Genomic DNA, 57,671 nt, shown 5'->3' with positions numbered 1-57,671 from the left:
CCGACTCCATCGCGCCGGTCAGGTTCTGGATGTGGTGGCCCCACTCGTGGGCGAGGATGTACATCTGCGCGAGCGATCCGCCCGAGGTGTCGAACCGGGTGCGCAGCTCGTCGAAGAAGTCGGTGTCGAGGTAGATCGTCCGGTCCGGCGGGCAGTAGAACGGGCCGACCGCGGCGGTCGCGCTCCCGCAGCCGGTGGTGGTGCTGTCCTCGAACAGGTCGACGCCGGTCGGGGTCGTGTAGGCGACTCCGAGGGTCGGCGTCTGCTCGCCCCAGTAGCGGTCGAGCGACTCGGCCGCACCCTCGAGGCGGCAGTCGACCTGCGTGTTCGCGTCGGCGCCGCTGTCGCAGGCCACCGCGGTGGAGGTGACGCCCTCCGGCGAGGACCCGCCTCCGCCGAACACCTCGCCGAGGCCCGAGAGGTTCACGCCGAGCAGCTGCGAGAGCAGCGCGAGCACGACCACGCCCACCGCGCCCCCGCCGACGGCGATGCCCGTGGTGCGGCCGCGGCGGCGGACCTTGCCGCCGCTGAGCTGGGAGTCGTCGTTGAAGGTCATGCCGACGAAGCTAGCGCTCCGCGGACGGGCTCCGCTCGGGCTTGCGGTCAGCCCCAGCGCGACTCGCTGGCCGAGCGGATGATCTCGAGCAGCGCCTCGCGCAGGGGGCCGTGCTCGAGCGAGCCCGGGAACATGTCGACCTCGAGGCGGTGCGCCCGGCGCCAGGCTTCGCCGCCCGCGTCGGTGAGCGCGACGAGCTGCCGGCGGCGGTCCGACGGATCCGTGGTGCGCGAGACGTGGCCCTCGCGCTCGAGGCGCTCGATGGTGCGCGACATGGTCTGCACCTCGACGTGGGCCGCGGCGGCCAGCTCCTTCTGCGCGACGGGACCCGCCTGCAGGAGGTGCAGCACGATCAGGCCGGCGTGGGTGAGGCCGATCTCGGCGAGGGCGCCGTGCCAGGCGTGCTCGACCATCCGGGAGGCGGTGGAGAGCAGCCGGCCGGTGGGCCAGTCCTCCATCCCGGAGGCGTCGTCCGCGCGCATCTGATTAGGGTAGACCCGCTCCCGGGACACGACGGCACCGGGCGCGGGACGCTCAGGCACGGGCGCCCGGGCATCCCGGCCGCGAGGCGCGGACCGCCCCGCCCGTCAGGACGCGAAGCGGTCCGTCGCCTCGATCAGCGCGTCGAGGATCCCCGGCTCGTCGAAGGCGTGGCCCGCGTCGGCGATCATCCGGAAGTCGGCCTCGGGCCAGGCCCGGTGCAGGTCCCAGGCCGTGAAGGCCGGGGTGCACATGTCGTAGCGGCCCTGCACGATGACGGCCGGGATGTCGCGAAGGACGCCGGCGTCGCGGATCAGCTGCCCCTCCTCCAACCAGCCCCTGTGCACGAAGAAGTGGTTCTCGATGCGGGCGAAGGCGAGCGCGAAGACGGGATCGGACCAGTCCGCGATCAGCTCCGGCTTCTGCAGGAGGGTGATGGTCGACGCCTCCCAGGTGGTCCAGGCGACGCCGGCGGGGCCGTGCACGGCGGGGTCCGCGTCGTGGAGCAGGCGGTAGTACGCCTCGATGAGGCTGCCCCGCTCGTCGGCCGGGACGACGGAGGTGTAGCCCTCCCAGAGGTCCGGGTAGACCGCGGCGGCGCCGCCCTCGTAGAACCACTCGAGCTCGGCGCGGCGGAGGGTGAAGATCCCGCGGAGGACGATCTCGCTGACCCGCTCGGGGTGGGTCTCGGCGTAGGCGAGGGCGAGGGTCGAGCCCCAGGAGCCGCCGAGCACGAGCCAGCGCTCGACGCCGAGGTGCTCGCGGAGGCGCTCGATGTCGGCGACCAGGTACCAGGTGGTGTTGGTCGAGAGGTCGGCCTCCGGCTCGCCGGCGTGCGGGGTGGAGCGGCCGCACATCCGCTGGTCGAACAGCACGATGCGGTACTTCTCGGGGTCGAACAGCCGGCGGTGGGCGGGCGAGGTGCCGGCTCCGGGGCCGCCGTGCAGGAACACGACGGGCTTGCCCTCGGGGTTGCCCGAGACCTCCCAGTAGAGCGAGTGGCCGTCGCCGACGTCGAGCATGCCGGAGTCGTGGGGCTCGATCTCGGGGTACAGAGTGCGCATGGCCCGCACCCTACCGACTGTCAGGGTCGCGGTCCGCGAGGCGGGCGGTCCGGCACCGGAGAGGGCGGGAGCGCCCGCGTCCACCCGGCGCACCCGCCTCCCGCGGTCGTTACTGTGGAGCGGACCTGCACGCCCCCGTCGAAGGAGCCCCCATGCCCACCACTGTGCGCGGCGTCATCGCCCGGTCGAAGGGCGCTCCCGTGGAGCTCGTCGACATCGTCGTCCCCGACCCGGGCCCGGGCGAGGCCGTGGTCGACATCGAGACCTGCGGTGTCTGCCACACCGACTTCCACTACCGCGAGGGCGGGATCAGCGACGACTTCCCCTTCCTCCTCGGTCACGAGGCGGCCGGGCGGGTCAGCGCGATCGGAGAGGGAGTCACCCACGTCGCGGTCGGCGACTTCGTGGTCCTCAACTGGCGCGCGGTCTGCGGCGAGTGCCGGGCCTGCACCCGGGCCGAGCCCTGGTACTGCTTCGACACCTTCAACGCGACGCAGCGGATGACCCTGGAGGACGGCACCGAGCTCAGCCCCGCCCTCGGGATCGGCGCCTTCGCCGAGAGGACCCTCGTGCACGCCAAGCAGTGCACGAAGGTCGATCCGGAGGCGGACCCCGCCGCGGTGGGCCTGCTCGGCTGCGGGATCATGGCGGGCCTCGGCGCGGCGATGAACACCGGGAACGTGACGCGCGGCGACTCCGTCGCGGTCATCGGCTGCGGAGGAGTCGGCACGGCCGCCGTGGTCGGCGCCGCTCTCGCGGGCGCCGGCACGGTCATCGCGATCGACCGGGACCCCAAGAAGCTGGTCGCGGCCGAGAGGCTCGGCGCCACGCACGTCATCGACTCCAGCGGCCTCGACGAGGCGGGCGTCGTCGCGGCGGTGCAGGCTCTGACGAACGGCTTCGGAGCGGACGTCGTCATCGACGCCGTGGGCCGCCCCGAGACCTGGCGCCAGGCGTTCTACGCCCGCGACCTCGCCGGGACCGTGGTGCTGGTCGGGGTGCCGACTCCCGAGATGACGCTCGAGATCCCCCTGCTCGACGTCTTCGGCCGCGGCGGCTCGCTGAAGTCGAGCTGGTACGGCGACTGCCTGCCGGAGAGGGACTTCCCGATGCTGACCGGCCTCTACCTCCAGGGCCGACTGCCCCTGGACGAGTTCGTGAGCGAGCGGATCGGGATCGAGGACATCGAGGAGGCCTTCGCCACGATGGCCGGCGGCGACGTGCTCCGCTCGGTGGTGGTGCTCTGATGGGCGCGCGGATCGAGCAGCTCGTCACGAGCGGCACCTTCAGCCTCGACGGCGGCACCTGGGACGTCGACAACAACGTCTGGATCGTCGGCGACGACTCCGAGTGCGTCGTCATCGACGCCGCCCACGACGTGGACGCGATCCTCGCGGCCGTCGGCGAGCGCCGGCTCCTCGCCGTGCTGCTGACCCACGGGCACGACGACCACCTCGACGCGGTCGAGGGAGTCCGCGCTGCGACCGGCGCCCCGGTGCTGCTCCACGAGGCCGACCGGATGCTGTGGGACGCCGTGCACCCCGGTACGGCCCCGAGCGGCGCCCTGGTCGACGGGCGGATCGTGCCCGTCGCCGGCGTCGAGCTCGAGGTGCGGCACACCCCGGGCCACACCCCCGGCGCCGTCTGCTTCGTCGCCGAGGCGCTCGGCACGGTGTTCACCGGCGACACCCTCTTCCAGGGCGGGCCGGGGGCCACCGGCCGCTCGTACAGCGACTTCCCGACGATCATCGACTCGATCACGGAGCGCCTGCTGACGCTGCCCGCCGAGACGGTGGTCCGGACCGGCCACGGCGACTCGACGACGATCGGGGCGGAGGCGCCGCACCGCGAGGAGTGGATCGCGCGCGGGCACTGACCGGGCGGGGCCGGCGGAGAGGCCGGCGGAGAGGCTGCCGGCCCTCCCGCTTCGGCGTTCTGCTCGCCCGGATGTCCGACGGGTGTGGGAGTTTCGCAACCGATGGTCACGCTCCCTTGTTACCGTGAACAATCGCCGGTACCGTGCGATGACCACACCGCAGGCGGGATCCCCCGTCCGCCCACCGGTTCGCTGCAGAACCCGAGAGGACACGTCGACGATGACGTCACGACCCCCGGGCGGAGGCAGGCCCTCGCGCCTGCTCGCCGCCACCCTCGCCGCATCCGCGACGATCGCCCTCGCCGCCGGCGCCGCCGTGCCGGTCGCCGTCGCCGCGACAGCGGCGACCACTCCCGCGCAGAGCCTGCTCGCGGACTTCACCTTCGACACCGCCCCGAGCGGAGGCGCCTTCACCGACAGGTCGACCCGCGCCGCCGTGAAGGGCACGCCGACCCTCGTCGCCGGCCGCACCGGGCAGGGCAGCGCCGTCTCGCTGTCGTCCTCGTTCTGGCTCGACCTCACTGCGACCGACGGGCAGCCGCTGCTGAAGGGTCGCGACTCCGTCACTCTGTCGTACGACTCCAAGCCCGCCGCCGCGGACAACGTCGGCTGGTCGGTCTTCGCCGCTCGCTCGGCCGCGACCCAGGACTACGCCCAGGAGAAGTACGTCGGCGTCCTCGACAGGACGAACGGCATCACCGTCGAGCGGTACGCCAACAGCGGCGCCCGCGACTCCTCGGGCAACCTCACCGGCCCGAGCAGCACGGAGTGGAAGCACGTCGATCTCGTGCTGAGCGCCGGCACCGCCCGCCTCTACGTCGACGCGAAGCCCGTCGCCGTCACGACGGCCGGCCCCTCGCTCGCGACGGTCCTCGGATCGACCGGTGGAGTCCTGCAGATCGGCAAGGCCAACTGGGGCGGCGGGGAGTACTTCACCGGACTCCTCGACAATCTGCGCGTCTACGACCGCGCCCTGACCGGGGCCGAGCTGGGCGCGACGAGCAGCACCGTGGCGACCGACCTGCGCGCCGCCCTCGACGTCCCCACGACCGTGCTCGGCGACCTGCCCGCGCAGGTCCTCGGGAACACCGTGACGTGGACCGCCTCCGGCGCCGGCGCCGCGCGCGTCTCCTCCACCGGCGCCGTGAACCTCTCGGGCCTCACCGCTCCCGTCGCCGTCCGCCTCCAGGCAGCCGTCGCCGGGCAGACCTACGCGTGGGACAGCACCCTCGCCGTGCCCGGCGGGCGCATCGCCACCTCCGTCAAGACCGTCACCACGACGAACGGAGTGAAGGACGACCCGCTGGCGTACAACGACGACCGCCGCGCGGACTCGCTCTTCACGGCCGCACTGCCCGCCGGCGCGACCACCTGGGAGCCGCTGAACCGCTCGCAGTCGATCCTCTCCGTCCTCAAGGACGGCGATCAGGCGCAGCGCCCGAACGCCCAGATGGGCTCGCCGCTGCTGTTCCGCTCGAAGGACGGCTCGCTCGGCGCGGTCTCGTCGCAGAACAACGCCACGGACTCCGTCTACCTCTGGAGCTCCGCCGACGGCCGCACGTTCCGCGACCAGCGCGTCCTCCGGGTCGCGCCGGGCTCGGTCGTGACCGACCCGCGGATCGTCTTCGACTCCGCCCTCGGCGTCTACAAGCTGTTCTGGACCGATCTGCTCACCACCGAGGGCCGCGTGACGCTGTTCACGGACCTCGCCTCCGGCACCGCTCCCGGAGCGACCACCCGCGCCGACGCCCGCGTCCCCGGTGTCCAGGGCTCGGGTCTCCCCGCCGGGTTCACCCAGGGCCAGGCCGGCGAGACGGCGCTGACCTCGACCGAGTTCAGCACGTTCTACCGCGAGTACGTCGACCTGAAGAACACCGGTGTGAAGTCGCTCAGCGGCTCCGTCGACTCCGGCGCCGGATCCGCTGCGATCGCCGCAGCGCTCCCGGGGCAGGCCGTGATGGAGTACAACGACGGCTCGACCAAGTCGCTCAACGTCGACTGGCAGGACGATCTGACCACCGCCGTCGACACCTCGCGTCCCGGGACCTACCGGGTCACCGGCTCCGTCCAGCAGGACCCCGAGGCGATGGTCAACGAGGCCCGCGCGGATCCGCACGTCTTCTTCAACGAGGACGACGGCTACTACTACCTCACGGGCTCGCACTACGGTCAGGACTCGCTCGGCCCGATCGAGGAGAGCTCCAGCTACCGCAAGATCGGCCTCAAGCGCTCGAAGACCATCGCCGGTCTCGACTCCGCTCCCGAGCAGATCGTGATCGACCCCGACGCCGGCACGCCCGGTCGCCAGAGCCAGTACCCGAACACCTTCTACGGCTGGGGCGGATACATCTGGGCGCAGGAGTTCCACAAGATCAACGGCACCTGGTGGATCGTCGCCGGCATGAACAAGGGCTACGCGCCTGTGGGCGGCTGGTGCGACAACACCGTCCTGATCCCCTACACCGGGACCGACGCCTCGATCGCCGAGGGCGGATTCCTCGACCAGACGAAGTGGGGCGAGCCGGTCGTCCTCGAGGGCGCGGCCTTCGACGTCAGCTACATCGACCGCCAGGAGAACGGCGCCACCCAGGGCTACTGGGTCCTGCCCAACGGCAACACGCTCTCCCTCGCCAAGGCGACGATGGGGCCCAAGGGCACCGTCCCGCTGGTGACCGGTGCGGTCACCCGCATCTACGGCGAGAGCCAGCCGTGGGAGTCGGGCAAGCGCTCGCCGACCCCGTCCGACACCACCGAGGGCAACGACCAGGGCGTCGTCGAGGCGCCGTTCATCGTGTCCAAGGGAGGACGCATGTACCTCACCTACTCGGGCGGAACGGTCGACAAGTACTACTCGCTCGGCCTGCTCACGGCCGACGCGAGTGCCGACCTCCTCAACCCCGCGACGTGGACGCAGACCGCGTTCCCCGTGCTGGACACCGAGGACACCTACCTGGGCCGCCTCGGCGCGGACGAGACGCAGTACTTCTCGCGCCAGCAGGCCGGCACCGGGCACAACTCGTTCGTCGAGGACGAGTCGGGCAACCTGCTCCTCGCCTACCACGCCCGCCCCTACCCGGACCCGCACACGGCGACCGATCCGCAGAACGCGGGCGGCCTGTTCGATTCGGACCGCAACACCTGGTTCAAGGGCGTGAACATCCGCGCGAGCGGCCGGCTCGACCTCTCGCTCTCGAAGGAGCAGGAGGTGGCCTCGGCCAACCGCACCGTCACGGCGACGATCACCGTGAAGGCGCCGGCTGTGCCCGTCACCGCCACTGCAGCGGCTCGCTGCGTCGCGGGCAAGGTGGTGGTCACGCTGACCACTGTCAACAAGGCCGCGTCGACCGCTGACCTCCGCTGGAACACCCTGTGGGGCGCGAAGACGCAGCAGATCGATGCGGGCCGGACCGCCTCGCTGGCCGTGACCACGCGGGCCGCCTCGGTCGCCGCCGGCACCGTCCAGGGGGTCGCCACCGTCGGCAGCGCCTCCGCTCCCGTGAGCGCCGCCTACCCGGCGCTTCGCTGCGGCTGACCTGACCGGGTCCTCCGACCGACGACGCCCGGCTGCCTCTCACCTGAGGGCGGCCGGGCGTCGTCGTTCCGGTCTGCGGTGATGTGCCGGGCGACCGGGTCGCGACCCTCGATGATCTCGGCGGTGCAGCCGGCATCGCGGGAGAAGACCCACCGGATGACGCGGCCGCGTCGGACGACCGGACCGTTGCGATCCACGAACGACTCCCCATCGAGGGGAGGTCGTCGGTCGGCGACGTACGGGGTGTCGTGAGTCGGACGGGAAGAGGCGAGCCGGTCTGCCGCTGCTGCACGAACCGGCCCGCCCCTTCGGCATCGTCTCAGTGGACGAGGGCGGCCTCCGCCTCGTCCCAGGCGGGGTTCAGGTCTTCCTTCTTCCCTCGGATGAGGAGGAATCCGGTGAGAGAGGCCGCGACCATGGTCACTGCTGCGGCCAGGAACACGGCCTTGTAGCCGTCGGTGAATGCGGTGAGCTCGGCCGTTCCGGACGCGATGGCGGAGTCCGCGGTGCTCGCGTAGAACACGGTGAACACCGCGAGACCGATGGACCCGCCGATGTGGAAGACGGAGTTGACGACGGCGGAGGCCACTCCGGCGTCCTCGTTCTCGACCCCGAGAAGGGCGAGGTTCTGGACGGGCACGAAGAGCATGGAGAGTCCGATTCCGAGCACGACCAGGGCGGGCAGGACCTGGAGGAAGTAGTTTCCGTCCGGGGTGATGCCGAGGAGCAGGAAGAGCCCTGCTGCCGAGACGAGCGGCCCGACGATCATCAGGGGTCGGGGGCCGAACGTGTTGAGGATCTTCGTGGTGACGGGCGAGAACGCCATGATCGCGACGGTCATGGCGAGGTTCGCGAGTCCTGCCATCAGCGGTCCCATTCCGAGCACGATCTGGAAGTAGAACGCGAGATAGAGGATGGCCCCGATCATCACGGCGCCATTGGCGGCCTGGATCAGGATCGCGCCGCCTCGCACACGACGCAGGATGACGCGCAGGGGCAGCAACGGCTGGTCGACCTTGCGTTCGATGAGCACGAAGACGGTCAGCAGGACGATGCCGAGTGCGAGGAAGGCGACGGTGTCGATCGCGCCCCATCCGTGCTCGGCTCGGGTGAACCCGTAGACGATCGCGCCCAGTCCCAGGGTCACGGTGACGGTTCCCCAGACGTCGTAGCGGTTGTCTCCTTCCGCCTTGCTCTCGCGAAGCACGAGAGCCCCGCCGACGAGGCCGAAGGCGACGAAGATGAGGTTGACGAAGAGGCACCAGCGCCAGTCGGTGAATTCGGTGAGCACGCCGCCCAGGATCAGGCCGATTGCGGCTCCGGATCCGGCGACCGTGCCGAAGACGGCGAAGGCGAGATTGCGCTCCTTGCCGTGGGCGAACGTCACGGTGAGCATGGCGAGTGCGGCGGGGGCGAGCAGTGCCGCGAAGGCGCCCTGGACGCCGCGAGCGATGACGAGTTCCATGCCGCTCTGCGACAGTCCGGCCCAGAGCGAGGCCGCTCCGAAGCCGATCATTCCGACCATGAAGGTGCGCTTGCGGCCCCAGTAATCGGCGATCCGACCGCCCAGAAGGAGAAGTGCTCCGAAAGCGAGGGCGTAGGCGGTGACGACCCACTGGCGCAGGCTGTCGCTCATCCCGAGATCCAGTTGGGCCTGAGGCAGGGCGATGGTGACGATCATCGTGTCGAGGACGACGACGAGCTGGGTCATGGCGAGAACGGCGAGCGCCCACCAGCGGGCACTCGGCTTGTCCGCGATTCTGGACATGAAGAAACCTCCAGGCTTCTGAGGAATGAAGTCGCTGGAGGTTTTCAGCCTCGGATCCCGCACCGGCAGTGCATCTGACCGCCCGCAGCTCCGAAGCTGGGCAGGCCGTTACCGTACCACAACTGTACAATCATGAATGTACAGTTGCTTTCTGATTCGTCGACCGTGACAGCCGTCCCTCCGGCTGCAGTCCGTCGTCAGGACGGCTCGACACCGAGGGGGTCGAGCCTCACCTTCCGACGTCGGCAGGAGAGGATGCCAGACTGGCGGCCGACGCTGTCGCACCCGCTCGTGCGGTGACGCGTCGACACCCTCCGGGCGCCTCAGCACCCGCCATCCCTAGCCGCTCACTCGGACCGAGGGAGCGGCGGAATCGATCACGACATGGAACCGAACCCGCCCAGCGGTGAGGAGGTCCTGCCTTCTCCTCGGACGTCTCCTCGCGCGACGCGACCCAACAACCGGACTCGGATCCTCGACGCAGCGGTCCGTGTTGCGGCGAGGGAAGGTTCTGTTCGCGTCACGCTCGAAGCGACTGCCGAAGAGGCTGGGCTGACACGCGGTGGAATGATGTACCACTTCCGCGATCGAGCCGATATCGCCCATGCTCTCCAGGAGCACGTCGCGGCCGGCTGGGAAGCCCAGCTGATCGACGTCGCGGGGAAGACCGCGGACGAGGCCACCTTGACGGAGCGCGTGAGTGCCTACGTCGCCGTCGCCCTGACGCCGTCGACGCACATGCAGATCGGACTCCTCCAGGCCACGGGCAGCGACACCGCTCTCCGAGCGCCGGTAGCGGAGGTGCGCCGAAGGTGGACGCCCTCCGCAGAGGAGACCGCGACCGATCCGATCGCTCTCCGCCAGTTCATCGCCTGCCTTGCGGCTGACGGCCTGTGGTCACACCACTCCCTCGGAGGCGATCGGATACCGGACGACACTCGAGCCGCGGTGATCTCCGAGATCATCCAGCTCTCCAGCCCGGGGTGATGCACGAAGGGCACTTTCCGGCGCGAGGCGGGTCCCCCGCCCGCCTCACACTGCTGAGGATGCAGCAGCGACGGCGTCCTTGAGGAGCGCCGCCACCGCCTCGCGCCGCGGCAGCACGGTCGCGAGCGCGGCGCCCATGACGGTCGGCGATGCCTCGTGCTGCCCCGGAGCGCTCGGGACGCGGTCGGAGGCGACGCACGTGTCGAAGTCGCTCCACCTGGAGCGTCACCGACACGACCGGTCCGACGACGGCCGACCAGGAGACGTCCCGCGTGCGCCCGCACTGGCACTCCGCTCGTCAGCGGGACAGCAGCGCGACGTGGATCTCCTCGGCGAGGAGGTCCAGCGCTCTCGCGTGGGACGCCAGGAAGGCCCGGCCGTCGCGCGTGATCGAGAAGCGCTCGATGCGCTGCAGTGCGGTCCTCCTGCCTCTCTCCAGGAGCACCAGGCCCCGGCGGGAGAGCCGGAGGAGCCGCTTGCGCACCTCGAGGACCTCGACACGGTCGCCGGAGCGGAGGTCGAGGACTGCTCGCAGGCGGGTCTCGTCGCGGTTCTCTCCGGTCGCGAGCGCGATCAGGATGAAGACGTCGATGCTGCAGTCGAGCCCGCAGGCTCCGCAGCGGTTCGTGCACCGCGCAGAGCGTGCCAGGGACACGAGGAATCGATCGAGGCGCATCACGGGTGTCTCCTGGGGAACGGCGGTCTCCTGCTGCAACGAGAGGAACGGGCCGGACCGGTCACGGTCGGCCCGCATCCGGGAGTCCGCTCAGGAGAGGTTCGCACATCAGCGATCGGTCCGGACAGCAGGATACGGCCCGATCGCCGCCCCGGTCCGCAGCCGGTGGTGATGCCGCCGCGGCGGGATCGTCGGGCGATCAGGGTCGAGGACCCGTCCGAACGGCGCAGGGGGGCTCAGGAGAGAGGGAGGGCGTTGCCGTTGATCAGCAGGAGGTCGTGTCCTCCGACCGCAGCTGCGCTGCCGGCCGCTCCGTCGTCCTTCTCCTCGGTGAGGGTGTGCGACTGCGCGACCTTCGTCAGCACGGGCCCGATGGACGGGACCGTCCCGGTTCTCACTCTGTGGTGCATCTCGTCGGTCGTCCTTCTGAGGTGGCGGCACTGCAGGGCGGCGCAGTGCCGGTCGGGGGCGGGGCGACGAGGGAGCGGGCGATCGTGGCGCCCGCTCCCTCACCGTCTCAGCGGCAGCTGCGCGCCGGGTAGTCGACGCTCGTCTGCGTGCTGACCGTCTTCCCGTCGACGACGGCCTTTCCTGTCGCGGCCACCGACCCCGCGGGGATCGAGACCGCTCGGGTGGTGACGGCGCTCGACGCGGACGATCCCGGAGCGACTCCGGTCACGGTCTTCGAGCCGAAGGCGGTGACGGTCGTGATGTCCATGATCGAGCGGCTGTCGTTCTTGACCACAGTGGTCAGGACGACCTTCCCGCTGACGCAGCGGGTCGACGCCGTGGCGGTCACGGTCAGCGGCGACGTGACGGTGACCTTCGCGGTCACAGTCCGGTTCGCGGGTGCGACCTCCTCCGTCGGCGTCAGATCGAAGACCGGCCGGCCGTCGGCGGCGTAGTGGATGCGGGCGAGACGGGTGTCGCGGCCGTCACCCCCGACTCCGTTGCCCCAGGTGTGGTAGACGTACACGTCGTTGCCGTCCTCGTCCTGGGTGACGGCTCCGTGGCCGGGACCCTGCTCGTAGGTGCGGTAGTCGAGGACGCCGTCGGGCAGGGGGACGCTCTGCAGGAGCGGGGCGTCGTACTTGGTCCAGCTCGCGATGTCGGTCAGGTCACTGCCCTCCTTCGCCCAGGCGCCGCCCACGATGTACTTCGGGCTGACGCCGCTGCTGGAGTAGACGAGCGTGATCCTCCCGTCGCGCTGGATCGCGAACGCTCCCTCGGACAGGTGGTCCTCGAACGTCAGCGAGGGCACGATGATCGGGGTCGGCTCGCCGATGACGCGGGTGGGGTTCGCGGGATCGACCTTGGCGATCCAGGTCGCCGGGTCGCTCACTCCGTTGTCGACGTAGCGCTGGGACCAGGCGTAGTACGCAGTTCCACCGGACTCGAAGTAGGTCATGTCGAGGCTGATGTTGCGTCCCGTGCCGGGGCGTCCGAGGGCGCTCCCATCGCTCTTCACGACGGCGCGCGGCGCGCTCCAGTCGGAGGGGTTCGCGGGGTCCCCTCCGTCGCGCAGCTGCATGATGTGCGCCTGCACCGTGAACCACTGACCGTTCTGGTTCGACTGGTCGTTGTCCGGGTTGAAGCACGGGGCGAACAGGATGGAGAGCTTGCCGCCGATCTCGTGGATCTCGGGGGCCCAGTAGCAGCCCGCGATCACCTTGCCCTCGGCGGTGCGGTCCATCCGCGTGGTGCGGTTGAGGAGGTCCACCTCACGGGCTCGTCCGCCGTTGTCGTCGCTGAGCTGGTCGATGCTGTCGGCGACCCGGATCGGCAGGTGCTGCGAGGCGACGTTGTTGTTGTTCGTGTCGTCCGTGGCGGTGAAGAGGTACTGCGTCTTCCCGTTGCGCTCGTAGCGGTAGATCGTCGGATCCGCGCGGTTGTAGGCGAACGGCTCGTTGTACTGCCGCTGGCGGACGGTCCCGGAGAGGTCGTACGTTCCCGGGCCCTTCGCGGCGAGGTCGGCGAGCTGCTGCTGGTTCCAGTCGATGCCGAGGCTGCCGGTCGAGCCGTCGTTGTAGGAGAGCTGCGCCTTCACTCCGGACAGGGCGGAGGTGTCGCCCTGATCGATCGTCTGCGGTGCGACCGAGGATCCGGTGTTGACCGTGCGGCCGAACCTCTTCACGAGCGAGTCGGCGACGGAGCCGGAAACCGTCAGCGCGCCGCCCGGCAGAGCGTCGGCGACGCGGCCCGGGACTCCGGAGAGGTCGGGAGCGGCGACGGTGGCGGGGCTTCCTCCGAGGACCGCACCGCGGTTCCCGTCGGTCACGACGACGCTGCGACGGCCGCCGTCCTTCGGCCAGAACGCCTGCGCGCGGAGCTCGGTGCGGGCGAGGTCAGTGACGGTCGTGTACTTCGCAGCCCCGGAGGAGTCCGTCCAGGAGACGAGGTAGCGGTTCTGGTCCGTGTCAAAGACGGCCTTCGGCGCGACGACGCCGCCGGTGGTGCCGAGGTCGATGAGGCCGAGCTCGGTGAAGTCGGACGCGGTGGCGTCCGTGGCCTTGAAGACCAGAGCGCTCGAGGCCCCGGTGCCGTCGGACGCGCCCGACTGCAGGACGCGGGTGGCGATCACGCCGACGGTGCCGTCGGCGAAGGTGAACAGCGAGGGGTTCGCGAGGCCGCGGTTGTCGGCCTTGTCGGTCCCGAGGAAGACCCCGTCGGCGAAGAGGACTCCCGAGTTGCCCGAGAGCGGTGCCGCGTCGGCGACGGACGAGCCGAGTGCCAGGTGGAGGCCGCGGGCGATCGTGTCCTGGTTCGCCTTGTCCTCGCCGGTCGGCGTCCGGGTGTACGACACCACGGTCTTCGCCGTGGAGGCGCTGAGGACGGTGGTGCGGAAGGTCTTCGTCAGCGTGGTGGCGCCGACCTTCACGGAGGCGGTGAGCGCGAGTGCCCGGTCGGTCGCCGAGTCGTTCACGAGGCGGCTGCCGGACAGGCCGGCACCGTCCGCGCTCCACGACACGGTGTAGCCGGCGACCGTGGGAAGAGCGGTTCCGGAGGCGACGGTCGGCGGGACGACGAGGGCGGTGCGCAGGCGCGCCGTGGCGTCGGCCTCGGTGTCGGCGGCGACGGTGACGGTTCGCGCGGTGCCGGTGGCGGCGGATCCGGCGAACGTCGCGGTCGGGGTCAGGGTCACGGTGGCGTTCGCCGAGCCGGGTGCCGGGCGGCGCACGGAGCCGTCGGTGCCGATCACCGCGGGGTCGCTGCTCGCCCAGGTGAGGACGGAGCCGCCCGCGCCGCGGGTCGGGAGGGAGAGGTCGCTGGTGACGGGTCCGGTCACGGCGATGGTCGCCGCGGCGGCGTCCGATGCAGCGATCGCGGCAGCGGCCGGAGCCGCGTCCTCGCGCACCTGGTCCTGGGTCAGTGCGGAGGAGTAGACGTGCACGTCGTCCATCGCCCCGGCGAAGAGAGGGTCGGGGCCGTAGAACGACTTGCCGAGGAGGCCGGAGAAGGCGGAGGTGCCGACAGTCGCCGCTCCGGTCGCGGAGGTCGGGGTGGTCTGGGCGAGCCGGCCGTCGACGTAGGTCGAGACGCTGACGCCGCTGCGCAGGACCACGGCGACGTGGCTCCAGCGGCCGGTGGCGGCGGGACCGGAGTCGGCCGCGCGCTGCTCCGAGCCGTTCTTCACGGCACCGATCAGGCTGCTTCCGCACTGGGGCGTGGTGAAGAGGTACCGCTCGGTCGACTGCCCGAGCGCGTACGCCCAGCTGCAGTTCTGGTTCCCCTCCCAGCGCAGCCAGGCCGACATGGTCACGTCGGTGGTGGCCGCCGTGGTCAGTCCCGGCGCGATCTCGGCGTAGGCGGCGGAGCTGCCTGCGGCGCCGCCGGGGAGGCGGAGTGCGCGGTCGGTGCCGCCGCGCGGACCGGCGACGGTCGTCGCTCCGGTCCCGCGCACGGTGGCGGAGCGGCCGGCAGCGGAGTCGGTCAGGGTCGTGCCCGCGCCCACGGCGGAGCCGACGGCGGCGGACGAGGAGAAGTCGTAGGAGAGGACCGGGCTGGGCACCGCGGCCTGTGCGGGTGCTGCGCCGAGCGCAGCCCCTCCCGCTGTCAGGCTCGCGGCGACCAGGAGGGCCGTCGTGCGTCGGAACCGCATTGTTCGTCTACTTCCGTGGGAGAGGTGGATGCGGGGAGCACGGACCCAGGGTCCATGCTCCCCTGCTCCGGTGGCCGGAGGCCCCGGAACGGAGGAGGTCAGGGGAGGGGCGGCTGGACGCCGCCCCTCCCCTGTCACCGGCCTAGCGGCAGGTGAGCGCCGAGTACGGCGCGGTGGCCGTCCTGGTGCCGTTCGCGTCCTTCGAGGCGACGCTCACCTCGCCCGCGGTGACCGAGGTGGCCCGGGTGGTGAAGGCGGCGGACACGGACTTGCCGGGAGCGACCCCGGCGAAGGTCCTGCTCCCCCACTGCGAGCCGACGGTCATCTCGACCGTGGAGCCGCTCGTGTTGGTGCCGGTCGCGGTGACCGTCACCTTGCCGGCGACGCAGCGGCTCGCGGCCGAGGCCGTCAGCGACGGTCCGGGAGGAGCCGTGGCGGTGATGGTGGCGATGGCCGGCGTCGCTGCCGAGTTGGCGAGCTGTCCGCGCACCTGCACGGTGTCGCCCGCCTTCTTCAGCGAGCTGAGATCGGCGGTCGCCCACGTCACGGCGACCGTCTCACGGTGGCCGTCCTTGAACGTCGCGCCCACCGTGGCGGGCAGGTCGACGGTGGTCGATCCGGCCTGCACGGTCCGCGCCACGGCGTCGATCGAGGTCACAAGGAGCGACGGGTTCCACTTCGCGGCGAGCCCGTCGCGCTCCTTCGCGGTGATGGAGACGACGGATCCGTGGCGGGGCGACGTCGGCAGCGAGAAGCTGCTGGGGATCGTCCACTGGATGTCGCCCTCGAGCGAGTTCGTGCCGAGCGGGATGTAGCCGCGTCCGCCGTAGTTGTCGGTCCAGAGGAAGTACTTGTACCCCGCCCGGTCGCCCTCGTTGGTCTTGAAGATCTCGGGACCCTCGACCTCCGGCGTTCCGGCGGTGCGGCCGATGCAGGTGTCGATGAGGCTCCACGCTCCGGAGGCGGTGGTGGCGCGGAGGTTCGTCGACTTCTGTCCGATGATGTCGGGCGAGGGGCAGCCGCTGGTCTGGGTCGCCTTCGTGAAGCGGTAGTAGGTGTCGCCGTCCTTGAGCATCGTGGCGTCGATCAGTCCGTTGCTCTTGTTGAGCGAGGGGACGTCAGCGGCCTTGAACCAGACCTCGGGGGTGGTGAAGTCGCGGAAGTCGCGCGTGGTGGACGTGAGGATCTGCGGTCCGTTGCCGTCCTCGACGTTGCGCGTGCTGTCGGTGAAGAGGGCCGAGGTCCAGTAGACGACGTAGGCGTCGATGGTGGGGTCGTAGGTGGCCTCCGGTGCCCAGGTCATGCCCGCGTTGGGCAGGTTGACCTCGACGTGGCGCTGCTGGCCCCAGTTGACGAGGTCCGTGGACTCCCAGATCTCGAGGTAGCGGCTGCCGCGGTTGGTCGATCCGCCGAAGCCGGTGGTGCCGACGGAGAGGTCGGTGGCCATCAGGAAGAAGCGGTCGCCCTCCTTCGAGCGGAAGACGAACGGGTCGCGCAGCCCCTTCGTGCCCATGGTGGAGGTGAGGATCGGCTGGGCGTCGTTCAGGGTCTTCCACGTGAGCGAGTCGTTGCCGTCGGAGGTCGCGAAGCGGATCTTCTCGCCTTCGATGCTGTCGCCGGTGAAGTACGCGAACAGGTACGCGTCGAGGTCGCTCGCGGCCACGGGAGCCGCGGCCGGAACGGTGCGCGTGAGGGTCCGCACGAGGGGCGTGGTGCCGGCGACGGTGACCGTCGCGGTGAGGGTGACGGTGGTGTCGGCGGACGGACGCGTGAGCGAGCCCTTCGCGACGACGTTCGGCGCGGTGCCCTTGTCGGCGGAGGTGATGACGGCCTCGTTCGACGAGGTCCAGCTGACCACGGCGCTGGAGCTGTTCGCGCGCGCGGCGGTGGCGGCGACGTCGGCTCCGGTCGAGGGCAGGTTCAGGCTGCCGCGCACCGGTCCGGCGAGAGCGGGATCGTTGCTGATGCCGTCGGCGACGGCCCGGGCGAGCTCGGCCTCGGCGCTGTCACCGGCGGCGTACGCCGGGACGAAGACGGTGGTCGCACGGCCGACGACGGTGATTCCGCCGTGGACGGCGGTCGGGGTCAGCGTGACGGTGGCGTCCGGGCTGCCCGCGGCGGGCCGGGTGACGACGCCGCTGGTGCTGACGACGCCGGGGGCGCTCGACGTCCAGGTGATCGTGGAGCCGTTGGCACCGGTCGTGGGGAGTGCGAGGTTCGAGGTCACGTTCGAGGTGTCGCCGAGCGAGACGGCGGCGTCCTGGTTCGCGAGAACCGAGTGCACGGATGCGGCGCTCTGCTGCACCTGGCCGGCGGTGAGCGCGGAGGTCCAGACCTGCATGTCGTCGATGGCACCGGCCCAGTAGGCGTCCGCGCCGTAGAACGACTTGCCGAGGAAGCCGGAGAACGTGGACGTTCCGATCGCGGACGCGGCGGTGAAGGTCGTGCTGCCCTGGCCGACGAGAGCTCCGTCGAAGTAGGTCGAGACCGACTGGCCGCCCTTGACGACGACCGCCATGTGCACCCAGCGGTTCGCGGCGACCGGAGTGTTGCCTGCGGCCCGCACCTCGGAGCCGCTCTTGATCGCGCCGAAGCCGGCCGGTCCGCACTTCGTGGTGGAGAGGACGTGGGAGTCGACGCTGGAGCCGAGCGTGAAGGGCCAGGTGCAGTCCGGAGCACCGCTCCAGCGCAGCCAGGCGGACATCGTGACGTCCTGCGTGCCGGCGGGGATCAGGCCCGGGGCGATCCGGACGTGCGGCGCGGCCGACGTGCTCGATCCGCCCGGGAGCGAGAGAGCGCGGTCGGTGGAGGCGCCGGAGGGACCCGCGACGCTGGTCGCGCCGGAGTTGATCAGGGTGCCGGGGTGGTTGCCCGGAGCGGAGTCGGCGACGACGGCTCCATTGGCGAGCGTCGCGCCGATGCCGTCGAACGAGTACTGCAGCGCGGGAGCGGGGACGGTCTCTGCGGCGCCGGCGGCGCCGATCGGTCCGAGGACGCCGCCGAGGCAGGCGATGGCGAGCGTCAGCGCGGCGCCCGCTCGGGGGAGGCGTGAGCGCCGGGTGCGCTCCTGCCGGGGGGTTCGTGACATGGGGGGTCCTTCAGGTGAGGGGTCGGAGGGGGAGGACGGAGCCCGCGCGATCGGCCGGCGGAGTGGTGAGTCCGGCGTCCGTCTGGCGGGGAGGGAATCGCCGGAAGGCGGCCCGGGACGCGGGCCTGGCGACCCGTGATCGGGAGGCGGAGGTCGACGTGGGTGCGAGGACGAGACGTCGCGCGCTGCGGGCGCCGACCGCGGTCACCGCGTTGAAGGTGTCGGCCGGGCCGACAGTCATCGGGGCCGGGCGTGGGCCTGCGGCGGGAGGGTGCGGCGGGAGGGTGGTGCTGTCGTCATCATCGACGTTCCTCTCAGGTTCGCCTTCGAACCGGTCGGAGTGGGACGCGAGGCGCGAGGACGCGCTTGCCCACTTCAGGTGACACCGTACCGACTTTTGTTAACGGTAACAATGGCGGATTCCCGGGCGATGCCGCAGCGACGGCGGGTGTGAGCGCTCTCTCCCTGCGAGCACGGGGATCCGCGTGGACGGATCACCCTCGCCCGGCGGGGCTCGGACCGGATCCGCTCGAGACCGGCACTTGACACCGGCTCCGCGACCGGTCGATGGTTGTCCACGTCAACATGCAGGTCGTGATCAGCTTCCCGTCCCACTCGGAGCGTCGGCGCTGACGCGTCCCGCGGCGGGACGACCGGATCACCATCCCGGTCGCTCCGGCGCATCCTCTGCCGTGCTCCGACCCCTTCGGACACGGCTCCTTCCTGCGACCCTCACCCGCGTCCCTTCGGGGACGCCGGATGTCTGTGAAAGGCACCCATGTCCCGGACAACGAAGTCCCACCCCTCCAAGCGCCTGATCGGCGCCCTGATCGCGGCCGTCGTCGGCATCACGACCTTCGGCATCAGCTCGCCCGCCTCTGCAGCCACCGCCCCGGTCGGCCTCGGATCGGCGCAGGAGATCCGCAACCAGCACAGCGTCATGTGTCTCGACGACTTCGACTTCGGCACTCAGCCCGGAGCCGAGGTGCGGCAGTGGAGCTGCACCGAGGGGAGCAACCAGCGCTGGCAGGTCACCGACCTCGGCACAGGCTACGCCGAGATCAAGAACACCTTCAGCAACCTCTGCCTCGACAACTTCGACTTCGGCACCACCCCGGGCTCGGAGGTGCGGCAGTGGAGCTGCAACGGCAGCACCGCCCAGCAGTGGCGGATCACCTCCGTCGGCGGAGGCTACGCCGAGATCGCCAATCGGCACAGCGACCTCTGCCTCGACAACAAGGACTTCCGCCAGCTCGACGGCTCCCCCATTCAGCAGTGGACCTGCACCGGCTCCAAGGCCCAGCGCTGGGCACTGACCGATCCGACCGTGCAGAAGATCACCTGGACGCTGAACCGCGTCGCGAGCCCGACCGCTGACGAGGCCGACGCCTACGCCCGCATCACCGACGCGATGGACCGCGCCGTGGCCCGCTACAACCGCCTCAGCAACATCTCCCGCTCCCTGACCGTCTCGTACAGCCCCGGAACCCCGACGGCCGATGCGAACATCTACGGCCAGATCCGCTTCGGCAAGGAGCGCGTCTACATGGTGGAGGGCACCGCCATGCACGAGATCTCGCACACCGTGGGCTTGGGCACGTCGACCACCTTCAACACGAACTGCGAGAACAGCAGCTGGGACTCGGCCCTGGCACTGCTGCGCACCTGGGACGGACCGGACGCGACAATCCAGTGCACCCCGGGTCACATCTTGAACTACGGCCTCAACTACAACAGCGAGTTCAGCCAGCTGAACCTCGATCGCCACGTGAAGCTGGTGCAGTCCATGCTCAGTGACGGCATGTAGCCGTCACTCGAGGCACGCCCGAACGAGCATCCTCGCCGCCCCTCGCGGGCGGCCGGCGCCGGCGGGGCGGGGAACCAGAGCCCTCCCCCCCCCCGCCGGCGCCGCATGCCCCGATGTCTCCCTCCGGAGGCGCGGGGCAGCGGAGCGCTCGGGAGTCGAGGAGGGCCCCTCGACCGGGTGGTCGCAGCCGACGTGCCGGACGCCGCACCCTGGGGAGGGGGCGTCCGGCACGTCTTCCTCGTGTCCGCGCCGTCCGGTCCGCCGGACCCCCGGAGGCGCATGACGGGCGGCGTCTGCGGGCGCTAGCGGTTCCGCTCGACGGTGCTCGGCGCGATCCGGTGCGTCTCCGGCGCCTCCGTGCCGACGGGCTCCGCCTCCCCGCTCGCCGCGGCCTCCCGCAGGTACTGCGCCGACATGACGCGGTAGGAGCGGGTGAGCATCGCCGCGCCGGCCGCGATGATCATGACGACTCCGCCGACCAGGAACACCAGCGCGATCCCCCGGCCGATGCCGTCGCCGAGCAGCCCGCCGAACGCCGAGCGCCCGGCCGGCGACTCCATGTACGGGATGAGCGCGAACTCGGCGATCGGGGCGATGAGGAACGACGTGATCGGAGCGGCGGCCGACTCGAACGCCGCCGCGAAGCCGAAGACGCGCCCCTGGGTCTCGAAGGGGACGACCTTCTGGATCACCGTCTGCTCGGCGGCCTCGACCGCCGGGATCAGGGTCATGTAGATCCAGATGCCGCCGGCGTAGAGCCACCACCAGTCGCGGAGGGTGAAGACCGCGCCGATCAGGCCCATCGCCATCACGAGCAGCAGCATCGTCCGGATGGGGTTCCTCCCGAGCCCGAATCTCGCGACGAGCAGACCGCCGATGACGAAGCCGGTCGCCGTCACTCCGAGCACGACGCCCCACAGCTCGACCGGGAACAGCTCGAGGCCGTACGGGTCCATCAGCGCCATGTAGACGCCGCCGATCAGGTTGTTGAACGTCGAGAAGACGATGAGCGCGAACAGCCCGGTCGCCGCCCGCACCGCGGTGATGCTGCCGCGGAGATCGATCAGCGGCTCCCTCTCCCCCGTCGGCGCGGGCCGGTCCTCCGGGATGCGCAGGAAGAGGAGGTGCAGGAGCGCGGCGGCGGAGAGGCCGATCGCGATCACCAGCGTCCACCCCAGGCCGAGCAGGCCGATGGCGAGCCCGCTGAAGACGCTCGTCACCACGAAGGCGAGGCCCTGGACCGTCCCGACGAGGCCGTTCGCGCGGGCGTGCCCCTCCACCGGGACCAGCAGGGTCACCGTCGTGGACAGGGCGATGTTGCGCATGTTCTCGATGACGGCGCCGAAGAGGATCGTGCCCGAGAACACCCAGAACCAGGGGGCGCGGAAGTCCAGGAGCGCCGCCTCGGGCAGCGCGAGGAAGAGACCGCCCGCGACGCCGAACGACACGAGCGTGACCGCGCCGGCGAAGACCATGACGCGGAACTTGCGGTGCCGGTCCACGATCGTGCCGAAGGCCATCGCGAAGACCGCGACGAGCAGCATGTAGGCGCCGCCGATGATCCCGGTCGCCAGGACGGAGCGCGTCTCGAGGTACACCCAGAACGTGAGCGCGAACCAGAGGAAGCTCGTCGTCACGTTCGCGACGGCGGTGTTGAGGAGGATCTGGTGGAAGTCGCGGAGCCTCGTCGAGGCGTCGACGGCGGGTCCGGACACGGGGGCGGTCGAGGACACGGCTTCCCTCCGCTCGCGACGGCGCCGTCGGTCCCGCGGCGGGAGTCGAGGGTCGTCGCAGCCACTGTAGGACCGCGTCGTCGGCGAGTCGAGAGGGACCGGGCGTCCGGCGGGGATGCGCTGCCGCCGCCCGCGCGGACGCGGGCGCCGCCGCCCTCGCGACCCGGATCAGCGGGCCTCGGGGGCGGCGGCGCCGACGGGTCAGACGATGGCGGCGCGGAGGGCCGCGGCGGCCTCGCCGACGTCCGGGGCGCCGTAGATGGCCCCGCCCGCGACGGCCACGAGGGCGCCGGCGCGCTGCACCGACTCGATGGTGGCGGTGCTCACGCCGCCCGCGACCGAGAACGGCACGCCGGAGGACTCGCCGTCGCGCAGCAGGGTCTCGAAGGTGAAGCCCTCCTCCGCCTGCTCGTCCAGACCGGCGTGCATCTCGACGAACTCGGCGCCGAGGGCGACGACCTCGCGGGCGCGGGCGGCCTTGTCGGGCACGCCGATGAGGTCGACGACGACGCCCTTGCCGTGCTTCCTCCCGGCGGCGATCGCGCCGGAGATGGTGCTGTCGCCGGCGACGCCGAGGACCGTCACGAGGTCGGCGCCGGCCGCGAAGGCCATGTCGGCCTCGAGCTCGCCCGCGTCCATCGTCTTGAGGTCGGCGAAGACCGTCTTGTCGGGGTGCGCCTCCTTGATGGCGGTGATGGCGGAGAGGCCGGCGCTCTTGATGAGCGGGGTGCCCAGCTCGAGGATGTCGACGTGCGGGGCGGCGGCAGCGGCGAGCTCGAGGGCGGCGTCGGTGCTGAGGGTGTCCATGGCGAACTGGAGCTTCACGGGGTTCTTCTTCCTGTCGAGGTGGGGAGTCGGGTCATTCGAGGTTCGCGTGGCGCGGCCAGAGCTCGTCGGCGCTGTCGCCGCGGCGCTGCCAGAGCGCGTGGAACAGGGCGTCGCCGGTGAGCACGACGACCTGCTCGAAGAGCCCGCCGGAGTACTGCGCCGAGGCGGCCCCGGAGCGGTCGAGCTTGTCGGCGGCGGGCACGACCACCACGGCGGAGGCGAGCCCGGCCAGCGGGGAGTCGGCGGCGGTCGTGATCGCCGCGACCCGCGCTCCGGCGTCGACGGCGGCCTGCGCGGCGCGGACGATGCCCCCGGTGGTGCCGGAGCCGCTCGCGGTGAGCAGCACGTCGCCGCCGCGGATCGCCGGGGTCGTCACGTCGCCGACCACGTGCACGACGAGTCCGAGGTGCATGAGGCGCATGGCGGTCATCCGCAGGGCGAGGCCGGAGCGGCCGGCGCCGTGGACGAAGACGCGGTCGGCGCCGGCGAGCAACTCGAGGACGGGCTCGAGCCGGTCGGCCGTCAGCGAGGCGGTCGCGGCGGACACCTCGGCGGCGATCACGGCGAGCGCCTCTGCGGGGTCGGTGGTGCGGTCGTCAGCGGGCATGGGTCCACAGTGCGCCCGGCGACCGGATCCGCGCGCCACCTGATCGAGGAGGTCTACCTACCCGATCGGGTGGGCGGTGCCGCTCGCGGGTAGGACGGGTAGGTTCGGGGGATGGATCCCGCCGAGTCCCCCGCCTCCCGCACCCTGCTGCAGCAGCACGCCCGCACGGTGGCCGAGCAGGCCGACCGGCACGCGGTGGCGCTGGAGTCGGTGCTCGCCGCCCTGCGCGCCGAGCGCCTCGACGACCGTGCGGCCCGCACCGTCGCGATCGACATCGCCGCGAACGCCCTGGTCGAGCTGCGCACCGCCTCGGACGAGCAGCGCAGCGCGATGCTGGAGCCCGTCGTGGGCGCGTTCGCGCGGCTCCGGAGCGACCTGCGTCCGCTCGCGCGCTTCGGCGACCTCGACGTGCAGTTCGTCGAGCCGCCCGCCACCGGGCGCGCCCTCCCCGGCGAGGTGGCGCACGCGGCCCGCGCGATCGTGCGGAGCGCCGTGCTGGCGTTCGTGGAGTCGGAGCAGACGCGCCGGGTGCGGATCCAGTGGGACTGCGACGGGCTCAACCTGCTCATCGAGATCCGCGACGACGGCCGGGGCGAGCTGACGACCCGCGACGACGCCCTGCGCCCGATCGCCGAGCGCGTCCGCGGGCTTGACGGGGAGCTCTCGGTCGCGTCGACCTCGGGCTGGGGGTCGACCCTGTCGATCCGCCTCCCCCTCGATCCGCCGGCGCAGCCCGACGGGCTCGACCTCGCCGAGCTCAGCGCGCGCGAGCGGGAGGTGCTGAACCTGATCACGCTCGGCGCCTCGAACCAGCGGATCGCGGACGACCTCGGCATCAGCGGCAACACGGTGAAGTTCCACGTGTCGAACCTGCTGCGCAAGGCCGGGGCCCGCACCCGGGCGGAGCTGGCGGCGCTGGCGCGCTGATCGATCCGGGTGCCGCGTCCTGGCAGAGCCGTCCCCGGACGCGCGGACGGGCCGCAGCGGCCGCCGAGGGTCTTCCCCTCCTGCGGCACTGCGGCCCGTCCGGCCGATCAGCGCGTCCCGATCACTCGCTCCGGAGCAGCCCGAAGCGGAACCGGCCGGAACCGTCGAGCGTGTCGTCGATGCCCGAGATCGTGGAGGAGGCGATGACGGTCTCCGTGCCCTCGAGGAGCGGCACGGTGATCGCCTTCTCCGCCGCGAGGCGCTGCGCCTCCTCGATCGCCGTGGTGCGCTCGTCGCCGGGGGCCAGGCTCCGCTCGCGCAGCACGACCTCGTTGTAGGCGTCGTCCTTCACGGCGGCGCCGAGGATGGAGGGGGCCTCGTCGGTGCCGTAGAGCAGGTTCAGGTAGTTGTCCGAGTCCGGGTAGTCCGCGAACCAGCCCTGCTGGTAGAGCGGGTAGGAGGTCGACTTCTCCTTCACGTACTGCGTCCACTCCGTCGACTGCAGGTCGACCGTGAACAGCCCGCTGCGCTCGAGCTGGTTCTTGATGAGCGCGTACTCGTCCGAGGTGCTGGAGCCGTAGTGGTCGGTGTTGTACTGCAGCTTGAGGTCGACGGGACCGGTGATCCCGGCCGCCTGGAGCGCGGCGGCGGCCTCGTCCGCGCTGGGACCGCCGCTCCCGTCGCCGAAGGCCTGCTCGTACGCCGGCGTCGATCCGGTCAGGGCGCTGGGGACGATCGAGTAGACCGGCGCGTAGGTGCCCTTGTAGACCTGGTCCGACAGCTCGTCGCGGTCGATCAGGTCGGCGACGGCGGTGCGGACGGCGAGCGCCTTGTCGGCGTCGGCCTCGGAGGTCGCGGAGCCGTAGGGCATGGTCTCGGGGTTGAAGACCAGGAAGCGCATCTCGGCACCGGGACCGGAGTGCACCGTCAGGCCCTCCTCGCCGCGGAGGTCCTCGGTGTCGGTCGCGTTCAGCGTGCGGTAGGCGACCGCGATCTCGCCGCGCTGGATGTCGAGCTTGAGGTTGCTCTCGTCCGCGTAGTAGCGGACGATCACGGACTCGTTGGCGGCGGCGCCGAGGAGGCCGTCGTAGGAGTCGTTGCGGGTGAGCTGCACGAGCGAGTTCAGCTTGTAGCTCGTGATGGAGTACTGCCCGCTGAAGGCGTCGCCGGCGACGATGTCGTCGTCGGTGGTGAGGGAGTCGGCCGAGAAGACGTCCTCGTCGACGATCGCGGCGGCGGGGCTGGTGAGGATCTGGGGCCAGAGGGCGTTGTCCGGGGTGGCCAGTGTGGAGACGACGGTGGAGTCGTCCTCCGCCTCGACCGAGACCATGTCCGAGAGCAGCGACGAGGGGCCGTTCGGAGCGGCGATCGCCACCTGGCGCTCGAAGGTGAAGACCACGTCCGAGGCGGTGAGCGGATTGCCGTTGGCGAAGGCGGCGTCCTCGCGCAGGGCGACGCGGTAGTGGGTGGGGTCGGTGAACTCGGCCGAGGCCGCGAGGTCCGGCACGGGATCCGTCGATCCGGGGGCGGAGGTCAGCAGCCAGGAGAAGACCTGGTTCTGCAGCGTCGCCGAGCCGAGGTCCCAGGAGCCGGCGGGATCCAGGGCGGTGACCTTGTCCGTGGTCCCCAGGAGGATCCCGGGGGGTGCCTGGGCGCCGGTGGTGCCCGGCGAGCAGGCGGTGAGGGCGACCGGCGTCGTGCCGTCGCGGTTCCGGCTACTCGAGCAGCTTGCCCGCGGTGGCGACCTCGCCGCTGATCAGCGCCTGGATCTCCTCCGGCACCGCGGGGATCTCCTCGCGCGTGATCCCCGCGGAGGGCGACCAGACGAGGTTCACCTGGAGGGCCGGGTCGATGTCCGGGTAGTCGCTGCGGTTGTGGCAGCCGCGGCTCTCCCGGCGCTCGAGCGCTGCCTCGAGGGTGGCCCGCGCGGCCATCGCGGCCGACTTGAGGTCGAAGGCGTGGGCGAGGTCCTGGAAGCCGGCGATGTCCGGGTGCACGCCGATGTCGGCGATGCGCGCCTCGATCGCGTCCAGCTCGGCGAGCCCGGCGAGCAGGCCCTCCTCGTCGCGGACGACTCCGGCGTGCTCGGTCATCGTGTTGCGGATCGCGCGCTGCAGGGCGCGGACGTTCTCGGTGCCGTCGGCCGCGAGCAGGCCGGCGATCTCGTCGCGGGCGACGTGGACGGACGCGGCCGAGCGGGTCTGGGCGGTCAGCGAGGCGGAGTACTCCGCCGCCGCCTGCCCGACGATCCGGCCGAACACCAGCAGCTCGATCAGCGAGTTGCCGCCGAGGCGGTTGGCGCCGTGCAGTCCGCTGGAGGCCTCTCCGATCGCGTAGAGCCCGGGGACGTCGGTGCTGTGGTCGTCCGAGCGCACCCAGACCCCGCCCATCGAGTAGTGCGCCGTGGGCGCGATCTCGATCGGGTCCTTCGTGATGTCGAGCATCTGCAGCTCGAGCATCGTCTGGTACACCCGCGGCAGCCGGGTCATGATCGTCTCGCGCGGCAGGTGCGAGACGTCGAGCCAGACCCCGCCGTTGGGCGTGCCGCGACCCTCCTTGATCTCGGTGTAGCAGGCGAGGGCGACGCGGTCGCGGGTCGAGAGCTCGAGGCGCTCGGCGTCGTACTTGCCCATGAAGCGCTCGCCGAGGCCGTTGCGGAGGATGCCGCCCTCGCCGCGCGCGGCCTCGGAGATCAGCGTGCCGGCCGCGTTCTCGGGCTCGATGATGCCCGACGGGTGGAACTGGACGAGCTCGGGGTCGCGCAGGCGACCGCCGGCCTCGACGGCCAGGCGGAACGAGTCGCCCGTGTTCTCGTCGCGGCGGGAGGAGGTGCGGCGCCAGATGCGGTTGTGCCCGCCCGCGGCGAGGATCACCGCATCCGCGTGGATCAGGTAGCGGGTGCCGTCGACGAGGTCGAAGCCGTAGGCGCCGAACACGGCTCCGTCCTCGTTGACGAGGATGCGCGTGACGTACACGGTGTCCAGGATCGGGATCTCGAGCTGGGCGGCCCGGTTGACGAGCGTGCGCTGGATCTCGAGGCCGGTGTAGTCGCCCGCGAAGGCGGTCCGGCGGTAGGTGTGCGCGCCGAAGAAGCGCTGCGAGATGCGGCCGTCGTCCTCGCGGGCGAACGGCATGCCGTAGCGCTCGAGGTCCTGGATGCCGCGGGCGGCGTTGGAGGTGACGATCTCGACAGTGTGCGGGTTGGCGAGCTGGTAGGACTCGGTGATGGTGTCGGCCGCGTGCTGCTGCCAGCTGTCGTCGGGGTCCATCGTGGCGAGGGCGGCGTTGATGCCGCCGGCGGCGAGGGAGGTGTGCGCGTCCGACTTCGAGCGCTTGCCGAGCGCGAGGACGTCGACGCCCGCCTCGGCGAGCTCGATCGCGGCGCGCAGGCCCGATCCGCCGGTGCCGATGACGAGGACGGAGGTGGAGATCCGGCGCTCCGGTGCGGTGGTCTCTGAAATGGTCATGCTTCCACGCTAGGCACGGCGCTTCGATTACTCCAATGCATAATGCTGGGCACAGCCATGCGCATAGGGTATGCGTGTGGATCTCGAGCAGCTGACCGGATTCGCCGAGGTCGCCCGCCTCGGCAGCTTCACCCGCGCCGCCGAGGAGCTGCACCTCGCGCAGCCCTCGCTGAGCCGCCGGATCGCCGCGCTGGAGCAGGACCTCGGCTCCGAGCTCTTCCACCGGGCGCGCTCCGGCAGCACCCTCACACCGGCCGGCGAGCTGCTGCTGCCGCTCGCCCGGCGCATGCTCGCCGACGCCGGATCGGTGCGCCGCGAGCTGGCCGAGCTGGCCGGACTCGAGCGCGGCCGGGTGCGGTTCGGCGCGACGCCGACGCTCTGCATCAGCCTCGTCGCGGAGGTGCTGCACGCCTTCCACTCCGCGCATCCCGCCGTGGAGCTGCACCTCGCCGAGGACGGGTCGCGGAGCCTCTTCGACCGGCTGGCACGGGGCGAGCTCGACCTGGCGCTGGTGACGACCTCGACCGCGGCCGCTCCCGGCGCCTTCACGGTGACGCCGCTGCTCGTCGAGGAGCTCGTCGTGGTCTCCTCCGCCGCGGAGCCTCCCCTCGCCGCGACCGGCGCGCTCGACCTGGCGGCGGTAGCCCGCCTCCCGCAGATCGTCTTCAACTCCAGCTACGACCTGCGCCGCACGACCGACGCCGCGTTCGCCGCCGCGGGCCTGGAGCCGGACGTGGTGCTGGAGGGCGCCGAGATGGACGCGGTTCTGCGCTTCGCCGAGCGGGGCCTCGGCGTCGCGGTCGTCCCGGCGATGGTGCTGCAGGGGCGCCCGGGCCTGCGCTCGATCCGCATCGAGGAGCCGACGCTCGAGAAGCCCACGCTGACCCGGACGATCAGCCTCGCGCGCCCGGCGGACCTCGCGCCGACCGCCGCGGCGCGGGTCATGCAGGGCACCGTCGCGGCGACCGCCCGCGCCTTCGCCGCCCAGGCCGGCGGCACGATGCGCCTGGCCGACAGCCGCTGATCCAGCGGGGTCTCATCACCCCGCTGCGCGGCCGGCACATTCTGATCGAGCAGCCCCGGAGGGCGTATCGAGATCCCCCCGCACGCGCAGGAGCGCCCCCGGCCCCGCAGGGCCGGGGGCGCTCCCCGGTGGTTCAGCCGTGCGCTACGAGCACGGGCGCGCCGCGTACGGAGCGCTCACCTCCGTCTCGACGGGGGCGCCGTTCATCGTGGCCGTGGCCTCGACGGTCACCGCACCGGCGGGCAGGTTCGCCTGACGGGTGGTGAAGGCGTGCGACACGGTCTTGCCGGGCGCCACCGAGGTGAACGACTTCGTGCCGGACGCCGACGTGAAGGTCACGCCGACGGGGACGTCGGAGCCGTTGCTCGCCTGGACGGTGACGATCGCCTTGCCCGCGATGCAGCGGGTCGCAGCGCTCGCCGTGATGTCGAGCGCCGGAGCAGCCTCGCCCTCGGTGAAGGCGAAGGTGTCGAGCTCGAACAGGTCGCCGGAGGGTCCGGAGTAGCTGAAGAACACGTCGTGCACTCCGGTCGCTCCGGTCAGCGCGGCGCTGACGTCGGTCCACTCGCCGGTCGTCCCGTTCACCGCGACAGTGCCCGCGACGGGCCCGGTCTCGGAGTCGAGGCGGACGGTGACGGTGCCGCCGGCCTGCAGCGCCTTGGCCTTCGCGGTGAACGTCGCGGCTCCGGTGTCCCCGAAGTCGACGGCCGACAGCGCGGTCCAGTCGCCGTTGTCGAGGTCCTTCAGCACGAGGTTCTGGGTCGCGCCCGCGGCGGGGGTGCCGAGCGGCGCCGTCGCGATGCCCTTGCTCCAGCCGATGGTCTCGGCCGGGAAGGTGCGGTACGGATCGAAGTCCTTCACCTGGTCGACGCCCTTGTAGTCGCCGACCACCTGCTGCACCGTGCCGTCGGCGTTGAACTGCAGCTCCTGGATGTGCGGGCTGCGGTACCCCTGGGTGGTGTCGCCGTTGATCCGCTTGTTGAGCGTCGGCGCGTGGTAGGTGAAGTAGTACTTGCCGCCCAGCTCGAAGACCGACTGGTGGTTGTTGCCGCCGGTGCCGGCTCCGAAGAAGCGGCTCTGGTTCGGGAACATCACGCCGGCGTAGTTCTCCTTGGGCCAGGACATCGGGTCGTCCGAGATCATGTAGCCGATCTCGCCGCCGCCCGGGTAGCCGGGCTCGCGGGTCTGGTTGCCGCCGAAGTCGTTGCCGCCGAAGTGGGACGAGTACGAGAGGTAGTACTTGTCCTGGCGCTTGAACACCTGGGCCGCCTCGAACGCGACGGGCGCGTCCACGACGGCGGAAGTGCCCTGGGTCGAGATCATGTCGTCGCCGAGCTCGATCACGCGGATGTTCTTCGGGTTGTTGAAGCGCTCGGCCGCGGGGAGCGCGGTCGAGGCGGGTCCGCCTCCGAAGAACAGGTAGCCCTGGCCGTCGTCGTCGACGAGCGGTGCCGGGTCGAACTTCCACGCGACCGCCTCGGCGCCCGGGGTGGACGCGTTGATGAGCGTGGAGGTGCGCTGGCTGGTCCACGGACCCACCGGCGAGTCGCCGGTGATCACGTTGCTGGAGCCGCCGCCGTTGGCGTAGTAGAGGAAGTACTTGTCGACGCCGTTCACGGTCTTCTTCGCCATGCCGGGAGCCCACGAGTTGCCGGTGTAGGGCGCGACTCCGGTGGAGCCGGCGACCTGGATCTCGCCGTGGTCGGTCCAGTTGACGAGGTCGTCCGAGGAGATCACGGTGATCTGGTTGATCTTGCCGTAGTCGATGCCCGCCGAGACGCCCGTGGCGGGGTTCGGAGCGTAGCCCTGGGTGTCGTTCGTCATGTACATGTACACGCGGCCGTTCTCGACGAAGCCGAAGCCGTCGGCGCCGAACTTCCAGCCCATGAGCGGGTTGTGGTCGCCCGGGATCTTGCCCACGACCTCGATGGTGCGCGAGGCGGGCGCGGGCGGCGCCGCTCCGACCAGCGAGACGTCGTCGAGCTTGTAGTCCATGAGGTGCGTCTCGGGCGCGGCCGAGGGAGTCGCGGTCCACGGCGTCTCGAAGAAGAGGCGCGCGGTCGCGACGCTCTGCCCGGCGGGGATGGTGAACGATCCGTTGATCGTCGCCCACTGCCCCTTCGTGGCGGTGACGCTTGCGAGGTTCGTGTAGGTGCCTCCGCCGTAGTGCATGGTGGCGAAGAACTGCTTGGTCGCGGGGCTCGCGGCGTTCTCGTACTTGATCTGCGCCTTGACCTGGTAGGTCTGGCCGGCGACGACCTTGCCGCTGAGGTCCTGCATGGCGCCCGCGCCGGTGGTCGTGCGGCCGGTGACGAGCGCTGCGGCGGTGCCGGTGCGCGCATCCGTGGTCGTCGCGATGGTGCCGGCGTCGGCGGCGTTGCCGTTGTTGACGAACCAGCTGCTGACGCCGCTCTCGAAGCCGCCGTTGACGATGAGCTCCGCCTCAGCGGCGGACGAGGTCTGGGCGGCGAAGGGGGCCACCAGGAGCGCGGTCAGCGCGGCCGTGGCCAGCAGCCTCAGCCGCAACCGCCCCTTCGGAGCGGCTTCTCGTTGTGGTGATCTCACGGATCCTCCTTGATCGTGTCGTGCAGGAGATCGTCGGCGACGGGTGCCGCTGACGCGTTCGGGGGCGGGGGCGGCCGCGCGGGCCGCCCCCGGAGTGCTCAGCCGCAGGACGCGGCCGGATGGGGCGCTCTCACCGTGGTCGTCACCGGCTCGCCGTCGACGGTGGCGGTCGCGGTCACGACCACCTCGGCGGCGGGGACCGAGGCCGCCCGCGTGGTGAAGGCGTGACTCGTCGTGGCGCCGGGTGCGAGCGCGGCGACCGTCTTCGTGCCGGACGCGCTCTCCATCCGGAGGGCGACGGGCACGTCGTCGGCGTTGGTCGCCCGCACGGTCACGACGACCTTCCCGGCGATGCAGCGGGTCGCGGCGGCGGCGGTCACGTCGAGCGACGCCTCCTTCAGAGTCCCGAGGCGCGCCAGCTGGTAGCTGAGCGCGCGCTCCGGGGCGTCGATCTGGTTCTGCGATCCCGCGGTGCCGACCGCCTGCGCCTTCGCGAGGACCGACTGGAGGTCGGACCAGGCATCGGCCGGGTAGTCGTCGGAGCGGAGCGTCGCCGCGTGGGCGACGGCCGCGTCGAGCTGCGAGCGGTCGAGCGCCTTCCCCTCCGAGGAGAGGGTGTCGCTCAGGAGGAACTCGTCGACGTCGACGTGGCCGCCGGCGGTCTTCGTCGCGTAGCTGAACAGCCCGAGGCGGTGGCCCATGAAGTGCGTGAGCTGACCGTCGAGGGTCTGCGGGCCGACGCGGCTGCCGAGCTTCGTCCAGCTCGTCCCGTCGAGGCTGTACGAGAAGGTCGTCCAGAGCTGTCCGGCCGGGGCCGAGAGCTCGAGGTCGGCCTTCAGGCGCACCTGCGAGGCGTCGCCGAGGGCGGCGGTGGTGCCGGGGAGGAAGGACTCCACGGCCGCCTGGTCGAACGTGGTCGCGAACGGCTGACTGCGGTTCACGACGCCGACGGTGGTGACGCCGTCCACGCGCTTGACCGCGACGTAGGAGAAGCCGCGGTTGTAGGCCGCGAGCCCGGCGACGTCGCCGTCCTTCATCCCGGAGACGTCGAACGCCGCCTCCGCCGACTGCTTCGGAGCCACGATGCGCTGGGAGAGCGTGTTGCGCGCCTCCTCCAGGTACGTCATCTCGGGCGAGCCCGAGAGACGCGTGTGCGCGGCCGTTCCGCTGAGCACCTTCCCGTTGGTGAGGCGGAGCCAGCCCTCGCGCTCGGTCAGCGACCAGTAGCGGTTGTCGGGGGCGTGGTTCCACTGCCAGGGGAGGGCGAGGGTCGAGCCGTTCGGCTCGATCTCGGCGGCCGTCGGGCGCTCGAGGGTGGGAGCGGCGCCGACGAGCGAGACGTCGTCGAGCAGGTACTCGGTGCTCGAGGACGCCGGCTGCGGATTGCCCCACGGCGTCTCGACGGCGAACTTCACGCTGCCGACGTTCGCGGTCTCGGGCACCGTGTAGGTCCCCGTGATCGTCGTCCACTGCCCCTGCGTGACGGCGGCGGAGGCCATCGTCACGGGTCCCGCGCCGAAGTCGGCGCAGAGGTTGAAGCGGACCGACGCGGGGCCGGTCGTGTACTTCACCTTCGCGGACACGGTGTAGGTCACGCCGCGCTGCAGCTTGTTCGCGAGCACCTGACTCGGGCCTGAGCCGTTGAGCGTGCGGGTGCCCGCGCGGAGCGCGGCGGTGCCGGACGCCGGGTCGGTCGTGTCGGCCGACAGCGTCGCGCCGAACTGGCCTGCCCACGGCGCCGTCCCCGACTCCGCTCCCGGGTTCTGGAGCAGCTGCACGCCGAGCAGCGACGCGTCGTAGGAGGGCGCGGGCGGGATCGTCCACGACTCGTCCTGGTAGGCCTTCGCCGGGGCGTCGTTGTCGAAGTCGTCCGAGACGACGATGCTCTTCTGCCGCTCGAACAGCTCCTCCTCGGGGCTGAGGCGGATCGGCTTCGGGAAGCTCCCGCCCACCGGCACCGAGCCGTTCGTCCCGAACGTCGGCCAGCCGTCCTTCCACGTCGCCGGGATGAGCCCGGGGATGCGGCCGGTCGGGAAGCTGTCGCGGAAGAACATGCCGTGCCAGGCGGTCGAGCCGTCCTCCTTCGCGATCGGCACGAGGCTCCCCTGGGCGAACCCGCTGGAGTTCAGCACGCCCTTGCCCTCGTAGGGGTTGCTGCCGTCGGCGGTCGCGTAGCGGCCCAGCAGCTCGGACGAGCGGAACAGCGCCACCTGGCGGCCCTGGCCCGAGGGCCAGGTGATGATGACGATGTAGTACTGCCCGTCGATGTACTGCACCTGCGCGCCCTCGAACAGGCCGCCGAGGTAGCCGGCTCCCGGGTAGTCCGAGGTGCGGAGGATGTTCGGGTACTCGGCGACGACGGTCGTCAGGTCCTCGCTCAGCTTCACGGCGCTGGTGGATCCGGAGCCGTAGAAGATGTACGGCGTGCCGCCGTCCGCGTCGTCGAAGAACAGCGACGGGTCGTGGAAGGCGCGGCCGAGGGCTGTGCGGGTCCAGGCTCCGTCCTCGATGTCGTCGGTCGAGTAGAGGTAGGAGCCGCCGAGGTTGTTGGTGTTGAAGACCGCGTAGTAGCGGCCGTCGTGGTACCGGAGCGACGAGGCCCACTGGCCGTTGCCGTAGGAGTTCTGCCCGTTCCGGAGCGAGAAGCGGTCGCCGATCTCGAGCCGGTCGAAGACGTAGTTGACGATCTCCCAGTTGACGAGGTCGTAGGACTTCATGATCGGGGCGCCCGGGCTGAGGTGCATCGTGGTGCTGATCATGTAGTAGATGTCGCGGCCCTCGTCGTTCTCGGACGCGGGCACGCGCTCGACGCTGACGTCGGGCACGTCGGCGTTCAGCAGCGGCACGGAGTAGGTGCCGTCGCCGCGGTCCGTCGACGTGTAGGAGGCCTTCGGCGACCAGGCGCCGGCCGCGGTCGCCGGAGCCGCGCCGGAGGCGAGCAGGCCCGCCGCGAGGAGGGCGCCGATCGCCGTGGAGGCGACTGCGCGCATCGGGGTCATTCGAACAGCGACAGCGTCAGGACGGAGGAGTAGTCGCCGGGGGCGACGTCGGCCTCGGTCTTCAGGGTGAGGCCCGCGGACACGGTCCAGGACCCGTCCGTCGCGGTCTCCTGCGAGTCGAGCGACAGCGCGAGCAGCTCCTGGTCGAACAGGCCCACGGCGTCGGCACCCTCGTCGAGGATCGTGTCGACCGGGTCGCCCTCGGACACGAGGCCCGACTCGCCGCCGTCCACGAGGACCGGCGTCCAGCCGAGGTGGTCGGAGGAGATGTCCTCCTGGTCCGCGTCGCCGGTGAAGGCGCTCGCCGAGCCGAGGACGTACCAGCCGGCTCCGGCCGGGATCTCGTCGACGGTCCGGGTGTCCGTCACGGTCACGTCGGGCAGCTGCCCCGTGAAGGCGCGCACGGTCGGGGTGGAGCCCTCCTCGGCGAGCGTGGCGGAGGTGCCGTCGATCGACATCGAGAGGGCGCCGGGCTGCTCCAGCTCCTCGATGCTGACGTTCACGTCGACGTCGTCGGAGCCGTACTCGGTGTCGGCGGCCGCGGCCGCGGCGGCGACGCCGGACAGGAGCAGGCAGCCGGCGAGAGCTGCGCCCGAGCGGACGAGCCAGAGGGGTCGGGGGGTGCGTCGCGTGGACATGGTGTTCCTCACTCGATCGGCATCGTCGCCGATCAGGTCGAGCGCCGGACGGCGCGGAGTGGTGGCGCGGCCCGAGGCCGCGAGAGGACGGAGCGCGGCGCAGCCCGAGGGGCGTTCGGCCGCGCCTGGAGCGCAGGACGCGCGGAGAGCGGCGGACGGCTCGTGCGCGGCGGCTTCCACAGCGTGGCCACGCGAGCTCCAGCTCTCGACCCCCTCAGCACTGAGGGGAGAAAGGCTGCCCGACACTCGTCTCTCTCGACTGCTGAGCTTTCCCTCAGCTAGTCTTGCGGGCAATGTTACCGGGAACATTCCCGATTGCAAGGACGTGTTCTCAACCGTCCGGAGCAGCGCAGCGAGGCGATCACCGCGTTCCGCCGCGGCCGGGCGGGGACGGCGGGAGGGGACGAGGATGTCCGCAGGGGCGGCGACGGCGGAGGCCGAGCAGGAGGTCGTGACGACGGAGTGCGCGGAGCGCTCGGGCGTCATCGGCGTGCTCCTGGGCGACTTCGAGCCGTTCGGCACGGAAGTGCTGCAGGGAGTGGCGACGGCGCTCCGGGGGACCCGGTTCGACCTCCTCGCCGGCAGCGGGGCGAGCCGCCGGGGCCGGGCGGGCTGGGAGCAGGAGTCCCTGCGGCGCCTCACCGAGGCGCACGTAGCGGGAGCGATCCTGGTGACTCCCTCCGGCGTGATCCCCTCGTCGGACCTGCCGCTCGTCGTCGTGGATCCGCTGACCGCGCAGACCGAGCTGCATTCGGTGGCGACCGACGACTTCGGCGGAGCGCAGCTGGCGACGAGCCACCTGATCGGGCTCGGCCATCGCCGCATCGGCTTCGTCGCGGGCCGCCCCGACCTGGAGTCGTCGCACCGGCGCGGCGCCGGCTACCAGCGGGCGCTCGCGGACGCCGGCCTCCCCTACGACCCCGCGCTCGTACGGGTCGGCTACTACCGGCACGACCCCTCCCTCGCCGCCGCCCACGAGCTGCTGCTGCTGCCCGACCGCCCGACGGCGGTCCTCGCCGCGAACGACGCCTCCGCCATCGCCGTGATCGAGGCGGCCCGGGCGCTGGGCCTCTCGGTGCCGGGGCAGCTGTCGGTCGTGGGCTACGACGACGTGCCCGACGCCTCCCGGGTGGTCCCCGCGCTCACGACGGTGAGGCAGCCGCTGCACCGCGTGGGGCGCGCGGCCGCCCGGGCGCTCCTGACGCTGATCGACGGCGGGAGCGTGGCCGAGCAGCACGTGCGGCTGCGCAACAAGCTCGTGCTCCGCGGGTCGACGGCGCCTCCCGCCGAGGGCCCGCCGTCCGGCTGACTCCTCCCCCTCCCCCAGCCGGCGGGAATACGCTCGGCGCATGAACCAGCAGCGCACTCCGGTCACGGTCACGGTCACGGGAGCGGGAGGCGCCATCGGCTACGCGCTCCTTTTCCGCATCGCCTCGGGTCAGCTCCTCGGGCCGGACGTCCCCGTCCGCCTGAACCTGCTCGAGATCCCCTCCGGCCTCCGCGCGGCCGCGGGCACGGCGCTCGAGCTGCAGGACGGCGCCTTCCCCCTCCTCCGCGGGATCGAGGCGACGGACGACCCGGCCGCGGCGTTCGACGGCGCGAGCGTCGCCCTCCTCGTGGGCGCCCGGCCGCGCAGCGCGGGCATGGAGCGCGCCGACCTGCTCGCCGCGAACGCGGGCATCTTCGGGCCCCAGGGCGCCGCGTTGAACGCGCACGCCGCCTCCGACATCCGCGTGCTGGTCGTCGGCAACCCGGCCAACACCAACGCCTGGATCGCGCGGCGCAGCGCCCCGGACATCCCCGCCGGCCGCTTCACCGCGATGACGCGCCTCGACCACAACCGGGCGGTCGCGCAGCTCGCCGCGAAGCTCGACGCCCCCGTCGACGCGATCGAGGGCGTCGCGATCTGGGGCAACCACTCCGCCTCGCAGTACCCCGACGCGACGCACGCCACCGTCGGCGGACGGCCGGTGCCCGAGCTGGTCGACGCGGAGTGGCTGCACACGGAGTTCGAGCCGCGGGTCGCCAAGCGCGGCGCCGAGATCATCGAGGTCCGCGGAGCCTCCTCGGCCGCGTCCGCCGCCTCCGCCGCGATCGATCACGTGCGCGACTGGGTCGACGGCACGTCGTGGACCTCGGCCGCCGTCGAGTCGGACGGCTCCTACGGGGTGGAGGAGGGGCTGATCTCCTCGTTCCCGGTCCGCTCCGTCGACGGCGAGTGGCGGATCGTCGAGGGGCTCGAGATCGACGCGCACTCCCGCGCGCGGATCGACGAGTCCGTGCTCGAGCTGCGCGCCGAGCGCGACCAGGCGCTGGCGTTCCTCGCGTCCTGACGCGCCCCTCCCCGTCCTGTCGCCACGGGATGCCACTCCGGTGCGCCTCGCGCGACGTGTCGCGTACCGGAGCGGCATCTCGAGGAGGGGCTCAGCGGCGCTTCTCCGGAGTGGGGAGGGTGCCGGAGGCGCGGGCGGCCTCGTACCAGGCGTGCGCCTCCTCCTGGCGCTCCGCCTCGGCGCCGGTCGCGATCGCCGCGCGCACGTGCTCGGGCCCGTAGCCGAACGACGCGACCAGGTCGGCGGCGTGCGGGCGGATGCGGGCGAGCAGCCGGTCGATGTAGGACGTCACCGCGACCGCTCGCTGCGACGACAGGCGCCCGTGGATGAGGTACCAGTCGAGGTGCTTCTCGATCAGGCCCAGGCCGAACAGGTCGCGGAGCCAGGTGAGGACGGTGCGCGTGCCCGCATCCTCGACGCCGGCGAGCGCCTCCGTGAACGCCTCCCACTGCAGCAGCTCGGCGTGCGCGCGCGCCGCCTCGATGAGCTCGCTCTGGTGCGCGTTGAACAGGCGGGCCGCCTCGTCGGAGGGCAGCTTCGACGCCGGGCGCAGCCGTGAGGCGATCCCCGCGACCATGCTCTCGACGCGGCCGGTGAGCAGCTCGCGCTGGTCCTCCCGCAGCTGGCCGACCGAGCGGGCCGTCGATCCGCGATCGGCGACGACCTGGGCCAGACGGCGCAGACCCGAGTTGTCGACGGTCGCCCCCGCGACCTGCGAGGCGGCGTAGCGCGCCAGCTCCGCGGGCTGGGCGCCCTTGAAGCGGCGGCCGACGTCGGTCAGCAGGCGCTTGGCGACCAGCTGGAGGAGCACGGTGTTGTCGCCCTCGAAGGTCGCGTACACGTCGAGGTCGGCGCGCAGCTGCGTGAGCCGGTTCTCCGCGAGGAAGCCCGCGCCTCCGCAGGCCTCGCGCGCCTCCTGCAGCGTGTCGAGAGCGTGCCAGGTCGAGAGCGCCTTCAGCCCCGCGGCGAGGGTCTCGAGGTCCTGCCGCGACTGCTCGGTGTCGTTAGCGCCGGAGAAGACCTCGTCGAACGCCGTCAGCAGCTTCTCGTGCGCGAAGGCGGCGGCGTAGGTGGTGGCCAGGCGCGGCAGGAGGCGGCGCTGGTGCCGCTGGTAGTCGAGCAGCACCTCCTCCCGCTCGCCGCCGCCGGTGAACTGGCGGCGCTGGTCGCCGTAGGTCACGGCGACCGTCAGCGCGATCTTCGCCGCGGCGACCGAGGCTCCGTCGAGCGAGACACGGCCCTGCACGAGCGTGCCGAGCATGGTGAAGAAGCGGCGGCCCGGGCTCGCGATCGGCGAGGAGTAGGTGCCATCGGCGGCGACGTCGCCGTAGCGGTTCAGCAGGTTCTCGCGCGGGACGCGGACGCCGTCGAAGTGGAGGCGGCCGTTGTCGATCCCGTTCAGACCGCCCTTGAGGCCGTCGTCCTCCCCGCCGACGCCGGGCAGGAACGCGCCCTGCTCGTCGCGGATCGGGACGAAGAAGGCGTGGACGCCGTGGTTCACCCCGCGGGTGACCAGCTGCGCGAAGACGACCGCCGCGCGCCCGTCCACCGCCGCGTTGCCGAGGTAGTCCTTCCACGCCGCGCGGAACGGAGTCCGCAGCACGAACTCGCCGTCCTCGTAGGTGGCGGTCGTGGCGATCGACGCGACGTCGGAGCCGTGCCCGGTCTCGGTCATCGCGAAGGCGCCCGGGATCTCGAGGCTCATGATCCCCGGCAGCCACTTCTCGTGGTGCGGGCGGGTGCCCAGGTGCAGGACCGCGGCGCCGAAGAGTCCCCACTGCACGCCGGACTTGATCTGCAGCGACGGGTCGGCGGTGACCAGCTCCTCGAAGCCGGCGATGTTGCCGCCGTGATCGGCCTCGCCGCCGAGGTCGACCGGGAAGGCGCGGTGCACGCCGCCCTCGGCCGCGAGCACGCGCATCTGCTCCGAGACGCGGAGGCGGTGCTCCTTCATCGGGAGGCCGTCGGTGCGGTGCAGCTCGGGGCGGGCGGTCAGAGCGCGGCTGGCGAGGCGCTGCTCGCGCCAGGCGCCGAGGAGGGTCTCGCCGAGGGCGGCGACGTCGACGGCGGGGGCGCCGTCCTCGTCCAGGCGCGCATCGACCTCGGAGCCGAGGGAGTCCACCGGCGGCGTGGGCGCGATGGAGCCCGATTGGGAGCGCCGGGCCCGCGTGCGCCCGGTGGCCGCCCGGTCGGCGGCGTCGGCGGCGGAGCGGGGGTGGGGAGCGGTGCTGACCATGGTGTTCGTGTCCCTTCGACCGTCTGCGGTTCGGGCCGCTCCCGGTGCGTCGTGCGCCGACGGGCGCGGCAGCGGAGGCGGTCCTCGCACGGTAGGTCGCGCGGCGGCGCGGCGGAAACGTTCCGTCGCCCGGGCACAAACGGCGCCGGGCGGAGGCGGAAGCGCGTTGTCGGAACCGACCAGGCGGAGGCGGGGCGCCTCGTCTGTGCGCTGGACGGGCTGTCCCTGCCGACGGGAGCGGAGGAGGGGGCGGCTCGTCCGTGTGCTGAACGGGCTGTCCCTACGGGCTGCTTCTGCGGAGGAGGGACGCCGCACCGGAGGCCGCCTCGCTAGTCTCTCGGCATGAGCGAGCCGCCGCTGCCTCCCCCTCCGCCCGCCCGACACCCGGCGGCCGGGCCGCCCGCGGACGTCGCGGCAGCGCCTCCCCGGACTCCGGGTGCGCCGCCCGTGGACGTCGCGGCCGCGCCTCCCGCGCCTCCGGCCGCGCCGGGATCCGGGGTTCCGCATGGGCGCCCGGTCCGCGTCTGGGACCTGGTGCTGACGATCGTGCTGATCCTCGTGGCCTCCGCGGTGACGCTGCTGCTGTCGTTCTTCGGGCTGTTCTTCGCGATGGCCAGCGACTCGTGCGGCGGATCGAACTCCTGCGACATCGGCCTGATCGAGGGCGGGGTGGTCCTCGCCGCAGGAGGAGTGTGGGTGCCGTTCCTCGCGGCGCTGGCCGTCTCGATCGTGCTGCTGGTGCGGCGGCGCATCGCGTTCTGGGTGCCGGTGGCGGGCCTCGCGGTGTCGTTCTGCTGCACGCTGCTCGGCGGGTGGATGGCGTCGACGGGCGCGGGCGGCTGAGGGCGCTCGCCGACGCCTCGGACCGAGGACGCTCGCGTCGGTGACGAGATGGGCACGATCGCCGACGCGGAGCCCGGAACACGGTCGCCCGCGCCGGCGCCCGCCTCCGTCGCGGGTGGTGAACCGCGCGCCTCAGCGATGGATCAGTAGCTGTCCCAGCCGGGCTCCCAGTCGGGCTCGTCCGGCGGCACCCAGTCGTCCTCCGGCGGCTGAGCGGCGGACACCGGCGGACCGGACGACTCGCGGCCGAACGAGGGCTTCGCCCCTTGCGAGCGGGACGACCCGCCACGGGCGGCCGGCGCGCGGCGGGGAGCGGGGGCCTCCTCACCGGGTTCCGGGACGGCGATCTCGGGGCTCTCCCCCGCGACGACGGCGAGAACGGCCTCGCCGTAGGTGAGCAGCTTCTTCTGGCCGACGCCGCCGATGATGCTGAGCGCGTCCATCGTCGCCGGCTCGGCGGTCGCGATCTCGCGGAGGGTCGCGTCGTTGAAGACGATGTAGGCCGGGACCGCCTGCGCGCGGGCCTGCGCGGCGCGCCACTCCCGGAGCCGCTCGAACAGCGGCTGAGCCTCGCCCGACAGCTCGGCGACGGTGGACCGCCCGGAGCGGGAGGATCCGCTGGAGCGGGCCGGCTTCTCCGGCTCCTGCCGCAGCTCGACCTTCCGCTCGCCGCTGAGGACGGAGCCGGACGCGGGCGTGAGCACGAGAGTGCCGAAGCCGTCGTCGTTCACGCCGAGCAGGCCCTGCGCGAGGAGCTGGCGGGCGACTCCGCGCCACTGGGTGTCGCTGAGCTCGGCGCCGATGCCCCAGGTGGCCAGGCCGTCGTGCTGGTGCTGAGTGGTGCGCGGCGTGGTCTTGCCGCGGAGGACGTCGATGATGTGTCCGGCGCCGAACTGCTGGTTGCGCTCCCGCTTGAGGCGGACGACCGTCGACAGGAACTTCTGCGCCGCGACGGTGCCGTCCCAGGAGGCGGGCGGCTCGAGGCAGGTGTCGCAGTTGCCGCAGGCGGTGCTCTCCTGGCCGAAGTAGGCGAGCAGGTTCACCCGGCGGCACTGGACCGTCTCGGAGAGCGCGAGCATCGCGTCCAGGTGCGCGGACATCCGCCGACGGTGCGCCAGGTCTCCCGGCGACTCGTCGATCATCCGGCGCTGCTGCACCACGTCCTGCAGGCCGTAGGCGAGCCAGGCGGTGGACGGCAGTCCGTCGCGGCCGGCGCGACCCGTCTCCTGGTAGTAGCCCTCGACCGACTTGGGCAGGTCGATGTGCGCGACGAACCGCACGTCCGGCTTGTCGATCCCCATGCCGAAGGCGATGGTCGCGCAGACGATGACGCCCTCCTCGCGGAGGAACCGCGACTGGGCGGCGGCGCGCACCCGCGAGTCGAGGCCCGCGTGGTACGCGACGGCGTCGAAGCCCGCCGAGCGCAGCGCCTCGGCCGTCGCCTCGACGCTCTTGCGGGAGAGGGCGTAGACGATGCCCGCGTCGTGCGCGTGCTCGCGCCGCAGGAAGTCGATCAGCTGCTTGCGCGGCTCGACCTTGTTGACGATCCGGTACTGGATGTTCGGGCGGTCGAAGCTCGAGACGAAGTGGCGGGCGGCGCCGAGGTGCAGGCGCGAGGTGATCTCGCGGTGCGTCGCCTCGGTGGCGGTCGCGGTGAGGGCGATGCGCGGGACGTCGGGCCAGCGCTCGGCGAGCTCGCCCAGTGCGAGGTAGTCGGGGCGGAAGTCGTGGCCCCACTGGCTGACGCAGTGGGCCTCGTCGATCGCGAAGAGGGCGATCCGGCCGCGGGCGAGGAACTGCTTCATGCCCTCGTTGCCCAGGCGCTCCGGGGCGACGTAGAGCAGGTCGAGCTCGCCGTCGAGGTAGGCGCGCTCGACGCGGCTGCGCTCGCCCGCGTCCTGGGTGGAGTTGAGGAACTCGGCGCGGACGCCGTTCGCGCGGAGGGCGTCGACCTGGTCCTGCATCAGCGCGATGAGCGGGGACACGACCACGCCGGTGCCGGGGCGCACGATGGCGGGGATCTGGTAGCAGAGCGACTTGCCGCCGCCGGTGGGCATCAGGACGACGGCGTCGCCGCCTCCGATGACCTGCTCGACGATGGCCTGCTGCTCGCCGCGGAAGGAGCCGTAGCCGAAGACCTTCTCGAGGATCGCCTGCGCCTCGGAGGATCCGGATCCCGGGGCGCCGCTCGCCGCGTCGCTCCGGACGCCGCCGCGGGACTCCGCCGAGGGGTCGGCGAGCGGCGGGGCGGGGAGGGCTGTCGCGGTGGGCTCTGTCACCCGGGGAACTCTACCCGCCGCCTCCGACGCCGCCCCGGGGGTCCGGGGAACTGTGGAGAAGGGCCGCAGGGAGGGAGCTGGGGAGGCTGCTGCGGGGAGGTCGGGGTTCTTCTGCGGCGCCCGGCTCAGAGGTCGGTGAGGGTGCGGGTGTCGCCGTCCCAGAAGCGGACGCCCGCGAGGCCGACGGTGAACGGCTCGCCGAGGAGGGGGACGGCGTCGCCGAGCTGCTCGGCGCGGAGGCGGCGAGAGACGCTGATGTGCGGCGTCCAGGCGTCCGGCAGCGAGGTGTCGACGCCGCCCGGCACGAGGCGCGTGGCACGGCCGTGCAGCGCGTCGAGGGCGGGCGAGCGGACCACTCCCCAGGCGAGGACGAAGCGCCCGGCGTGCGGGAAGAGGAGGACGGCACCGAGGTCGGCCGTCGCCGGCAGCGGACCGAGCGCGCCCGGCTCCGGGGCGGTCAGCTCGGGCCCGGCGATAAGGGTGAGGTGCGGGCGGTTGCTGGCGGACGTGTGCAGTGCGAGGCTCGGGACGCCGGCCGCCTCGAGCGCCTCCCACTGGCTGCGGACGCGAGCCTCCGACTCCGGATCGAGGAGGACTTCGAGGCTGCGCATGTCCACATTCTGCCGCGGCTCCCGTGTGCGGGCCTTCGCGGGCGCGCGGCCACTCGCGGGGTGCGCGCGGTCCTCGCCGGCTCCCGCGAGTGTGCAGGAGTCGTCGCACTCGCAAGCACGCAGGAGTTGTCGCACTCGCCCTCGACTGCGACGACTCTTGGAGACTCGACACTCGTCCACTCGAGCGACCCTCGAGTGCGCAGAAGTCATCGTGCTCGCGCTCGACTACGACGACTCTTGAGTGCTTGGCACTCGGCGCTCCCGCGAGTGTGCAGGAGTTGTCGCACTCGAGCTCGAGTGCGACAACTTTCGCGCACTCGCGGGGGCGGGGAGCGGGGCGGAGACGGGGAGCGGGCGGGCACCGCCCACCCGCGCCCCGCCACCCGCGTCAGCCGATCGTCACGAGGGCGGCGAACAGCTCCGGCGCTCGGCGGTCGACGATCCGACCGCCGACGCGGATGCCCACCAGCGCGAAGACGGTGCCCAGCACGAGGGCGGCCGCCAGTCCGATCAGGCCGAAGGCCGGGTCGCCGCCGATGAGCGAGATCGCGCCGAGGACGATCGACGGGAGCGCCAGCAGACCGGTCGCGGCCATGCTCCCCAGCATCACGACGCTCGAGATCATCCCGGAGCCCGGCGGCGTCTTCAGCGGGCTGTCCCCCGGCCCGGGCACGGGGTAGACGACGAGCGACGAGGCGACGCTCGACACTCCGAACCCGCTGAGAACGAGGGCCAGCGCCATGCCCAGCACGGCCGGGATCGCGTCGGCGCGTCCCGCGTACAGCGCGGTGCCCACCGCCACGACGACCACCGCAGGGACGCCGATGATCGCGGCGGCGATGACGCGACCGGCGCGGTCGGCCGACCCCGTCACTCCGGAGCTGACGTGCGCCGCCCAGGCGGTGCCGTCGTACGACACGTCGGCGCAGAGGGTCACGCCGAAGATCAGGCCGACGAGCACGGCCGAGAGCAGCACGAAGGTGTCGCCGCCGCTGCCGATCGCGGAGTAGAACACCGCGAGGACGACGACGGCGGGGATGACGAGGAGCCCGCGGCTGTAGCGCGGGTCGCGCCACCAGTAGCCGAGGGCACGCGCGGCGACGGCGCCGGTCGGGGTGCCGGGGAAGCGCCCGAACAGGCCCAGGCCCGCGGATCCGGAGGCGGAGTGCGCGCCGGACGCGGCGGGCTCCGCGAGCGCGTGCCGCAGCGCCCGGGCCCACGCCCAGACGAGGACGGCCAGCGTCGCGAGCCCGATCAGCAGGCGCGCGATCGCCGCGACCCAGTCGCCCGAGACGACGGATCCGGGGACGGCCCAGATCGCGCCGAGCGGCGACCAGCCGAGGGCGCCCGCGATCACGGGCAGGACGTCCAGGCCGTCGCGGATCACGTTGGTCAGGCCGAAGAAGAGCGGTCCGAGCAGGATGACGACGACGAGCACGACGCCGCCGATCACCTCGCGGTAGCGGCGGCTCGAGCCCAGGCCCGTGGTGAGCGCGCCGATCAGGCGGGACGCGACCACGCAGGTCGCGACGCCGATCACCGCGGCGACGAGGCCGGGCAGGATGCCGATCGGACGGCTCCACCAGGCAGCCGCGGAGGCGAGCGCCCCGAGCGTGGTCACCACGCCGGGGATGCCCGCGAGGCCCGCGGCGGCGAGCCCGAGGAGGAGGGTCCGCAGCGGGATCGGGAAGGTCGCGAGGGTGGGCAGGTCGAGGCTCTGGTCGGAGCCGGACAGGAAGATCGGCCCGAGCACCCAGCCGAGGATCAGAGCGGAGCCGCCGAGGACGATCGCGACGTTCGCGAACGCCGGGTCCGTGCCTCCGAGCGCGACCAGGCCGGCCGCGACCAGGCCGAGCACCGCGATCGCGTAGAGACCGCCGAGGATCACGCCGATCAGCTGCCACACGTTCCGCGTCAGCGAGTTGCGGAGCAGGAGCAGCCGCAGCCTCAGGAGATGCGCAACCATGCCGGTCCCTCCTGGTGGGTGCGGCCGCCGACCAGCTCGACGAAGCGCTCCTCGAGGCTGGAGCCGGCGCGGACCTCCTCGAGGGTGCCGGAGGCGAGCACGCGGCCGTCGGCGATGACGGCGACCCGGTCGCACATCCGCTCGACGAGGTCCATGGAGTGGGACGAGACGATGACCGTGCCGCCCGACGCGACGAAGCCGGTGAGGATGTCACGGATGTTCGCCGCCGAGACCGGGTCGACCGACTCGAACGGCTCGTCGAGCACCAGGAGGCGCGGGGCGCGCACGAGCGCGCAGGCGAGCGCGATCTTCTTGGTCATGCCCGCGGAGTAGTCCACGACGAGCGTGCGGTCGGCCGGATCGAGGCCGAGCAGGGCGAGGAGGTCGTCGGTCCGCTCGACGACGACGGAGCGCTCGAGCCCGCAGAGCAGGCCGTAGTAGGTGACGAGCTGGAGACCGGTGAGGCGGTCGAACAGCTTGACGCCGTCGGCGAGGACGCCGATCAGCCGCTTCGCCTCGAGGGTGTCCTTCCAGACGTCGACCTCGTGGATCGTGACGACGCCGCTGTCGGGGCGGAGCAGGGCCGTGGCCATCGAGAGGGTCGTCGTCTTGCCCGCGCCGTTGGGGCCGACGAGCCCGAAGAAGGAGCCGGCGGGGACGTCGAGGTCGATGTCCTTCACGGCCTCCTTGTCGCCGAAGCGCTTGCGGAGGCCGCGGATCCGCAGGGCGACCTCGCCGTGGCGGCCGGAGGCCTCGGGGGCGGCCCACGCGGGGGTCGCGGAGTCGGTGTGCGCGGAGTCGGTGTGCGCGGCAGCGGTGCCGTCGGCGGCGGTGCGCGCGGCGGGGCTCTCGGTGTCCGTGCCGTCCTGGGGAATGCCGGGGGGCGTCGTCCCGTCCATGTGTGTCCCTTCCGGGCCGCGGTGGGCGGCCGCTCCTCCACCCTAGGCAGGCGCTGCGGCCGGGGCATCCGTCCCGCGATGGAGTCGCGCTGCCCCGGCCCCTCGGCGGGGCGGGGCGGAGCACGGCCGCCTACGCTGGCCCCATGCCCACGCTCCTCCTCGTCCGGCACGGACGCACCACCGCGAACACCGCGGGGATCCTCGCCGGACGCACCGCGGGAGTGCGGCTCGACGACGTCGGACGCACGCAGGCGGCGCGCACCGGGGAGCGGCTGGCGGCGGTCGAGCTCGCGACCGTGGTGTCGAGCCCGCTCGAGCGGTGCCGGCAGACCACGCGCTTCGTCCTCGAGCGGCAGACGGGATCGCCGGCGACCGCGATCGACAAGGGCATCACCGAGTGCGACTACGGCGACTGGTCGGGGCGCTCGCTGCGGGATCTCGCGACGGAGCCGCTCTGGGCGACGGTGCAGAACCAGCCCTCCGCGGTGGTGTTCCCCGGCGGCGAGGGGATGCTCGCGATGCAGGCCCGGGCCGTGTCGGCGATCCGCCGCCACGACGCGGCGGTGGCGGAGGAGCACGGGGCCGGCGCGGTGTGGGCGGCGGTCAGCCACGGAGACACGATCAAGGCGATCCTCGCGGACGCGCTCGGCATGCACCTCGACCTCTTCCAGAGGCTCAGCGTCGGACCGGCGTCGGTGTCGATCATCCGCTACGGCGCGGGGCGGCCCGAGGTCGTCTCGATGAACACGGACGCCGGGGACCTGGGCTGGCTGCGGAAGGCGGCCCCCGTGGCGGACGCCGCCGTGGGGGGCGGGGCGGGGCACGAGTAGGCGCGGTTCGGTAGGGCCGCTTCAGGGCTCGATCGAGCGGCAGGGATGCGGGTGCTCGCCGACGATGGATCTCGATGCGCCCGCTCCGCGGGGGGCTCGGCCAGCAGAAGAGACGGCTGCTCGATCAGCAGGCCGCCCGAGCCCGACGCGCAGCCACTGCGGAGGCGGGCGCTCGTAGACTGGGGGCATGCCTCCGATCGTGCACGGATTCGACTGGCCCGATCGCGTCGTCGTGGGGACCGTCGGCTCACCCGGCTCGCGCTCCTTCTACCTCCAGGCCAAGACCGGGCCCCGCGTGGTCAGCGTCGGCCTCGAGAAGCAGCAGTCGGCCCTCCTCGCCGAGAAGATCGACGAGATCCTCGACCAGCTGATGACCGCCCAGGGCAACCCGGTCAGCGTCCCCGCCGGCACTCCCCCGGAGCTCGTCGACAACGACCCGCTCGACCAGCCCGTGGAGCCCGAGTTCCGCGTCGGCGGTCTCAGCCTCGGCTGGGACCCGTCCACCGCGCAGATCGTGATCGAGGCCTACCCGCTGACCGAGGCGGAGGACGACTCCGAGGAGGAGCCCGAGCCCACCGAGATGCTGCAGGTGAAGATCCCGGTCGGCACGGCGCGCGCCTTCGCGAAGCGAACCCTCGAGGTCGTCGGCGCCGGACGTCCGCTCTGCCCCCGCTGCGGCGAGCCGATGGATCCCGACGGGCACGACTGCCCGCTCGCATGAGCGACCCGGGCGGGCTCGACGGCGAGCTGGAGCTGGCCGGCCGGATCACGATCGCCTCGAACGCGACGTTCCTCGCGCAGCTCGGCGAGACGTCCGTCGTCTACAAGCCGATCTCGGGCGAGAAGCCGCTGTGGGACTTCCCGGACGGCGTGCTGGCGGGCCGCGAGGTCGCCGCCTACCTCGTCTCGGAGGCGCTCGGCTGGAACGTGGTGCCGCGCACGTGGCTCCGCGACGGTCCGCTCGGACCGGGCATGGTCCAGCTCTGGCAGGACATCGATCCGGACCAGGACGCGGTCGACCTGGTGCCCGCCGACGCCGTGCCCGACGGATGGCGGCACGTCCTCGACGGCAGCGACGAGGAGGACCGCGATATCTCCCTCGTGCACGAGGACTCGACGGCGCTGCGCCGGATGGCCGTGTTCGACGTGGTCGCCAACAACGCGGACCGGAAGGGCGGGCACGTGCTCGCGCTGCCCGACGGCCACCGCTACGGGGTCGACCACGGCCTCACCTTCCACTCCGAGCACAAGCTGCGCACGGTCCTCTGGGGCTGGATCGGCGAACCGCTGCTCGAGGAGGAGCTGACGGCGCTGGCGCTCCTGCGCGCGCAGATCGACGGACCGCTCGGCGAGGCGCTCTCGGAGCTGCTCACCGAGGACGAGGTCGCCGCGTTCGCGAAGCGCTGCGAGCGGCTCGGCTCCTTCGGCCGCTTCCCGGGCCCGCGGGGCGGGATGCCCGCGGTGCCCTGGCCGCTGTTCTGAGCCGGGCGCGGTCGGAGATCAGGACGAACGCCTGCGGAGCGGCGGAGACGCGCTGATCCTCAGGGGCGGGAGCGGGTCCCTCCTGCATCCTGAGCGGCTCAGAAGGTCCAGCCGCGGCCGAACAGCTCCTCGCCCGGCGCTCCGCCGCCTCCCGGACCCGCGCCGCGAGCGCCGAGGTAGGAGGAGACGACGGCCGCTCCCAGGTCCTCCGCCTCCGGGTTCACCACCGAGCCGCCGACCCGGCGGGCGAGCGAGTCGATGAAGCGCGCGAGGCCCGGGTCGTCGCCCAGGCGGAAGAACGTGGTGTGCGCGCCGAGGCGGAGCGACGCGTCGAGCTCGCGGACCGAGACGGCGACCGTCAGCGGGTCCGGCGGGTAGTCGAAGAAGACGCCGCCGTCGGGCTCGAGGTGCGCGGTCGGCTCACCGTCGGTGACGATGAGCAGCACCGGCTGCGCGTTCGGGTGCTTGCGGAAGTGCCGGTTGGCCAGCAGCAGCGCGTGGTGCAGGTTCGTGCCCTTGTCCCACTCCGCGTCCAGGCCCACCAGCTGCTCGACGTCCATCACCTCGGCGCGTCGGCCGAAGGCGACGAGCTGCAGCGCGTCTCCGCGGAACCGGCTGCTGATCAGGGTGTGCAGGGCGAGCGCGGTGCGCTTCATCGGCACCCAGCGGCCGTCCATCGCCATCGAGAACGAGGTGTCGACGAGGAGCGCGACGCAGGCCTGCGTGCGCGCCTCCGTCTCCTGCACCTCGACGTCGTCGATCCGGATGCGCACCCCCGAGCCGACAGGTCGGCCCTCGCCGGCGGTGCGGGTGAGGGCGTTGGTCACCGTGCGGGGGATGTCCCAGGCCTCGGTGTCGCCGAACTCCCACGAGCGCGTCGCTCCGGAGCGCTCGCCGGCCGCGCCCGCGCGCCGGACGTCGCGGGCGCCCTGACGGCCGGAGACGGTCTCGGCGATGTCGCGCAGGAGCGCCTTCCCGAGCTGGCGCATGGCCTTCGGGCTGAGGGCGAGACGGCCGTCGGAGCCGCGGCGCAGGGTCCCGGAGTCGCGCAGGGCCCGCTCCAGGCGCTTCAGCGTCTGCGCGTCGACGGAGGCGTCCTCGCCGAGGCGCTTCGCCAGCAGGTCGAGGTCGAGGTCGTCGAGGGAGGAGCGGTCCGTCTGCGCGAGCTGGTCGGCGAGGGCGTCGAGGTCGGCCAGCTCCTGGAACACGCCCGTCCCGTCGCCGAGGCCGAGCCCCTGCTCGCCGTCCATCCGCTCGGAGCCGCCCCAGTCCTCGCCGGGACGGAGCCCCCGCAGGGTCTCGTCGAGGCGGCCGAGGGACTGCATGAGCTCCGGCGTGCCGAAGGCCTCCTGGGCGAGGGCGTCGAGCTCGGCGCGCTGCTCGGCGGTCATCGAGTTGCGCATCCGCTGGGCCGCGGCCGCGCGGGCGGCGAGCGCGTCGATCAGCTCGTCCACCGACTCCGGGCCCTCGGGGAAGTACTCGCCGTGCTGCTCCATGAAGGCGTCGAACTGCTCGGGGGTGTCCTCCCCGCGCGCGTGCGCCTCGAGCAGCTCGTTCAGGTCGCGGAGCATCGCGTCGATCGCGGCGCGGTCCTCGTCGCTCGCGTTCTCGAGGGCCTGCTTCATCCCCTCGAAGCGCTGATCGAGCATCTCGCGGCCCAGGAGCTCGCGGATCCGCTCGAAGTCGGCGCGCGCCTCGGGGCTCTGCCAGCGGTAGTCGCGGAGCTCCGAGACGGCCGCGGCCGGCGAGGGCGGGAGGCTGTCGAGCTGGATCTCTGCGAGCGCGCGGTCGCCGTCGTCCATCTGCGTGTCGCGGGCGAGCTGCTTGCGCTCGGCGAGGACGGCCTTGTCGAGGAGCTCGCGGATCTCGCGGAGCGTGCCGTCGAGGTTGTTCCTCTGCGTGAGCTCGCGACGCCGCTCGGCGACGCGGGCGGCCAGGTCGTCCAGGCCCTCGCGGTCGCGGGTGCCCCGGCGGAGGAACTCGCGCAGGGCGCGCTCGGGCGAGGTGCCGCCCATCACGTCCTCGCCGATCGCGTCGAGGGCCTCCTTCAGGTCGACCGGAGGAGCGAGCGGATCGGGTCCCCCGTCGTACTTCGCGTAGCGCGCGTCGCGCTTCAGCCGCCGGTTGCCGCGCGGAGCATCAGCCATAGACGGCCTCGCCCCCGCCCGTCTCCTTGCTCAGCTTGCGCGAGAGGTAGAGGCCCTCGAGGGCGAGCTCGACCGCTCCGGCGCGGCGCCCCTCCCCCACGGCGTCGAGGCGCTCGGCGACCTCGTCGTACACGCGGGCCTCGCCCAGCAACGGCAGGCCGGCCAGGAACTCGCGGGCGGTCACCTGCTCGCCGGTCGTGATCATCGCGCCGTTCTCGACGGCCTCGACGAGCGGCCCGAGGTCGACGCCGCGCAGGTGGGCGCGGACGGTCTCGGCGGTGGCCTGACGGAGCAGGTGGTCGAGGATCTCGTCCTCGCGGCCCTCCTCCCCCGACTCGAACTCGATCTTGCCGCCGAGCACGTCGACGGCGGTCTCGAGGTCGATGGGGCGGGCGACCGCCTCCTCCTCGCCGCGGCGGGTGGCGCGGTGCAGGGCGGCGGCGGCGATCGTCTCGGCGCCGGCGATGGCGAAGCGGGCGCTGACGCCGCTGCGCTGGTCGACGGAGCTCGACTCGCGCAGGGCCCGCGTGAAGCGGGCGAGGATCTCGATGAGCGCGTCGGGCACGGTCGCGACGAGGTCCGCCTCCTGCCGGATGACGGCGACCTCGTCGACGAGGGCGGTCGGGTAGTGGGTGCGGATCTCGGCGCCGAAGCGGTCCTTCAGCGGCGTGATGATCCGGCCGCGGTTCGTGTAGTCCTCCGGGTTCGCGCTCGCGACGACGAGGACGTCGAGGGGGAGGCGGAGGACGTAGCCGCGGATCTGGATGTCGCGCTCCTCCATCACGTTGAGCATGGCGACCTGGATCCGCTCGGCCAGGTCCGGCAGCTCGTTGATCGCGACGATGCCGCGGTGGCTGCGCGGGATGAGGCCGAAGTGGATGGTCTCCGGGTCGCCCAGGCTGCGGCCCTCGGCCACCTTCATCGGGTCGACGTCGCCGATGAGGTCGGCGACGCTGGTGTCGGGGGTGGCCAGCTTCTCGACGTAGCGCTCCTCGCGGGGCTTCCACGCGACGGGCAGGTCCTCGCCCAGCTCCTCCGCTCGGCGACGGCTCTCCGTGGTGATCGGCTCGTAGGGGTGCTCGCCGAGCTCGGACCCCTCGATGACGGGCGTCCACTCGTCGAGCAGGCCGACGAGGGTGCGCAGGAGGCGGGTCTTGCCCTGGCCGCGCTCGCCCAGCAGGACGATGTCGTGGCCGGCGATGACGGCGCGCTCGACCTGCGGGATGACCGTCTCGGCGAAGCCGTGCAGGCCCGGCCAGGGGTCGCGGCCCTCGCGCAGGGCGTCGAGCAGGTTGTCGCGGATCTCGGTGCGGAGGCTCTTCTGCACGTGCCCGGAGGCACGGAGCTGGCCGAGGGTCTGGGTCGTCGGGCGCATCACCTCGGCAACGCTACGCCGCAGGTCCGACACGTGGTGGAGGTGCGGCGGATTCGCGGCGCGGGCTTGCGCGGGGGGCGCTTCGAGACACCGCTGCGCTCGAGGGACACCGCTGCTGAGGCGTCCCGGCGGGCAGCGCGGCGCCTCGGCGGTGCGGGCGGGCGCGGCGCCGCGGACGGCTCAGCGCTCGAGGCGCGGGGCGGCGGCGAGCAGGCGGCGCGTGTACTCCTCCTGCGGCGCGGCGAGGAGCGACGCGGCCGGCCCCGCCTCGACGATCCGACCCTCGCGCATCACGGCGATGCGATCGCTCATGTGGGCGATCACGCCGAGGTCGTGCGAGATGAGGAGGAGGGCGAGGCCGTGACGGCGCTGCAGGTCGTCGAGCAGGTCGAGGATCTGCGCCTGCACCGACACGTCGAGGGCCGAGACGGGCTCGTCGCAGATCAGCACGTCGGGGCGCGTCGCCAGCGCCCGGGCGATCGAGACGCGCTGGCGCTGACCGCCGGAGAGGGTCCGCGGCGAGCGCCGCTCCAAAGCGGGGTCGAGCCCCACGCTCTCGAGCAGCGCGGGCACGGAGGCTGCGCCGGCGTCACGGAGGAGGCGGCCGACGCTCCAGCGCGGGTCGAACGAGGAGAGGCTGTCCTGGTAGACGGCGCCGATCCGCGGGCGGCGGGGACGGCGGGAGCGCTCGGTCGCTGCCGACCACGGCTCGCCGAACAGCTCGACGGCGCCCCCGTCCGGACGCCGCAGCGCCAGCACGAGCCGGGCCACCGTGCTCTTGCCCGACCCGGACTCGCCGACGAGCCCCACGGTCTCGCCGCGCCGCAGCCGGAGGTCGACGTCGTCGACCGCGACCCGCACTCCTCCGCCGGGCAGCGGGAAGCGGGCGGCGAGACCGCGGGCCGCGACCACGACCTCGCCGGGGGTCTCGGGCGGGGTCGCCGGTGCGGTCGGGTCGGTGAGCCGGGAGCCGCGCGGGCGCCCGGCGGGGACGGCGGCCACGAGCGCGCGGGCCTCGGGGCTGCGGGGCGCACGCAGCACCTCGGCCGCGGTCCCCTCCTCCACCACGCGGCCGTCGGCCAGCACGAGGATGCGGTCGGCGAGGCCCGCCACCACCGCGAGGTCGTGCGAGACCAGGACGAGCGCCCGGCCGCGCGCCTTCTGCTCGGCGAAGAGCTCGAGCACGCGGGCCTGGACGGTCACGTCGAGCGCGGTGGTCGGCTCGTCGGCGACGAGCAGCGGCGGATCGAGCGCCACGGCCGCCGCGAGGAGGGCGCGCTGGCGGAGCCCGCCGGAGAGGTCGCCCGAGCGCTCCCGCATCCGCTCGGCCGGCTCCGGCATGCCGACGCTCGCCAGGGCCTCGACCGTCCGCTGCACGCGCTCGGCCGCGGGGAGGCGGCCGTGGAGGCGGAGCACGTCGCCGATCTCGCGGCCGATCGGGCGCAGCGGGTCGAGCGAGAGCAGCGCGTCCTGCGGGACGAAGCCGACGGATCCGCCGCGCAGCCGCCGCAACTCCCGCTCGCCCGCTCCGACCACCTCGGTCCCGCCGACGCGGACGCTCCCGGTCACGGCGCCTCCGCTCAGCCCCAGCAGCGCTCGCGCGGTGACGCTCTTGCCCGACCCGGACTCGCCGACGATCGCGACGCACTCCCCCGGGTCCACGCGGAACGAGACCCCGTGCACCACCTCGACTCCGTCGAAGGCGACCCGGAGCCCCTCGACGACGACCGCGCTCACCGCGCACCCCGCAGACGCCCGCCGAGGACCGTCGTCGCGATCGTGGTCAGCACGATCGCCAGTCCCGGGAACACGGTCAGCCACCACGCGCTCGCGAGGTAGGTGCGGCCCGCCGAGAGCATCGCGCCCCACTCCGGCGCGGGCGGCTCGGCGCCCAAGCCCAGGTAGCTGAGGGCCGAGGCCCAGACGATCGCCTGGCCGACGCCGAGGGTCGCCAGCACGGCGAGCGGCCCGAAGGTGTTGGGGAGGACGTGCCGGACGAGGATGCGGACGGGTCCGTGCCCCAGCACGCGCGCCGCCTCGACGTAGCCGGAGTCGCGGATGCCGAGCAGCTGCGTGCGCAGGATGCGGGCGTACCCCGGCGCGGTCGAGAGGCCGACCGCGATGGTGGCGGGGACGACTCCGGGACCCGTGACCACGATCACGAGCAGCGCGAGCAGGAGCGCGGGGAAGGCGAAGAGCACCTCGAGCACGCGGCCGATCACGCCGTCGACGACGCGGCCGCCGAACGCCGCGACCACCCCGAGCACCGCGCCGAGGACGAGGCCGATCGCGGTGGCGCTGGCGCCGATCAGGAGGGATGCGCCGGCCCCCGCGATGAGGCGGCTGAGGACGTCGCGACCGGACTCGTCGGTACCGAGCAGGTGCGCGGCACCCGGTGGGGTGAAGGCGTCGCGCGGGGCGACGGCGAGCGGATCGGAGGGGGCGAGCAGCCCGGGCGCGACGGCGGCGAGCAGGAGCAGCACGACGAAGACCGCGGCCAGCACCTCGCCGGCGCGGAGGCGGGAGGCACCCCGGCGGAGCGGGCGGGCGGCGCGCAGCTCGAGCTCGCTCACGCGACCGCCTCCCGCCGGGCCAGCCGCGGGTCGATCACGCGGGTCAGCAGATCGGTGGCGAGCGTCACGACGATGTACGCCAGCGCCGTGACCAGCACGACACCCGTCACCACCGGCACGTCACGGACCGTCACCGCCGCGAGGAGCGTCCGGCCGAGCCCCGGCCTCGCGAAGATCGTCTCGACCACCACGGCCCCGCCGATCAGGTAGCCGAACGCCCAGCCCGAGAGCGAGACGCCCGGCAGCACCGCGTGGCGCAGCGCGTGGCGGGCGCGGACGCCGAGCTCGCCCTCGCCGCGCGCCCGAGCGGCGAGCACGAACGGCGACTCCAGCGCGTCGAGGAGGGATCGGCGCATCACCTGGCCGAGGAAGCCCGCCAGCGGGATCGCGAGGGTGAGCGTCGGCAGCACCAGCCCGGCGGGCGACCCGGCGCTGACCGGGGGCAGCCAGCGCAGCGCGGTCGCGAAGACGGCGATCAGCACGGTCGCCAGCCAGAAGTGCGGGAGCGCGGCCGCCGTGAGCTCGAGGCCGGACCCGACCGCGGCGGCGAGGCGGCCGCCCCGGGTCGACCAGAGGGCGGTCGCCAACGCGAGGATCCATGCGGCGGTGAGCGCGAGCACGGCGAGCAGGAGGGTGCCGGGCAGCTGCTCGCCGAGGATCTGCGCGACGGGAGTGCGCAGGGAGTAGGAGGTGCCGAGGTCGCCGCGCGCGAGCCTGCCGAGCTGCACCAGGTACTGCACGAGGAGCGGCTGGTCGAGGCCGTACTGCTCCCGCACCGCGGCGAGCGCCTCGGGCGACGCCTGCGAGCCCGGACCGCCGAGGATCGCCTGCGCCGGATCGCCGGGGACGAGGCGGATGAGGACGAAGACGGCGGTCGCGACGGCCCACAGCACCACGAGGGCGCCGCCGAGGCGGAGGAGCACGCGGCGGATCATGCGGGCGGGCGTCCTCTCTGGTCGGGGCGATGGAGGGGGGCGTCGTCGAGGTCCGCTCCCTCCGGAGCACGCGATGCGCGACCGTCGGCGGCTACTCGACCAGCATGGAGGACGGACCCCTGCTGATCGAGCAGCCCGCGGAGCGGGCGTCTCGAGATCCGCCCGTCCCGATCGCGGGGTCTCGGTGCGCCGCCGCGGCGACTACTCGACCGGCGTGCGTCCGCTCTTCGATCGGTGCAGGCGGCTCTCCGGGGCCGGGTCAGACCCAGGCGTCGGCGAACCAGGGGGTCGACACGGTGTCGAGGGCGACGAGGCCCTGGACGGCCGACCGGTGCAGGTAGTGGTTCTGCTGGTCGTAGAGCGGCAGGATCCAGTAGCCCTCGAGGACGATCCGCTGGGCCTGCTCGTACAGGTCGGCGCGGGCGTCCTCGTCGGTCGTGGCGCTCGCCTGCTCGAGCAGCGAGTCGAGCGCGGGGTCGGCGATCTGCGCGTGGTTGGCGAAGTAGCCGCTCGGCGCGGGGGTGATGCCCGAGGAGGAGTAGAGGATCCGCAGCACGTCGGGTCCGACCTTCGTGTACGGGGCGCTCACCAGCTCGTACTCGTTCGACGCGAGCGCGGTGTACCAGCTCGACAGGTCGAGCAGGCTGATCCGCACGTCGAAGCCGAGGGTCTTCGCCGAGGCCTGGATCTGCTCGAACAGCGACTGCTCGGCCGGGATCGACTGGTTGGTGCTGACGGGGAAGCGCAGCGTCAGCGGCGTGCCGTCCTTCTCGCGGATGCCGTCGCCGTCCGAGTCCACCCAGCCGGCCTTCTCGAGCAGGTCCTCGGCGGCGGCCGTCTCGGAGTCGGACCCGGCGTCCTCGAAGAGCGACGGGTCGGAGTACGCGGTCGCCTCGCGGCTGGACAGCGGGGAATAGGAGCGCTCGGCGGTGCCGAAGAAGAGGGAGTCGATCGCGTCGTTCACGCCGACGCCGCGGACGAACGCCTCGCGGACGGACTCGTCGTCGAACGGCGCCTGCCCGGAGTTGAGCTCGAGGCGGTTGACCGAGCCGGGCCGGGGCGCGTCGAGCTCGACGAGGTCGGTGGCTCCGGTCGCGGCCTTCAGTGTGTCGGGCTGGGCGTTGTCGAGCACGTCGACCTCGCCCGACTGCAGCGCCGCGTAGCGGGTGGCGGAGTCGGGGATGAAGCGCCAGGTGATGCTCGCCAGGTGCGCGGGGCCCTCGTGGCCGTCCCCGGTCGGGCCGGTCGACGCGTCGTAGGCCGCGTTGCGGGTGAGGGTCACGTGGTCCTGCTTGACCCACTCCGAGACGGTGAAGGGGCCGGTGCCGACGGGCGCCTCGCAGTTCGCCTCCTCGCCGCGGGCGATGCCGGCGGGCGACTCGATCGCGGTCCACGGCTGCGCGAGCGACTCGAGCAGCGCACTGTCCGGCGCGGTCAGGGTGAAGCGGGCGACGGTCGGCGAGACCGCGGTGACGGAGGCGACCTTCGCCACGGCGAGGTAGCCGGTGGAGGACTTGGTCGCCGGGTCCTGCAGGTGCGCGATGTTCGCGGCGACCGCCTCCGCGTCGAGGGCGGTGCCGTCGGTGAAGGTCGCGCCCTCGCGCAGGGTGAAGTCGTAGCTGAGCGCGTCGTCCGAGACGGTCCACGACTCGGCCAGCCACGGCGTGATGGTGCCGTCGGCGTCGCGCGAGACGAGCGACTCGATCACCTGTGTCGCGAGGAGCGCCTGCGGGTAGTTGCCGCCGACGTGCGGGTCGAGGCAGGTGGGCTCGGCGTCGCCGGACGCGTAGGTGAGGGTCCCGCCGTCGACGGGGGTGCTGGAGGCGTCGGGCGTCTCGGCGGTGCAGCCGCTGAGCAGGAGCGCGGCGGCCGCGACGGCGGCGGGGAGGGCGAGGAGGCGGGAGCGCAGCGGCATGACGTCTTTCGTGGAGGGGTCGGGGGTGCACGCGTTTCTTGGACGCGACCCAGGAAACGCTAGCAGGGCGTGGAGGCGGCGGGCGGGGACTGCTCGGATCCGTGGAGGAGCGCCCGGATCCCGCGCTGGGGAGGGACGAATCGCGCTGGCGGAGATTCCCGACGCGCCTGTCGGTGGGGATCGGCCTCCGCTCTCCTACTGTCGACGCATGACCTCCGCCGTGCTCGCCCTCCTGTTCGGCTCCGCCGTCGCCCTCGTGGGCCTCGTGCCCTGGGCCGCCCTGCAGTACCGGCGCCGCGGCGTCCTCGGGATCGGCAACGCGGTGCTGGCCTTCGCCGCCGTGGTCTACGCGCTCGCCCTCGTCACCTACACGCTCCTCCCCCTGCCCGACGAGGCGACGGTCGCCGCCGCCTGCCGCACCGGATCGGGTCCGCAGCTGCGCCTGTTCGCCTTCGTCGCGGACATCGCGAAGGAGGGCGGGATCGACGGGCCCCGCGCGCTGCTGACGAACCCCGCGTCCGCGCAG

Annotated in this window: 40 protein-coding genes and 1 pseudogene (1 of these 41 running past the window's edge); 14 read left to right on the top strand and 27 right to left on the bottom strand. The window is 72.6% G+C overall.

Going from position 1 to position 57,671, the window contains the following annotated elements; all coding sequences use genetic code 11:
- The 3 genes from C5C74_RS03060 to pip form a co-directional block, all read right to left on the bottom strand.
- Window positions 1-556, bottom strand: partial view of a neutral zinc metallopeptidase gene (locus tag C5C74_RS03060; RefSeq protein WP_104350963.1) — the 5' portion only. It extends 329 nt beyond the left edge of the window; the window shows 556 of its 885 coding nt (coding positions 1-556); its start codon is at window positions 554-556; its stop codon lies off the left edge, out of view.
- 47 nt (window positions 557-603) lie between these two features.
- Window positions 604-1,038, bottom strand: coding sequence for a MarR family winged helix-turn-helix transcriptional regulator (locus C5C74_RS03055; RefSeq protein WP_104224399.1), 435 nt, complete (start codon window positions 1,036-1,038; stop codon window positions 604-606).
- Window positions 1,039-1,143: 105 nt separating this feature from the next.
- A complete protein-coding gene (gene pip / locus C5C74_RS03050; protein WP_104338399.1) occupies window positions 1,144-2,100 on the bottom strand; it encodes a prolyl aminopeptidase in 957 nt (318 codons plus the stop codon).
- 152 nt (window positions 2,101-2,252) lie between these two features.
- Here pip and C5C74_RS03045 point away from each other — a divergent pair, with 152 nt between their 5' ends.
- The 3 genes from C5C74_RS03045 to C5C74_RS03035 all read left to right on the top strand — a co-directional run bounded on the left by C5C74_RS03045 (window position 2,253) and on the right by C5C74_RS03035 (window position 7,508).
- Window positions 2,253-3,347: an S-(hydroxymethyl)mycothiol dehydrogenase gene (locus C5C74_RS03045; RefSeq protein ID WP_104350962.1), complete on the top strand. Its 1,095-nt coding sequence runs from the start codon at window positions 2,253-2,255 to the stop codon at window positions 3,345-3,347.
- A complete protein-coding gene (locus C5C74_RS03040; RefSeq protein WP_104350961.1) occupies window positions 3,347-3,976 on the top strand; it encodes an MBL fold metallo-hydrolase in 630 nt (209 codons plus the stop codon). Before C5C74_RS03045 ends, C5C74_RS03040 begins: the two co-directional genes overlap by 1 nt.
- Window positions 3,977-4,196: 220 nt before the next feature.
- Window positions 4,197-7,508, top strand: coding sequence for a family 43 glycosylhydrolase (locus C5C74_RS03035; RefSeq protein WP_104261158.1), 3,312 nt, complete (start codon window positions 4,197-4,199; stop codon window positions 7,506-7,508).
- Window positions 7,509-7,827: 319 nt separating this feature from the next.
- Here C5C74_RS03035 and C5C74_RS03030 read toward each other — a convergent pair whose 3' ends face one another.
- Window positions 7,828-9,276 carry an MFS transporter gene (locus tag C5C74_RS03030; protein WP_104350960.1) on the bottom strand — a complete coding sequence of 483 codons (1,449 nt, stop codon included), beginning with the start codon at window positions 9,274-9,276 and terminating at the stop codon, window positions 7,828-7,830.
- Window positions 9,277-9,660: 384 nt separating this feature from the next.
- Between C5C74_RS03030 and C5C74_RS03025 the strand changes: the two genes are divergently transcribed.
- On the top strand, window positions 9,661-10,263 hold the full coding sequence (locus C5C74_RS03025; RefSeq protein ID WP_104350959.1) for a TetR/AcrR family transcriptional regulator: 603 nt from the start codon (window positions 9,661-9,663) through the stop codon (window positions 10,261-10,263).
- 298 nt (window positions 10,264-10,561) lie between these two features.
- Here C5C74_RS03025 and C5C74_RS03020 read toward each other — a convergent pair whose 3' ends face one another.
- The 4 genes from C5C74_RS03020 to C5C74_RS03010 form a co-directional block, all read right to left on the bottom strand.
- Window positions 10,562-10,942 carry a hypothetical protein gene (locus C5C74_RS03020; protein WP_104249689.1) on the bottom strand — a complete coding sequence of 127 codons (381 nt, stop codon included), beginning with the start codon at window positions 10,940-10,942 and terminating at the stop codon, window positions 10,562-10,564.
- A 233-nt stretch (window positions 10,943-11,175) separates the two neighbouring features.
- Window positions 11,176-11,349 carry a hypothetical protein gene (locus C5C74_RS17260; protein WP_181127357.1) on the bottom strand — a complete coding sequence of 58 codons (174 nt, stop codon included), beginning with the start codon at window positions 11,347-11,349 and terminating at the stop codon, window positions 11,176-11,178.
- A gap of 107 nt (window positions 11,350-11,456) precedes the next feature.
- Window positions 11,457-15,038, bottom strand: a complete 3,582-nt coding sequence (locus C5C74_RS03015) for a family 43 glycosylhydrolase (protein WP_104350958.1) — start codon at window positions 15,036-15,038, stop codon at window positions 11,457-11,459.
- 142 nt (window positions 15,039-15,180) lie between these two features.
- Window positions 15,181-18,126 carry an immunoglobulin-like domain-containing protein gene (locus tag C5C74_RS03010; protein WP_104226028.1) on the bottom strand — a complete coding sequence of 982 codons (2,946 nt, stop codon included), beginning with the start codon at window positions 18,124-18,126 and terminating at the stop codon, window positions 15,181-15,183.
- A 778-nt stretch (window positions 18,127-18,904) separates the two neighbouring features.
- Between C5C74_RS03010 and C5C74_RS03005 the strand changes: the two genes are divergently transcribed.
- The gene (locus C5C74_RS03005; protein ID WP_104347574.1) at window positions 18,905-19,933 is read left to right on the top strand and encodes an RICIN domain-containing protein; all 1,029 of its coding nucleotides are present in this window, start codon (window positions 18,905-18,907) and stop codon (window positions 19,931-19,933) included.
- 302 nt (window positions 19,934-20,235) lie between these two features.
- Here C5C74_RS03005 and C5C74_RS03000 read toward each other — a convergent pair whose 3' ends face one another.
- The 3 genes from C5C74_RS03000 to hxlB form a co-directional block, all read right to left on the bottom strand.
- Window positions 20,236-21,666 (bottom strand): MFS transporter, encoded by a 1,431-nt coding sequence (locus C5C74_RS03000; protein WP_104350957.1) that lies wholly within the window; start codon window positions 21,664-21,666, stop codon window positions 20,236-20,238.
- A 201-nt stretch (window positions 21,667-21,867) separates the two neighbouring features.
- Entirely contained in the window at window positions 21,868-22,491 is a 624-nt protein-coding gene (gene hxlA / locus C5C74_RS02995; RefSeq protein ID WP_104282514.1) for a 3-hexulose-6-phosphate synthase, read from the bottom strand.
- 34 nt (window positions 22,492-22,525) lie between these two features.
- Window positions 22,526-23,101, bottom strand: a complete 576-nt coding sequence (gene hxlB / locus C5C74_RS02990; protein ID WP_104350956.1) for a 6-phospho-3-hexuloisomerase — start codon at window positions 23,099-23,101, stop codon at window positions 22,526-22,528.
- Between the two features lie 111 nt (window positions 23,102-23,212).
- Here hxlB and C5C74_RS02985 point away from each other — a divergent pair, with 111 nt between their 5' ends.
- The gene (locus C5C74_RS02985; protein ID WP_104347576.1) at window positions 23,213-24,028 is read left to right on the top strand and encodes a response regulator transcription factor family protein; all 816 of its coding nucleotides are present in this window, start codon (window positions 23,213-23,215) and stop codon (window positions 24,026-24,028) included.
- A gap of 121 nt (window positions 24,029-24,149) precedes the next feature.
- Here C5C74_RS02985 and C5C74_RS02980 read toward each other — a convergent pair whose 3' ends face one another.
- Together C5C74_RS02980 and C5C74_RS02975 are read right to left on the bottom strand one after the other, a co-directional pair.
- The gene (locus C5C74_RS02980; protein WP_258064084.1) at window positions 24,150-25,535 is read right to left on the bottom strand and encodes an ABC transporter substrate-binding protein; all 1,386 of its coding nucleotides are present in this window, start codon (window positions 25,533-25,535) and stop codon (window positions 24,150-24,152) included.
- 208 nt (window positions 25,536-25,743) lie between these two features.
- Window positions 25,744-27,495 carry an L-aspartate oxidase gene (locus C5C74_RS02975; protein ID WP_104350954.1) on the bottom strand — a complete coding sequence of 584 codons (1,752 nt, stop codon included), beginning with the start codon at window positions 27,493-27,495 and terminating at the stop codon, window positions 25,744-25,746.
- Window positions 27,496-27,565: 70 nt separating this feature from the next.
- Between C5C74_RS02975 and C5C74_RS02970 the strand changes: the two genes are divergently transcribed.
- Window positions 27,566-28,519, top strand: coding sequence for a LysR family transcriptional regulator (locus C5C74_RS02970; protein WP_104350953.1), 954 nt, complete (start codon window positions 27,566-27,568; stop codon window positions 28,517-28,519).
- Between the two features lie 144 nt (window positions 28,520-28,663).
- Here C5C74_RS02970 and C5C74_RS02965 read toward each other — a convergent pair whose 3' ends face one another.
- From C5C74_RS02965 to C5C74_RS02955, 3 genes are all read right to left on the bottom strand, one after another.
- The gene (locus C5C74_RS02965) at window positions 28,664-31,084 is read right to left on the bottom strand and encodes a family 43 glycosylhydrolase (RefSeq protein WP_219813438.1); all 2,421 of its coding nucleotides are present in this window, start codon (window positions 31,082-31,084) and stop codon (window positions 28,664-28,666) included.
- A 98-nt stretch (window positions 31,085-31,182) separates the two neighbouring features.
- Entirely contained in the window at window positions 31,183-34,074 is a 2,892-nt protein-coding gene (locus C5C74_RS02960; RefSeq protein WP_258064083.1) for a family 43 glycosylhydrolase, read from the bottom strand.
- 5 nt (window positions 34,075-34,079) lie between these two features.
- Window positions 34,080-34,721, bottom strand: coding sequence for a hypothetical protein (locus C5C74_RS02955; RefSeq protein WP_104233676.1), 642 nt, complete (start codon window positions 34,719-34,721; stop codon window positions 34,080-34,082).
- A gap of 409 nt (window positions 34,722-35,130) precedes the next feature.
- On the opposite strand from C5C74_RS02955, the gene C5C74_RS02950 reads away from it, so the two are divergent.
- Together C5C74_RS02950 and C5C74_RS02945 are read left to right on the top strand one after the other, a co-directional pair.
- Window positions 35,131-36,030: a LacI family DNA-binding transcriptional regulator gene (locus tag C5C74_RS02950; protein WP_104226034.1), complete on the top strand. Its 900-nt coding sequence runs from the start codon at window positions 35,131-35,133 to the stop codon at window positions 36,028-36,030.
- Between the two features lie 40 nt (window positions 36,031-36,070).
- Window positions 36,071-37,054 carry a malate dehydrogenase gene (locus C5C74_RS02945; protein WP_104226035.1) on the top strand — a complete coding sequence of 328 codons (984 nt, stop codon included), beginning with the start codon at window positions 36,071-36,073 and terminating at the stop codon, window positions 37,052-37,054.
- 91 nt (window positions 37,055-37,145) lie between these two features.
- Here C5C74_RS02945 and C5C74_RS02940 read toward each other — a convergent pair whose 3' ends face one another.
- Entirely contained in the window at window positions 37,146-39,290 is a 2,145-nt protein-coding gene (locus C5C74_RS02940; RefSeq protein WP_104350950.1) for an acyl-CoA dehydrogenase, read from the bottom strand.
- A 342-nt stretch (window positions 39,291-39,632) separates the two neighbouring features.
- Between C5C74_RS02940 and C5C74_RS17665 the strand changes: the two genes are divergently transcribed.
- Window positions 39,633-40,133 carry a DUF6264 family protein gene (locus C5C74_RS17665; protein ID WP_219813437.1) on the top strand — a complete coding sequence of 167 codons (501 nt, stop codon included), beginning with the start codon at window positions 39,633-39,635 and terminating at the stop codon, window positions 40,131-40,133.
- Window positions 40,134-40,276: 143 nt separating this feature from the next.
- On the opposite strand, the gene recQ is transcribed toward C5C74_RS17665, so the two are convergent.
- From recQ to C5C74_RS02920, 4 genes are all read right to left on the bottom strand, one after another.
- On the bottom strand, window positions 40,277-42,412 hold the full coding sequence (recQ, locus tag C5C74_RS02930) for a DNA helicase RecQ (RefSeq protein WP_181132675.1): 2,136 nt from the start codon (window positions 42,410-42,412) through the stop codon (window positions 40,277-40,279).
- A 125-nt stretch (window positions 42,413-42,537) separates the two neighbouring features.
- Window positions 42,538-43,023, bottom strand: coding sequence for a 2'-5' RNA ligase family protein (locus C5C74_RS17255; RefSeq protein ID WP_181127356.1), 486 nt, complete (start codon window positions 43,021-43,023; stop codon window positions 42,538-42,540).
- Between the two features lie 388 nt (window positions 43,024-43,411).
- The gene (locus C5C74_RS02925; protein WP_104350948.1) at window positions 43,412-44,989 is read right to left on the bottom strand and encodes a transporter; all 1,578 of its coding nucleotides are present in this window, start codon (window positions 44,987-44,989) and stop codon (window positions 43,412-43,414) included.
- Window positions 44,971-45,888 carry an ABC transporter ATP-binding protein gene (locus C5C74_RS02920; protein WP_104350947.1) on the bottom strand — a complete coding sequence of 306 codons (918 nt, stop codon included), beginning with the start codon at window positions 45,886-45,888 and terminating at the stop codon, window positions 44,971-44,973. The genes C5C74_RS02925 and C5C74_RS02920 overlap by 19 nt, the downstream gene beginning before the upstream one ends.
- A 143-nt stretch (window positions 45,889-46,031) precedes the next feature.
- On the opposite strand from C5C74_RS02920, the gene C5C74_RS02915 reads away from it, so the two are divergent.
- The 3 genes from C5C74_RS02915 (at window position 46,032) to C5C74_RS02905 (ending at window position 48,200) form a co-directional block, all read left to right on the top strand.
- Window positions 46,032-46,718, top strand: coding sequence for a histidine phosphatase family protein (locus C5C74_RS02915; RefSeq protein WP_104350946.1), 687 nt, complete (start codon window positions 46,032-46,034; stop codon window positions 46,716-46,718).
- A 187-nt stretch (window positions 46,719-46,905) separates the two neighbouring features.
- The gene (locus tag C5C74_RS02910; protein WP_104225051.1) at window positions 46,906-47,439 is read left to right on the top strand and encodes a DUF3090 domain-containing protein; all 534 of its coding nucleotides are present in this window, start codon (window positions 46,906-46,908) and stop codon (window positions 47,437-47,439) included.
- On the top strand, window positions 47,436-48,200 hold the full coding sequence (locus C5C74_RS02905) for an SCO1664 family protein (protein WP_104226043.1): 765 nt from the start codon (window positions 47,436-47,438) through the stop codon (window positions 48,198-48,200). The genes C5C74_RS02910 and C5C74_RS02905 overlap by 4 nt, the downstream gene beginning before the upstream one ends.
- A gap of 98 nt (window positions 48,201-48,298) precedes the next feature.
- Here C5C74_RS02905 and C5C74_RS02900 read toward each other — a convergent pair whose 3' ends face one another.
- The 6 genes from C5C74_RS02900 to C5C74_RS02875 form a co-directional block, all read right to left on the bottom strand.
- On the bottom strand, window positions 48,299-50,347 hold the full coding sequence (locus C5C74_RS02900) for a VWA domain-containing protein (RefSeq protein WP_104350945.1): 2,049 nt from the start codon (window positions 50,345-50,347) through the stop codon (window positions 48,299-48,301).
- Window positions 50,340-51,722 (bottom strand): magnesium chelatase, encoded by a 1,383-nt coding sequence (locus C5C74_RS02895; protein ID WP_104262318.1) that lies wholly within the window; start codon window positions 51,720-51,722, stop codon window positions 50,340-50,342. Before C5C74_RS02895 ends, C5C74_RS02900 begins: the two co-directional genes overlap by 8 nt.
- A gap of 180 nt (window positions 51,723-51,902) precedes the next feature.
- The gene (locus tag C5C74_RS02890) at window positions 51,903-53,459 is read right to left on the bottom strand and encodes an ABC transporter ATP-binding protein (RefSeq protein WP_104350944.1); all 1,557 of its coding nucleotides are present in this window, start codon (window positions 53,457-53,459) and stop codon (window positions 51,903-51,905) included.
- Window positions 53,456-54,295 (bottom strand): ABC transporter permease, encoded by an 840-nt coding sequence (locus C5C74_RS02885; RefSeq protein WP_104255502.1) that lies wholly within the window; start codon window positions 54,293-54,295, stop codon window positions 53,456-53,458. Before C5C74_RS02885 ends, C5C74_RS02890 begins: the two co-directional genes overlap by 4 nt.
- A complete protein-coding gene (locus tag C5C74_RS02880; protein WP_104350943.1) occupies window positions 54,292-55,230 on the bottom strand; it encodes an ABC transporter permease in 939 nt (312 codons plus the stop codon). Before C5C74_RS02880 ends, C5C74_RS02885 begins: the two co-directional genes overlap by 4 nt.
- Window positions 55,231-55,489: 259 nt before the next feature.
- A complete protein-coding gene (locus C5C74_RS02875) occupies window positions 55,490-57,145 on the bottom strand; it encodes an ABC transporter substrate-binding protein (RefSeq protein WP_104350942.1) in 1,656 nt (551 codons plus the stop codon).
- A 208-nt stretch (window positions 57,146-57,353) separates the two neighbouring features.
- On the opposite strand from C5C74_RS02875, the pseudogene C5C74_RS02870 reads away from it, so the two are divergent.
- Window positions 57,354-57,671 (top strand): annotated as a pseudogene (locus C5C74_RS02870) (VanZ family protein); the annotation flags it as partial.

This window comes from Rathayibacter sp. AY1E8, from assembly GCF_002931415.1.
GTDB lineage: Bacteria > Actinomycetota > Actinomycetes > Actinomycetales > Microbacteriaceae > Rathayibacter.
The sequence above is the reverse complement of the archived record's forward strand: the minus strand, read 5'-3'. Positions and strand labels throughout refer to the sequence as shown.

What these genes read in the sequence shown, in the direction of transcription:
- C5C74_RS03055 (WP_104224399.1), bottom strand. Translation starts at nt 1,038, where the DNA reads ATGCGCGCGGACGACGCCTCCGGGATGGAGGACTGGCCCACCGGCCGG.
- pip (WP_104338399.1), bottom strand. Translation starts at nt 2,100, where the DNA reads ATGCGCACTCTGTACCCCGAGATCGAGCCCCACGACTCCGGCATGCTC.
- C5C74_RS03045 (WP_104350962.1), top strand. Translation starts at nt 2,253, where the DNA reads ATGCCCACCACTGTGCGCGGCGTCATCGCCCGGTCGAAGGGCGCTCCC.
- C5C74_RS03040 (WP_104350961.1), top strand. Translation starts at nt 3,347, where the DNA reads ATGGGCGCGCGGATCGAGCAGCTCGTCACGAGCGGCACCTTCAGCCTC.
- C5C74_RS03035 (WP_104261158.1), top strand. Translation starts at nt 4,197, where the DNA reads ATGACGTCACGACCCCCGGGCGGAGGCAGGCCCTCGCGCCTGCTCGCC.
- C5C74_RS03030 (WP_104350960.1), bottom strand. Translation starts at nt 9,276, where the DNA reads ATGTCCAGAATCGCGGACAAGCCGAGTGCCCGCTGGTGGGCGCTCGCC.
- C5C74_RS03025 (WP_104350959.1), top strand. Translation starts at nt 9,661, where the DNA reads ATGGAACCGAACCCGCCCAGCGGTGAGGAGGTCCTGCCTTCTCCTCGG.
- C5C74_RS17260 (WP_181127357.1), bottom strand. Translation starts at nt 11,349, where the DNA reads ATGCACCACAGAGTGAGAACCGGGACGGTCCCGTCCATCGGGCCCGTG.
- C5C74_RS03015 (WP_104350958.1), bottom strand. Translation starts at nt 15,038, where the DNA reads ATGCGGTTCCGACGCACGACGGCCCTCCTGGTCGCCGCGAGCCTGACA.
- C5C74_RS03010 (WP_104226028.1), bottom strand. Translation starts at nt 18,126, where the DNA reads ATGTCACGAACCCCCCGGCAGGAGCGCACCCGGCGCTCACGCCTCCCC.
- C5C74_RS03005 (WP_104347574.1), top strand. Translation starts at nt 18,905, where the DNA reads ATGTCCCGGACAACGAAGTCCCACCCCTCCAAGCGCCTGATCGGCGCC.
- hxlB (WP_104350956.1), bottom strand. Translation starts at nt 23,101, where the DNA reads ATGCCCGCTGACGACCGCACCACCGACCCCGCAGAGGCGCTCGCCGTG.
- C5C74_RS02985 (WP_104347576.1), top strand. Translation starts at nt 23,213, where the DNA reads ATGGATCCCGCCGAGTCCCCCGCCTCCCGCACCCTGCTGCAGCAGCAC.
- C5C74_RS02975 (WP_104350954.1), bottom strand. Translation starts at nt 27,495, where the DNA reads ATGACCATTTCAGAGACCACCGCACCGGAGCGCCGGATCTCCACCTCC.
- C5C74_RS02970 (WP_104350953.1), top strand. Translation starts at nt 27,566, where the DNA reads ATGCGTGTGGATCTCGAGCAGCTGACCGGATTCGCCGAGGTCGCCCGC.
- C5C74_RS02960 (WP_258064083.1), bottom strand. Translation starts at nt 34,074, where the DNA reads ATGCGCGCAGTCGCCTCCACGGCGATCGGCGCCCTCCTCGCGGCGGGC.
- C5C74_RS02955 (WP_104233676.1), bottom strand. Translation starts at nt 34,721, where the DNA reads ATGTCCACGCGACGCACCCCCCGACCCCTCTGGCTCGTCCGCTCGGGC.
- C5C74_RS02950 (WP_104226034.1), top strand. Translation starts at nt 35,131, where the DNA reads ATGTCCGCAGGGGCGGCGACGGCGGAGGCCGAGCAGGAGGTCGTGACG.
- C5C74_RS02945 (WP_104226035.1), top strand. Translation starts at nt 36,071, where the DNA reads ATGAACCAGCAGCGCACTCCGGTCACGGTCACGGTCACGGGAGCGGGA.
- C5C74_RS02940 (WP_104350950.1), bottom strand. Translation starts at nt 39,290, where the DNA reads ATGGTCAGCACCGCTCCCCACCCCCGCTCCGCCGCCGACGCCGCCGAC.
- C5C74_RS17665 (WP_219813437.1), top strand. Translation starts at nt 39,633, where the DNA reads ATGAGCGAGCCGCCGCTGCCTCCCCCTCCGCCCGCCCGACACCCGGCG.
- C5C74_RS17255 (WP_181127356.1), bottom strand. Translation starts at nt 43,023, where the DNA reads ATGCGCAGCCTCGAAGTCCTCCTCGATCCGGAGTCGGAGGCTCGCGTC.
- C5C74_RS02925 (WP_104350948.1), bottom strand. Translation starts at nt 44,989, where the DNA reads ATGGTTGCGCATCTCCTGAGGCTGCGGCTGCTCCTGCTCCGCAACTCG.
- C5C74_RS02920 (WP_104350947.1), bottom strand. Translation starts at nt 45,888, where the DNA reads ATGGACGGGACGACGCCCCCCGGCATTCCCCAGGACGGCACGGACACC.
- C5C74_RS02915 (WP_104350946.1), top strand. Translation starts at nt 46,032, where the DNA reads ATGCCCACGCTCCTCCTCGTCCGGCACGGACGCACCACCGCGAACACC.
- C5C74_RS02910 (WP_104225051.1), top strand. Translation starts at nt 46,906, where the DNA reads ATGCCTCCGATCGTGCACGGATTCGACTGGCCCGATCGCGTCGTCGTG.
- C5C74_RS02905 (WP_104226043.1), top strand. Translation starts at nt 47,436, where the DNA reads ATGAGCGACCCGGGCGGGCTCGACGGCGAGCTGGAGCTGGCCGGCCGG.
- C5C74_RS02900 (WP_104350945.1), bottom strand. Translation starts at nt 50,347, where the DNA reads ATGGCTGATGCTCCGCGCGGCAACCGGCGGCTGAAGCGCGACGCGCGC.
- C5C74_RS02895 (WP_104262318.1), bottom strand. Translation starts at nt 51,722, where the DNA reads ATGCGCCCGACGACCCAGACCCTCGGCCAGCTCCGTGCCTCCGGGCAC.
- C5C74_RS02880 (WP_104350943.1), bottom strand. Translation starts at nt 55,230, where the DNA reads ATGATCCGCCGCGTGCTCCTCCGCCTCGGCGGCGCCCTCGTGGTGCTG.
- C5C74_RS02875 (WP_104350942.1), bottom strand. Translation starts at nt 57,145, where the DNA reads ATGCCGCTGCGCTCCCGCCTCCTCGCCCTCCCCGCCGCCGTCGCGGCC.